Below are 57671 nucleotides of genomic sequence, written 5' to 3' on the forward strand. Positions count from 1 at the left end.
TTCGTTGGTAAAGTGCCCTTATAGGGCGAAATCAAAACCGCCCGTTCTACGGGCGGATACTTACTTTATAAAGGAGTAATCATCTTGCAAGAGTGGAGTAATCGTATCATTTTAGTACTTATTATTACCTATATTACCACCCAATTTTATTCACCTCCTGTTCTTTATATGATTACCGTATTTTTAACAACCTTAGTGATGTTAGTTAGTATGATAGTTAGTAAGAATCTCCCTCGTATATTTAGTGGTACTATGTTAGGCATTAGCACTATTATTCTGTTTGTACAAAAAGCTGGATTTGATGTTTGGGCAGAGAGCATTACAAAAAACCTACCACTTGTGTGCGTGATAATTGTAGTTCCAATTTTAACTGTTCCTATTGAAATAGGAAAATATGATGATTACATTGCACAATTTACTTCCAAGTTTAATGGTAAACCACAATTGCTTTATATATTTTTATCAAGCACTTTCTATATTTTAGGTCCAATAACCAATTTAGGATCCATCCATATTATTCATTCCATGGTAAAGAGATTAAACCTTCCTGTAGAATTTTTAGGCAGATTATATAGTAGAGGGTTTTCTTTAAATAATACCTGGTCCCCCTATTTCGCATCCGTTTTTTTAGTTGTGTATTATTTGAATATACCAATGATGAATTTCTTACCATTTGGATTGTTACTCAGTTTTTTTCAATTCTGGACTTCTAACATCTTATTTTCATTAAAAGAAAAAAACTCTATTAATTTTGAGGCTATAGAACCGAATGCCAATATTCATACAAAAAAACTATATGAACTACTTTTTTTCCTTCTATTATTAAGTGGAACAATCTTTTTTCTGGAGGCTAATAGTACAATCAATGTAAGTGTATTAATAATTATTGCAGCAATTGTTTATTCTTCCATTTGGGGAAAATATTTAGGTGAATTTAGACGTTTTATTAAAGAAGCAATCCTTTATCGTAAAAATATAATGCCATCCCAGGCAAACGAGGTTTCCTTGTTTTTATCTGCTGGTTTCTTTGGAGTTGTACTGTCCAAAACAGTTATTTCCGATTATTTTAGTTATTTGTGGACTCAAATTTCTCATTTATCTATTTTGTTATTGATTCTATTTACGATCGCACTCGTAGGTGTTTTATCTTTTGTTGGTATTCATCAAATTGTCATAATAACCGCTATTCTTTCAAGCGTATCAGCAACAAAATTAGGTTTAAATGATATAACATTTGCGATGATATTACTAAGTTCTTGGGCAGTAGCAGGACATTTGCGATGATATTACTAAGTTCTTGGGCAGTAGCAGGAACTGTATCACCAATCACCCCTACAAATGTTGTTACTTCAAATATAATTAATGTTGATGTATATCAAATTATCTTGAAATGGAACTTACTATATACAGCTTTAATTATCTGTGTACATACAATGGTTATATATTGTGTGCACTTGTTGTTATAAATTAACGTTATAGAATTATTAAAAAAAGCAGCTTATCATTTACTGTTACCACTGAATAAAACAGGCGCAGCTCCTTTAAGATAGGTTGCGCCTGTTTTCTATTCAGTACACAAAATAAATCAAAATCGAAGTCACAATCCCAATCCACACACTGAGTAAAATACAATAGCCCATAATATGACGAATATGAAGGCCAACAATACTTAAGATTGGCAAGGCCCAGAATGGTTGGATGAGATTCGTCCATGCATCTCCCCAGCCGACTGCCATCGCGATCACGGCAGGATCGGCACCTAGTTCCATCCCTGCAGGTACTTGGAGTGGACCTTGTAGTGCCCACTGTCCTCCGCCTGATGGAGCTAAGATATTGACGAGTCCAGCCGTCCAATACGTAAAGACACCGAATGATTCTGCACTTGAAATGGATGTCATACCCCTGATAATGGTATCGGCAAGTCCCGAGCTACCGAGTAGTGCGATAATCCCCGCATAGAAAGGAAATTGTAGAATGATAGGTGAAATAGATCCGGCAGCTTCCTTAAATGCATTGCCATATTGCGAAAGTGAGCGGTGGAAGAGCAGTCCCAATGATAAAAATAAGATATTAATAAGGTTCAAGTTAAGGTCTACACTTTTAGCGAATTGTAGCAACACATAAACGATACCAACTAAGCCAATTAAAATACCTAAAATAGGAGTGTTCTCTAAACGAATGGCAGGTGAATTACTGTCTTCTTTTGTAAGTACTTCTGCTTTATGTGGTTCCGGTTTTGCTGTATATGGAATGATGTTCTTTTTTGGAGCCATTAGTAGGATAAAGATAGGGATTGTTATAAGTAGTGCAAAGAAAATGATTACCGTACCCGGGTGGAAAATAGTTTCAGAGGTTGGGATAACGCCCATTACATCGGCGAGAAAGTGATCTTCTGTTGCAATTGTTAGAAGGATTGAGCTGGAAAGCCCGGCTGTATAGAGCACTGTAGGAGCATAGGCACATGCGACCAAAAGTGGGAAGTGAGCATTTTTATTCCTCTTTCCGACCTCCCGAGCGACAATGGCACCGACGACAACAGCTAGCCCCCAGTTAATATAATACGCTGCAGCCGAAATCAAGAACGTGAATAAATACGCCTTTGTTGCCGTATTAGCTTTAGCTGAGATAGCCTCTAAACCTTTCCGGACAAAAGGAACTGAGGCAAGAACCATACCCGTCATAAGCAGGAGTACCATTTGCATCGTAAACGCTAAATAAGTCCAAAAACCGTCCCCATACGACTGAAATAAATTAGCAGGATTAGCAGGTGCTGTAAAAAAGGCCAAGACAAACACAAACAAAGTCATCAACACAGCAATAACAAACGCATCAGGCAAATACCGCTGAATTACTCGTGAAAAGCGTTCTGACACTCTGTTTAACATTTTTATCCCTCCTTTTACTACAAAAGGTATGAGGGGAGCGAATTTTGTATGACTTGTTTTCAATAAGTCTCTTTGGAGTTTCTTTCCTTTACTGAAAAATGAACAAGCAAGGCCAAATGGCCTTGCTTGTTGTTTAATTCTTTCTTATTTTAAAGACTGCTCATGATATAACTCAGGGTCAGCTTTCACTTTAGGTCCTTTTTTAGGTTTTGGTCCCATATTGTCAAAACGGGCTTGATCATAAATGGCAGAACCTACGATTTCAGCAACATCTTGGAGTTTTTCCTTGCTTATTTTGTCTAGTGAGTCTTCGGGTGTATGATACCAAGGCTCTGATGGGCTATGGATGAATAAGGCAGCAGGGATCCCAGCTTCTGCAAATGGAACATGGTCACTTCTACCACCAGCATAAAATGGAGTAGGTTCCCCATTCAATCTTGTACTTGATGCTTGTGCAAGCTCAGTTACTAGATTTGGTTTACCATCAAGTGTCGCCATTGTTAGGTTACCTGCATCACGACTTCCGACCATATCTAAATTAAAGTTTGCGATAATACGATTGAGGTCGTCCTCAGGTAGGTTTGCTACATAATGTGCGGAGCCAAGTAGCCCATTCTCCTCAGCACCAAATGTTATGAAACGAATTTCAGTATCTGTAGGAATGTCTTTAAATACACGAGCTAGCTCAAGTGTCATAGCGGTACCTGAGGCATCGTCATTTGCTCCCGGTGCACCTGCTACGGAATCGTGGTGAGCCCCAACAACAATTACATCATTTGTATCTTTTTTCTTATTTGTTGGCTTTTTTGTTGCGATTACATTATGAGAAATACTCTCACCAGCTCTTGCACCTTCAACCTGAAGTGAGGTATGAAGGACCTCTCCACTTACAAGTGCTTCATGCAGTGCATCACCTTCTGCATTCGTTAAAGCAACAGCAGGTACATACTTGTCATTCGCTTCTCCAAGAGTTCCGTTTATAGCTCCTGAAGTATTGTTGAAAATAATAACTCCTAGTGCTCCTTTTTCAGCAGCATTTAACACTTTCTCCGCAAACGAGATCTCGCCACGCTGAATAAGCGCAATTTTTCCAGTAAGGTCAGTGTCTTGAAGTTCAGCGACTGTCCCTAATCCTGCATAAACGAGTTCCCCTGAGACATTTCCATTTACAGTGTAGGTGAAAGAACTTGGCTGGAGGGTACCATCAAATCCATTAACCGAAAGTTCAATTGAACTTGGAGGTGTATAGCCATAGAAGGTAAATGGTTGAATTTCAGTTTCATATCCATAGGACTCGAATTGTTCTTTTATGTATTGAACAGCGTTGTGTTCTGCTTCAGTCCCTGCAACACGCGGTGTTTCAGAAAGATATGCAATATTGTTATAAATATTGTCTACATTTAGTTGATTAATCACCTTGTGATCAAAGAACTTCTCCTTCTGAGATTGCGTCACCTCGATTGGTTTTGCGAATACTGCAGGTGTTGCAATGGCCCCAAATGCAAGTGTTGTAGTAAGTCCAAACGATATTACTAGTTTTTTCATAAAATTCCTCCTTTTACTAGATTCATAGTACAAGTTAAAGTTTATATCATTCGGAAAATTCAAATAAGTGTAGGAATCCTTAGACAATCATAGGCTGAAACTCCTGATTACACTTCAAAGTGGCTAGAAAAGGACTTACTTCCTATGAGGAAAATACTTCCAAAAGTGAATCTAGGTTTGGGAATTGGCACGTAGAAGTAAGTGACTAGTTGGGGTCTTTTAATAATAGTAATTGAATAAAATGGTAATACCTGAATGATTTCTAAAACCAATTGGATAGAAATAAGGACGTTGCGTTGCAATTAGTTCAACCATAATTTGCAAAAAAAACTAGGGAGGTAAAGAAATGAGTTCGAAATCAAGTGTCTATAGGCCTAGAGCTATTTTTTATGGATCTGATTCTTTTAAACTGTTAGGGGTAGAAACTAGGAAACTAGGAACTAGAGGTCTTATCATTAGTGACAGGGTGATGGAGGATATTGGTTGTGTTGATGAATGTAAAAATATTGTTAATGAAGTAGGCATTGAGCATTCAACCTATTTGGATATAACATCCGAACCGACTGACATATTCGTAGATGAAGCCTTGAAAGTATTTAAACAAAATAATTGTGATGTCATTATTGCATTAGGTGGAGGCAGCTGTATTGACACAGCAAAGGCTGTTGCCGTAATTGCTACAAATGGGGGAAGGATTAGTGATTTTATAGGGAATAAAAGAATCGCTGATAAGAAGGCTATTCCTCTAATAGCAATTCCTACCACTGCAGGTACTGGCTCTGAAGCAACAGATGTAACAGTTATAACCAATACAAAAAATGATGTCAAAATGATGATTAAACAACCGGCGTTTTTACCAGAAGTCGCTATAGTGGATCCTTTGCTTACACTTTCTTCTCCAAAGCATATAACCTCAGCAACTGGGGTAGATGCCCTAACCCATGCAATCGAAGCATATATTTCAAGACGCTCACATCCATTCACAGATACCCTTGCTTTATCCGCGATCAAATTAATTTACGATAACATTGAGGAAGCTTATAAGAATGGTAACAATATTATAGCTAGAGAAAAAATGTCATTAGGAGCTTTAAAAGCTGGCATCGCATTTTCAAATGCATCTGTTTGTTTAGTTCATGGAATGTCTAGACCAATAGGAGCCTTATTTCATGTACCACATGGAGTTTCAAATGCAATGTTGCTACCTGCAATTTTAGAATATAGTAAATCAGCTTGCATTGAAAGGTTAGCTAATATTGGACTGTTTATTAAACCAGAGTTAAATGGTTACTCAAATGAAGAAATAGCAAATATCGTTGTACGAGAAATAAAGCAACTTTGTTTGAATTTGAATATCCCTAATATGAAGGAGTGGGGGATAGACAAACAAGAATTAGATAAAGTAGTTGAAAAAATGGCGAAAGATGCTATTGCAAGTGGTAGTCCTGGAAACAATCCAAGAATTCCAACTGAAGAAGAAATTATTGAATTATATGAACTTTGTTTTGATTACAAGATGAATGAAGGTGTTGATGAATCAATCTTATAATTGTTCTATATAATATGTTGCATTTCCTGTAAATCTTGATTTCATATTATTCTCCTTTCAATTTAAACTCAACATTATTATTTCTTCATAATAGGTAGAAGTTGTACTATAAAAATAAGTTAATATGATTATCTGATTCCATTTACAGCTATGATAAAGGAATTTATACTCCTTATAGAGAAATAAATAAACTAGATTAGTTTCAAAAGAAATGAGTGTTATGTTATGAATCCTGATGAACTTATAAAAAAAATAGAAAACTTATCCATATGGAAAAAAGGTGGGCAACGCGCACCCCATAAACCGTTACTATTATTGCTAGCATTAGGTCAACTTCAATCAAAAAAATCCAATATGTTTTTATACGAAGATATTAAGCCAAAGTTGACTCAATTATTAATTGATTTTGGGCCAATTCGAAAGTCCTATCATCCTGAAGAGCCATTTGTAAGATTGACCAGAGATGGGATATGGCAACTAAGTAAAGATGTAAATAAAAGTGATCCTTCAAACAAGGTGTTGTTACAAAAAGAAATAGCAGGGGGATTTACAAGTGAAGTAGTCGCTCTATTACATACAGATCCATCACTGCTATCTAAAATAGCTCAAATAATTTTGGAACAACATTTCCCTGATACAATTCATGAAGATATCTTAGCTGCTGTCGGACTTGATTTAGAAATTAATTCCAAGAGAAAACGAGACCCGAAATTTAGAGAAAGAATTTTAAGAGCATATGGCTATTGCTGTGCTATATGCGGATTTAACGTACGTTTATCACATACATTAGTTGGAGTAGAGGCAGCCCATATTAAATGGCATCAAGCTGGCGGGCCAGATTCTGAAAAGAATGGAATTGCGCTATGTTCACTTCACCATAAGTTGTTCGATAGAGGAGTTTTTACAATATCAGATAAAAGGCAAATGATAGTATCCCAGGAAGCGCACGGCTCCCATGGATTTGAAGAATGGCTCATGAAATACCATGGTGAAATAATACGAGAGCCAATTGAAACCTATTATAATCCGGATTCTGTTTATCTAGGGTGGCATATCCGAGAGGTTTTTCGCGGACCGGAAAGGTATGTAATAAATTAATGTAATACTGTCTGTTAAAAGGTCCACTTATCTAACAGTAAGGATTTAGCATATTTCACCCATTTTTTTCACTTCAAAATCAAAAGGAGAAACGGATGTATATGATTGCCATTATTAGCCATGCCGGGATGGGAACGTACGGTTTGGCTTTTTTTGGTCTGCCGTATTTAAGACAATCATTGTATATTTCGAACAGTTAGACAACCTTTGTTTCCACACTTTTCTAGTACAGACTAAGGGCCATCCCCTTTTTCTAATGCTGCTTCCTTAATTTTTTTGACTAGATTGTCAGCTGATATACCGCCCCATGTTATAATATTTTTTACAAAGTAGTCCCTGGTTTTTGCTAATGCATTTTGCTCGAAAAATTCAGAGGCATCGTATTCTTCTTCGTTATCATCTTTATTTCTTGAAGAAGAAGAAGTCTTTGATGTAATCTCTGTAGTAATCTTTGTGTAATCTATGGTATTGCTCTGCTCAAATTGAACACATCCTTCTGCCCAAGTTGAACACCTCGTCTGCTCATTTTGAACAGATGGACAGTCCATATTGAGCAGCTGGTCTGTCCCGTTTGAACATATCGTCTGTTCTTCGTGATCAGTCACGGGTATGTCATAATCCACGTTATAATCCTCGTTGTTTGGTAGTTCCGTTTCTACGAGCATTTGTTCTTCCAGTGCATCATAATTGATGGAATACCATTTTGTTCGGTCTATTTTCATTTTGTTAAACTGTTTTGAACATAGAAAACCGTTGTTTTCCAAATAAGAGATAGCTCTTCTGATTGTACTTTTTGAGAAAAACGGGAATTGTTCAACTAGCTGGTCATATGTAAAATAAACCCACTTTCGATCTTCTCGAATGTTCTTACTCCGCTGAAGCCAGTAGTGAAGTTGTTGTAAGATAATACTTTTATTTAAGCCAATCACAGTTGCAAGAGAGGTCGGGATAAGTAATGGTTTGTCGTTGATAATAAGATTTCCATTCATTTGAAGTAACCGTCCTTTTTCTAAATTTTACGAGGTTAGTATGCAATGCAAATAATGAATGCGTTTCCAATGATAAGAGTATTGAAGCGTAAATAAGAGCTTTGCAGTACAGAATTCATATTGAAACTAGTGATGGATTTAAATTTGGCAAGTTGGATGGCAGTATTTGAGTTTTAAAATTTGATGGATTTTTGTCAGAAGGTTAGAGATGTTATTGTGGATTACAAGAGTAGAGTAGCGTAGCGTAAATATAGCCACTCTCTAAAGTAAGTAAATACTAGAATAAACAAAAAGTAAACTAGCAATTAAATTCTTTTGTAGAAAATTATAAAAAATTCTTTTTTTAGACACATCTTTGATCAATTTACGACTCGTCCACTATACGTTAACGACTCGTACCACGATACGTGGACAAAAAGAAAAACAAAAAGAAAATAAAAAACAACAACTACATAACCCTTATATAGATAATCATCTAAAGGGGAGAATCCTCCAGAGTGTTTTCCTACGTTAACTTCGTTCCTTTTTAAAAATATTTATAATCAGATGCCCCTTTCTGCCACTCACCCCTCTATAACAATAGTGTAAAGGAGGTGAGGGACATGGCAGCAAAACAAGAAATTCTAGATACACAGTTACGTTTAGTGTTTGAAAATGGTGCAGATGGTAAGGGTAAGCTCGTTTATAAAAACAAAAACTATAACAATATTAACCCTTCTGTAACAGCTGATGATTTACATGCAGTTGCGACCGCGATCATCGGTCTTCAAACATTAGATCTATCTGACATTGAGCGTAATGATAGCTTTATGTTAGTAGGCATTGCCGAGTAATTTTATGACTAATTTTTAGAAAGGAGGAATAACAAGTGGCAAAAACACTAGAAATGCAATTTACGAATATGGCTGGAAAAACAGCAACTGTTTCGATTGAAAATCCAGTGGAACCTGTAGATGTGGTAGCTCTTACCGCAGCAATGGATTTAATCGTAGCAACAGATGCATTCCTAACATCTGGTGGACCGATCGTGTCAAAAAAAGGCGCACGTATTGTTGAACGTAATGTTGAAGAAGTTCAGCTTTAATTAAAAATGGAGCCAGCTCTCATAACAGGGAGTTGGCTTTACTTATAGGAAGGAGGAAATGTAGGTGGAGCAACTATTGCCTTTTATCCAAGAGGTTGGCTTTCCAGTCGTTGTGACATTCTATCTGCTGCATCGTATCGAAACGAAGCTTGATAGTGTCATAGACTCAATTCAAATGCTACCACTAAGCATGAAGGCCGGGCCTCCATTAGAAAAGAAGAATATATCTTAAAAACAGGGACATCTGACTGATCCATGAGTCAGGTGTTTTTTGATGGACTCTGTTTAGTGATAGATCGTAGCACTGTGCAAAGTTACAACTTATATCAGTGAAAAATAAGATAATTGGGTATTCTTTCCTATGAATTGGGCAGTGTAGTAATAGAATTACATAATCTGGATATTTTTATTAAATTGGAGGTTACAACCATTGAGCCAAAAAAATCCTATTAATGTTTCAGAAGTAGGCACCCTTTGGCAGACATACCTAGAAAAGACGCTGATTATGAGGTTTTTGGAATACTTTATTGAAAAAGCGGATGATCAACAAGCTCGGAATATCCTAGGAGGTTTGTGGCAGGAGCTAAATTTTTATGTAAAAGAGATGGAGGAAGTTTTTAACGAACAGGGTATGGTAAAACCTGTTGGATTTACAGCAGATGATGTTCATTTGGATGCGCCTAAGCTGTATGATCATGGATTTGATATTATGTTTGTTCGAGTGTTGAAGGAAGTTAGCATGGGGCTTTACACTTTAAATATGAACATGACCTACAATAAGAAAGTGATGTCAATCTATGAAGGGCTTACAACGATTACCCAAAAAATTTATAAACTTGCGACCTCTTATTTGCTGGAAAAAGGGATTCTTTCTCCACCGCCATTCGTTACAATGCCAAGAACAGTGGAGTTTATCAAAACGAAGAAGTACTTAGAGGGATTCAAACTGACCGGTGATAAGCGACCATTTAATGACCTCGAAGTCGGAATCCTTCATCACACGCTAGAATCTAACAATATAGGGATGCAGCTTATTACAGGGTTTGCCCAATGTGCTCAAAACAAAGAGGTAAAACAATACTTTCTAAAAGGGAAAGAATTGGCTAAAAAGCAAATCAAAATCATGGAAGATATGCTTCTAAAGGCAGATGTACAACTTTCCGCAAAATCTGGTGCAACGGTTACGAAGTCCACCGTACCTCCTTTTTCAGATAAGTTAATGATGCACTGCATCTATATCCTTAATGGATTTTCAATTGTTGGCTCAGGTGCTGGTGTATTCTTCAGTTTGCGGAATGATATTGCAATGAAAGCTATGCTCATTTCTAAGGATATCTATTTGTATGCACGAGAGGGAGTTGAACTCAAAATCAAAAACGGTTGGTTTGAGGAACCTCCACAAATCGAGAACAGAGCGGAAATCATAAAAGGGAATGAATAAGTCCGTAGGAGAGAACGAACCAAGTATCAGAATTGGAAAATGCACATAAAAGTACGGCTAGCGTTGATCTATGGAAGGATTGACGCTTTTTATGTGGAAGTAAATATACTATTGAAGCAGGTCGAAGAAGGATTTCAGCGATAGATAGAGAAAACTGTAAATAGGAAAATTGTGACACTTGAGGAGAAAGGAAGTAGATAAAGTGAGTTATGAAATTATTACATTACCAGGCTATCGGGCAGTAGGATTGAAATGGGAGGGTACATTTTCTCAGATTGTACCTAATTTGAAAAACGTGATTCGACAAGTTGAAGAACGTGTAAAAGAGATAGATTACAAGGTGAATCCCGAAGTTCAATTAGGTCTATCTTATCATGTAATTGAAGATGGATTCGTGCACTATGCAGTATATGAAGTAAGTGATAAGCAGGAAATTCCTGAAGGGATGATTGAGATAGAAGTTCCTGAACTAACGTATGTGAAGACAACACATAACAAAGGAGAAGATGTTCAAAAGACCTATACGGATTTACATAAATGGTTATTTGATAGTGAGTATACCCCATATAGGGAAGAGGGTGTAGATTACTATGATCCCTATATGCCCATAAAACATGAACATTGTCCAGTTGATCGTGACCCTAGTGATCCGCATTTTGATATTTATATTCCGATTATCAAAAAATAATATTTTTTATTATTCAACAAATTTATAACTTAATGAGCCGAATTAAATGTGTGGCGGACAGCTTTGCAAAATGCACAGGCCTCAATTCTAAAGGAACTTTTTAGTCGTTTTTGAAGCTGGTTTTCCCTTTTTTTGGATTTTACGAATAGCTTTATACTACCAATCTATCGAAAAGCATACGCATTTATTCTTTACGTATGCTTTTCTCCCTTTTTTACTTAAAAATGATACGCAAATGGAAATTTACTCCTTTTATTATCTCTTTTCAAGACGTTTATTCCTTTTTTTGGATTTTACGTATACCTTTGAGCGCTAATTGATATAAAAGCATACGCATATCTTATTTACGTATGCATTTATCGGACTTTTACTAAAAATTGATATGCAAGTGGATAAATTTTACATGTTTTTCATCTTTTAAAATTACTTTCTAGTTATGAGCCTTTTCCAGGGCGAGTTTTATACCAAATCCAACTAAGACTGTACCTGTGATTCCTTCAATGATCTTCTGTGATTTTGGTTTTTTCATAAAAGCACTAACCTGGTTGATTAGTAAGACATAGAGAAAAAACCAGATGGCGGTCAATACAGTGTACGTAATTCCCATTAGTAGAAATGGAATGAAGGTATTGCTTCCAGCGTCTACGAATTGAGGCAAAAAAGTTAAGAAAAAGACAGCAACTTTGGGATTTAGGATATTGGTTAGGAACCCTTGTTTAAAACAAGATGAATTTTCAAACTGACTTTTTGCGTTCACATCAACGGTGGCTGCTTCTTCCTTCCTCCTCAATGACCATAACGTTTTAACACCTAGATAAATTAAGTAAATCGCCCCAACATATTTGAATACAGAGAATAACAAGGCTGATTTCACAATGATGGCTGAAAGTCCGAATACAGCAGCAGAAGTATGGATGAGGAGGGCACAACAAGTGCCTAAAGCTGTTTTTAAACCTCCGCTTTTCCCAACGGTGAGCGTATTTTTGGTAGCAATGGCAGTATCAGGACCAGGTAAAATAATGAGAAAAATACACATAACAACAAACAGATAAACGTTTTCCATTTTAGCATCCCCATTCTAGACCAGGTCAGATAAGTAATTCTTACAGTATATTATATAGAAAGGTGGTATTTACTGAACAGAAAAATTTGTATATATTGATTTCTTTGTTATTTTTCGAATGCTATATACTTCAACTATGGTCAGTGCTAAGTGAAGAAGGATTTTGAGCTGCTTTGTTGAATAGTAAACTGAGAAAAGTAGAAAAGTGAGGTGAATAATGGTGGAAACATACATTGACTCGTTTATTCGTTTAAAAGATAATCGGAAATTATCGTATATAGAGTACGGGGATACGAATGAGAATACAGTTATTTTCTTCCATGGTTTTGGTTCATCAGCTAGTTCCATCCATCCTGATACAAAAATATTAGATAAATACCATGTTCGTTTCTTTGCGATTAATCGACCAGGTTATGGAGATTCAGAGCTTGTGACGAACTATTCGATTGAGGATTTTGCAGAATCCGTCAATGAGTTTCTTATTGCTAAAGAAATCAAAAAGGCTTCGATTATAGGGTGGTCAGCAGGTGGATTATATAGTCAAGTTTTCGCAGACAAATATTCCGAAAAAGTCTCATCCCTTAACTTAGTTAGTAGTGCAATACCCCTAAACAGTAATGAAACCAAAAAGATTCTACCCTCAAATTGGAAAATGATTAAAAACATGAACAGGTACCTACCTCTTATGACAAACTATTATTTTAAAAGTCTCAGTAAGAAACTTTCCAAAGATTTGGATTCTACTATCATAGAATCGATCCAACAGATGGTTGAAGAAGACAAAAAGGTTGCAAATAACCCTGTAATGAAATCTGTCATTATCAAAGGCGCAGTGGAGAGTTACCGTAATGGAGGAAAAGGGGTGTATTACGATGCTCTTGCACTGTGCAAAAAAATGAATGACAAGATGAATCCTTTACTTGATATGAAGGTAAATATATGGCAGGGAGACGCTGATAATATCTGGACTCCAGATACCTCTGATTACCTTCGTAATAAGTATCCTAGTTCCACTTATTCTATAATTGAAAAAGAAGGACACTTACTATATTTATCTTATTGGGATGAGATTCTCAAAAAATCACTAGCCTAAAAGGTAGTACTATTTTGGGGATCTGGATTCTAGGATCCACATCTAAACAAAGTAACGACAGTGTGCCCTTTTTAGAGTCTCACTGCCGTTATCGCTTTGCTTGTTGTGTAGTTTTAACTTTTACCAAAAATCATTCCTTAATCTTAATTTTACGGTTTTTAAATGAACCTGAGTGTTCTAGTGTGATATGTGCATCGATCGACTTAATGCTATCTTCCTGAAGCAAGGTTCCTTGATCTTTTAGTTTTTTCCAATCAGCATTATATTTTCTGAAAAGCTGATGTTCGAAGTTTAAAAAATCGATATCATGCTCTAAACCTAATCGATATAATTGCCTGATTTCAGAAATGATTCCTTTTTGTACGTATTCCTCCATGGCATTTACATTGAGTGTGTTGTTCTTGATGCGATTGCTGACAATCGCGTTAGCCAGAAAAAGGACTGTAAAGCGAAAATTTCCGTCTTGTTTTTCGGGGATGATTTTAACCGTTTGATCTTCTAGTACCGCAATAAATTCTGGTCTTGTTTCATTTGGTAATAGTAAGGATGCACGTACCGTTTCCGGAGCTATCCAGCGCATGCCTTTGAGTTTCTCGTACGGAAAATAGCCTTTGTATTTATGGTTATGGAGAAAAAATGCTCCATCAATCGCTAATTTTGCTTCGCTTTTTTTATTTTTCTTCCATTGCTGGTCATCTATCGTGAGCGAAGGGATATATGTAGTACGACCAGGGTCAAAAAACTCACGTTCAAATTGATTCAATTTTAGCGGCCTGATGGTCGACCTCTGCTCGTATGAACTTTCTGGACTATGAAGAATTGTATTTAATGAATTTTGATCAAAGAATCCAATCGCCGATAAAATATCGAGTATGGGGCTCTTTGTCCCAAAAATCCATGGAGTAGGGCGAAACTCATAGTATCGTGTTAAGCCATCAAAGATACTATCCATTCCTTGTTCGAGTGCATTTTCACTTAAAACAACAGCTGTGACATGTGCCCAAAGAAACCGTTCTTGCGAAGTATAATATGCATTAAAAAACGCATCGATAAATGTTTTTCCGCTTGTTTCCGAGACGTACACTTGAGGTGGCCCTTTATCACTTCCTTCAGTTTTTGCGATCGAGTTTAATCCAATCATTTGAATCGATACGTAATATTCCCCATCCCGGTAGTCCACACCAATAGCAGTAGCAAAGTTTTGATTTTCAATCTCACCTATGTCATTTTCACAAGCTGTTAATACGAAAAGACATAGTACAAGGTTTATAGAGCAAGCGATCATTGTTATCCGTTTCATACTATTTTCTCCGCTTCTGAATGAATGAGATTCCGAATTTTTTTCGGTCTAATGGATTTACAAACAGGGCTGCTATGTATTCTTTAAAAGTTAATGAAGCAATGGGTTCAAGATATGCTACTTTTAAAGACTCCAATGTCGATAGATAAATAAGAATGCTAAAGAATCCAATGAAAAGCCCGTATACTCCTAAAAAAATAGAAAGTAACAAGTTATATACACGTAGGATACTGACGGTTCCTACCAATGATTGATTCACGAGGGTGTAGCTTGCGACCGCTGTTAACGCAATGACGACAATCATCGTGGGGGAAGCAAGACCAGCTCGAATCGCTGCATCACCGATAATGATACCTCCGACAATGGAAACTGTTTGACCAAGTACAGTTGGCATACGAACTCCGGCTTCTCTTAATATCTCAAACAACCCGAGAATAAAAATCGCTTCAAGTCCAAGTGGCAAAGGCAAACCTTCACGCGAGACAACGACAGTTGCTAGTAAGGCAAACGGTAGTTGGTCAATATTGACAGAAGATAGCGAAACCCAAAAGCCTGGTAGGAATATAGCAACGATTAAGCCAATCATCCGAATAAGCCGTCCAAAGAGAACGAAGTAGTATGGAAAATGAACATCCTCAGGTGATTTTATTAATTCAAAAACATTGATTGGACCAATCAATACAGAGGGTGAACCATTTACAATTAAAAGAAATCTACCACGTATCATGCATTCAATGACATAATCCGGACGTGTTACATAATCAAACAAGGGAAACAAAGAGAACGAGCGATCAGATAGCCATTGCTCTAATTGTCCACTGCTGACGACGCTTTCGCTTTGAAAGTCCTTGAGTCGCTTCCTGACTTCCTCAATGATGTCCGGGTTGGCTTTGTCATTCAAATAAAGGAGAGAAACCTCGGTTTTACTTAGCGAACCTAAGGTGAAAGACTCGGAATAGAGCTGTTCGGTCTTCATTCTTTTTCGAATCAAGGAGATGTTGACATTCATCTCTTCAGTAAAGCCATCTTTCGGTCCCTTTATCGACACCTCTGTCGTTGATTCCTGCGGTTTTCGTTGTGGCACATTACTAATGTCAAATACATGAAAAAACGGGGTTCCTTCCCGAAAAACAATTAACGAACCAGAAAACACAAGATTGACCATTTTTTTCATGCTTTTTATATGTTGGACAGGTGGGAGATCTTCAGAATGACTGCGTGATTCTTTTTTTTCAATACTTAATAGAATTCGGTTAAAGTATTCATTTAACTGTGTAGAATCGAGCATTCCCTTACAATAAAAAGCTTGAAGGTACTCATTATTTTCGATCGGAATAAATTCAATATCTGCATAATGACTAAAAAAATGTTTTACCTCACCGCAAGTCAATCTTCCGTTTTCTAATAATTGGTCTATTTGTGTCATGTTCATAAATGTTGGGTTCCTTTCTTCTTCGGCAAGTAGCTAATAATGAATAAGGCCATTAAAATGAACACCGCACTCATAAAAGCAGCGGGATAAAAGTACCTTCCAACTAATGTTTGTACCCACATGTCACTTAACGGAATTAATGTCAGTAATCCTAATGAAATCGAAGCAACAACGAATATATGCTTTTTTTTCGCTGGTTGTAAATGACCTTTCACCATATCTGAAAGGAGGTATAAGCCTAATGAAACTCGGATGAGTTCACCACTTAATAATTGAAACACCGCTAAAAAGTCGACATGGGAAATATAATTCCCTAACGTAATGAGTCTCCATTGTTCAAAAGCTGGAAAACGCATATCAGAAGCAACTGCCGGGCCAAATGAAGACAGGGATCCCATGGTAGGGCCAAGGATCAAAATAGCTAAAATCGTAATCAATATGAAAAGATTCCCTTTTGTAAACGACTTTTTTAAGTGGTGCTGTAGAAGCAACAACACAAGGAAATCTGCACTTCCTCCAAGTATAATGATGGTCCCTTTTACAACGGGTTGATATCCTTCAGCAAGAACAGGGAATAGATACGAATAATCTTTTTCTTTAAGCGTAAAAGTTGCTACAAAAATTCCTAGCATCCAAACAAGTGGCAATAAAACCGCAGACGTATAAACAATTGATTTTAAGCCAGTATAGGCTGACCAAATACAAATCAAAAGGAAAGGGAGCATGACGACAAATGATGGCGTTCTCGTCAGAAAATAAATATTAATGGATTGAATCAAATCATAAAAAGAAATGGCAGTTATCGTGAAAACATAAACCCAAAGGAAGGCAATGAAGACACGTGATATCGCGCTGCCTGCACGTTCTGTAATCCAGTCAGAAAGACATAGTCGTTGTTCGTTCTTTTTCATAATCATGTAAAGAATATATCCCCAAATTAGCAGGATGCCATAAGCAAAAAACACACATATCCAAGCATCGCGTTTTCCCGTAGTAAGTAAGTGAGGCATGATGAGCACATGATTCGAAATCCCAATAAAAAGAATAAGTACAAATAATAACTGATTACGAGAGAAAGTCATTCCCAACACCACCAAATTAATTCCCGATGCTGTTAGGATTTGTTTGTGTTACCAAATTATGCATAACCTGAAGAATCAACGAGTAAATAACATTATCCAACATGGAATTTATCGCCTTTTTCGTATAAAACGTACAAGTCCTAAATATGATCTATTAAATGTCGTGAAATATGGCTCTAGTGAAGGGAGAATGAAAGGTGTATGGTAATGCAGGCTTTCGAATACATAGTGAGTTTGAACGACCTCCTCGTAATCTAGTTGATGCTTTTAAGGGGATTCCTGTTGCGAATATTGCAGATAACATGAACCGTACATTCTGTATTGGTAGAAAAATTAGACCATACAACACTGCACCGCTCATTGGTTGTGCTTTTACCGTAAAAACACGACTTGGTGATAATTTGCTGCTACACAAGGCGATTGATCTGGGATCTCCCGGCGATGTCATTGTGGTTGATGGACAAGGAGATACCACAAATGCCCTAATTGGCGAATTAATGATTACCTGGGCACAAAAACGAGGAATAGTCGGATTTATTATCGATGGAGCGATTCGCGATGCGGGCGTTATCAAACAAATGTCAATTCCAGTATATGCAGCGGGTGTAACGCCGGCTGGTCCATATAAGGACGGTCCAGGTGAAATCAACATTCCGATTTCTTGTGATGGTGTAACGATTAATCCTGGTGATATTTTGGTCGGAGACGATGATGGTGTTGTGGTCATCAACCCAAAAGATGCACCAGAAATCCTGGAGAAAGCACGTAAAACGGTAGCAAAAGAAGCAGAAATAATGGCGGCAATCAAAAATGGTACCTGGGACAGAACGTGGGTGGATGCAGCACTTCGTGAAAAGGGGTGTGAATTTATTGATGCTACTAAAAAGGAAGGGAACTAGTATGGGAAATACATTCACTAGGCATCTGAAATGGAATCAACGAAGGTAGGAATAAAGCTAACATCCTCTTAATCTGAAAAACATGATTTATGGGTGAAATTAGTTTTTACAAAGCTACTCTAAATAAGGGTAGTTTTATTTTTTTGTGTTGGTTATTTGGGTTTTTATATGGAGTAATCAACTTGAATTCCATGCGTTTGATTTGACCTCTTTCGTGGTACAATGGAGAAAATACCGTCGGCACTTAAAACAGAAAAATGAATTACCTTGGTTGTTAATGTTATCAGCGGTGGATTATCCAGAAAATGAATTAGACGATGAATTAATGTCCGAATTGGAGGAATGGGCAATGAACATCGAGCAGGTTAGAGAGGCGCTCATTGAGTGGGAAACGATCAGTGCAAATAAAGAAAATCGAGTTATTTATGAAGCACGAGCAAAAGAACTACGTGATTTATTAAGTAATCTTGAAGGAGAACGAAGATTAGGAAGAGAAGAAGGAAAAGAACTAGGAAGAAAAGAAGAAAAATATCAAAATGCCATAAAAATGATTAAAAAAGGACTTGATCTTTCTTTGATTGAGGAAATTACTGGTTTGTCCCAAGAAGAAATACTCAATTTGAAAGAAAATGATTAACAGTGTAAGCCACTCGATATGAGTGGCTTATCTAACGTTAAACACCTCGGATAGAGGTGGTCTGAAACAAGGGGAGATAGGACAAGGGACCGCGACCCACTTGGGACCAGGATATCTTTAGTATTTGGGAGTTATATGGAGCATTTTCAGTCGAAATGTAAGTATGCGTGAGCTATCCTTTGTAAAACAACTTTATATCCATGTAGGTGTTTCTATACTTAAATTTACAGAATTTTATAATAAAAAGAAAAACTGCTATACTTTACATATGCATAATGAAACATAAGGGTCGACCCCCAACATATATTGTTAGTTTCATAAACTCAAATGGAGTACTCCTTTTTAAAAAAACAAAGGAGTGTTTGGATGGATAAAAAAATTGTGAAAAAACCATCATTAGCGTATTCGTTACTTATTTTATCGTTGATCATTGTAATAATCGCAACAGGGATGCTTGTTTTTGGTGCTTCTATTCAGATTATGATGTTTATCACTTTATTAACGATTATTCCTTTTGTCACGAGGTTAGGGTATTCATATAAAAATGTAGAAGAAAGTATTTTTTCATCGATGCTTAAGGCCTTGCAGCCATCCATGATTCTATTAACTGTTGGAATTTTAATTGGTTCATGGATTGCATCTGGAACTGTTCCTGCGTTAATTTATTATGGGATTCAAGCAATTTCTCCACAGTTCTTCCTCGTATCTACTCTTATCTTCTGTTCCATCGTTTCTTTAGCGACTGGGTCATCTTGGGCTACTCTTGGGACAGCTGGAATCGCCATGATGGGTGTGAGTCAAAGTTTAGGGATTCCTGCAGGAGTGACAGCAGGTGCGATTATAAGTGGTGCTTATTTTGGAGATAAAATGTCGCCATTATCGGATAGCACCAACTTATCACCAGCTGTTGTTGGTGCAGATTTAATGACTCATATTAAACATATGTTATGGACGACAGTTCCTGCTTATCTTATTACGGCCATCATTTTTACAGTCTTGGGTATGAGATATGGAACAGAGTCTGTTAGCTCAACAGATGTCAATACTCTTACAGGCTATTTAGCAGAGCATTTTAATTTGGGAATCAATCCGTTCATACCGGTGGTTATCCTTTTTGTCCTCCTCATTGCAAAACAACCGGCGATCACATCGATTTTCATAGGTGCCCTTTCAGGTGCAGTTGTGGCTATACTCTATCAAGGGTCAACGGTTAGTGAAATAGTAAATGTGTTTTATAATGGCTATCATGTGGAGTCAGGGATAGAGACCATTAATACCCTGCTTCAACGTGGAGGACTGACAAGTATGCTTCCTCTAGTTGCTCTTTTCTTATTCGCACTCGGAATTGGTGGATTGTTACAAAAATCTGGGGTGCTTGAAACAATTGTTGTATCTCTTACAAGCCGAATAAAAAGTAGGGGTATGTTAGTTTTCGCAACCATTATTACGGCCTATTTTACATTAGGTATTGGTGGGTCATTCTCTTTTTCCGCTGTAATGACAGGTACATTAATGAAACCGTTATACGATAAATTTAATTTGCGGCCAGAAAATTTATCAAGAATCATTGAAGATTGTTCAACACAAAGTTGTTCACTTCCACCTTGGACGGCAAGTGGTCTATTCACCGCGGCAGCTTTAGGAGTTTCGCCGTTAGTGTATATCCCATTTTGTTTCATGGCAATGATCACGCCGCTGTTCACGTTGATTTATGGTATAACAGGCTTCACATATACAGAAAAAGAGAAAATACAAGTTATCAACGATTATAAAAAAACAGCCGAAGCTTAAATGTAACCAATTGTTGCACGGGATTGCGTTATATCCAGGGTGAATTGCGTCCTAATTAGCAGAATTGCATTATATTCAGGATAATTGCACTTTAAAATGTGTAATTGCGTTTTATCCACAATAATTGCGTTATAACCAGTGGAAAGCACTATTCCATGTTCATTACCAAGCTACTCCAATCCGAGTAGCTTTTTTTCATTTTCCGCTTAAAAATAGACAATTCCTTAGCAAATGATTGTATTTGTTATGCAGTCGATATGGTTAAATGGGAGGTAGTACACTTACAAAAGAAAGGGAGGAAACTATGAAACAAGTAAATATCGGTATGATTGGTTACAAGTTTATGGGAAAAGCACATTCTCACGCTTATCGTGATTTGCCGCTATTCTTTCCAGAACGGCTTCGTCCTGAAATGAAAGTGATATGTGGTAGAAATACAGAAGCGGTTGCAGAGGCAGCGACACAGTTTGGTTGGAAAGAGTTTACGAATGATTGGCGTGCGCTGGTTGAACGTGATGATATTGATTTGATTGATATTAATGCACCAAGTGATGTACATAAAGAGATTGCGATTGCGGCTGCAAAAGCGGGGAAACATGTTTTTTGCGAGAAACCGTTAGCGCTTACACTTCAGGATTCTAAGGAAATGTTGGAGGCGGTGAAGGAAGCGGGTGTGAAGCATATGATTGGCTTCAATTACCGTTTTACTCCGGCTGTCAGACTTGCGAAGAAGTTGATTGACGAAGGCGCATTGGGGGATATCTATCATTTCCGTTCTTGGTTTCTTCAAGATTGGTTAGTGGATCCGAATTTCCCACTTGCCTGGAGACTTCAAAAGGAGATTGCTGGGTCTGGTTCACATGGAGATTTAGGTGCTCATCTTATTGATTTGGCCCATTATTTAATCGGTGATATCACTGAGGTTATTGGAATGAGTGAAACATTTATCAAAGAAAGACCGCTACCAACTAACATGACAGGGCTATCGGCAACAGGGAGTAATCAAGGTGAAAAGGGGCCAGTAACAGTCGACGATGCTACGTTATTTATGGCAAGATTCGCAAATGGTGCATTAGGTAGCTTTGAGGCAACTCGTTTTGCAACAGGGCATCGAAGTACGAATTCATTCGAAATTAATGGTAGTAAAGGGAGCGTCATTTTTGATTTTGAGAGATTGAATGAGCTTCAAGTTTATTTTTCGGATGACAGAGAGGACGCACAAGGATTCCGTCGGGTCTTGGCAACAGAGCCGACTCATGACTATATTGATCGCTATTGGCCAGCAGGTCACACGATTGGATATGAGCATACATTTATTCATGAAATCGTAGAATTTATGGATGCCATTCAAGAAGATCGTCAGCCTGTACCTAACTTTGAAGATGGGGTGAAATGCCAAGCGGTTTTAGAAGCTGTGGAACGATCGATTGAAAAACGTCAATGGATTACAATATCTGAATGATAAAGGAGCGTTCATCTATGCAAAAAAAGGCATTAATCGTTTGGGGTGGCTGGGATGGTCATGAGCCTGAACAGGTTGCCCAACTTTTTAAAAACATGCTCGAAGAAGAAAACTTTCATGTTGAGGTCTCACATTCACTAGATACATATGCAGATGCTGAAAGACTACAATCACTAGACTTACTGGTTCCTCATTGGACAATGGGGGAGATTGAGAAGAAATATGTTCATAATATTTCTCAAGCTGTAGCAAGTGGAGTTGGAATCGCCGGCTGTCATGGGGGAATGTGTGATTCATTTCGAAAAAATGTAGATTGGCAGTTTATGACGGGTGGAAATTGGGTAGCTCACCCCGGTAATGATGGTGTTGAGTACACCGTGAATATCAAACAAAGTTCAAGTCCATTGCTTGAGGGCTTGTCTGACTTTAAAGTCGTGAGTGAACAATATTATCTTCACTTCGATCCAGCTGTGGAAGTGTTGGCCACAACAAGATTCCCGGTTGTAGATGGACCACACGCGACTAATAAAGCAGTCGACATGCCCGTTGTTTGGACAAAACGGTGGGGCCAGGGGCGAGTCTTTTATAGTTCCTTAGGTCACCATGCCGATATTATTGAAATGCCTGAAGTATCACTCATTATGCGTCGTGGATTTTTATGGGCGGCAGAAGGAAAGCAACAGGCTAATCGAGTAGCAGGTTCTGGAGATGTTCGCGTGTATACTGGCATGGGAGATAGTCAGTAAAAAGGAAATCACTTAGATAATACAAGGGGGAAGAATATGAGCAAAGTGAAACTTGGCATCATTGGGTGTGGAACAATTAGTTCCATATATATGGAAAACCTTCAAAAATATGAACATCTTGAACTTGTGGCTTGTGCCGATTTAGACGTGGATCGTGCACAGCAGCAGGCAGAAAAGTTTGGAGTGCCTAACGCATATTCTGTTGAGGAGTTATTGGCGGACGGTGAAATTCAGTTGGTGGTTAATTTAACAATTCCTCGTGCGCACGCAACAGTCAGTCTTCAGGCATTGGAGGCTGGCAAGCATGTGTATACTGAAAAGCCGCTAACTGTGTCTCGCGAAGAAGGGAAACAAATTTTAGAAGTAGCAAGAAATTCTAATTTGTTTGTTGGTGGTGCGCCGGATACTTTTTTAGGTGCGGGTATGCAAACTGCCATTCATCTGATTGAAAAAGGTGAAATTGGTGTTCCGATTGGAGCATCGGCTTTTATGATTAACCGAGGTCATGAACATTGGCATCCCGATCCTGCCTTTTATTATGATCAAGGTGGCGGACCGATGTTTGACATGGGGCCCTATTATTTAACAGCATTAGTAGCATTATTAGGTCCAATGAAGCGGATAGCGGGTACAACAAGAATCAGTTATCCGGAGCGAACGATTTTAAGTGAGCCGAAAAAAGGGACAAAAATTGATGTTGTAACCCCTACTCATATTGCAGGAACAGTTGATTTTGCTTCAGGTGCAATTGCGACAGTTACGACAAGCTTTGATGCATTTGGAGGAACATCTTTGCCACCGATTGAGGTATATGGAAGTGAGGGAACTCTATTGGTCCCAAATCCAAACACGTTCGGAGGACCAGTCAAAATCAGACGAAAAGATGAAAAGGAATTTGTAGAAGTTCCGCTTATTTTCAATAATCCGAAGAACAATCGAGGCATCGGTGTTGCGGATATGGCAAATGCAATTCTACATAATGAATCTTTCCGTGCAAATGGTGAGCTAGCTTATCACGTTTTAGAAGCCATGCATGGATTTCATGATTCCTCGGATAGTGGGAGGCATTATGTTATGGAAAGTACGTGTGAAAAGCCGTCGATGTTAAATGTGATGTCACAACTCTGATAAACTAAAATAATCATTTCCAAGGGTAGGGAGGATAAGGTGGGACAAGGGACCTGTCCCTGTGACCCAGGGGTGAAGAAGATTGGTGCAAAAGCGGCGACCCAAAGTTTTTATACCACTGTATTGACTTTTGTGATACTATAATTTTTAGTTGAATACATAAATCCGTTTTTTAGCGGTAGAGGTTCTAGCACCCCTCTTTAAAAAAACTAAGATGAAGCAGTACTTCTCTTGGGGTACTGTTTTTTCTTTTGTCGGAAGGAGTTTTAAATATGTTAAATGATGAAAAGGCGATTGTGGTATTCAGTGGCGGGCAAGACAGTACCACATGTTTATTTTGGGCCTTAGAAACTTTTAAAGAAGTTGAGGTTGTGACGTTTAATTACAACCAAAGACATAAGCAGGAGATTGAGTGCGCAAAGGCGATTACGAGTGAGTTCAATGTTACCCAACATATTTTGGATATGCAGCTTTTAAATCAACTTGCTCCGAATGCGTTAACTCGAAATGATATGGAGATAAAGGAAGGGGAAGATGGTGAGTTACCATCGACATTTGTACCTGGCCGTAATCTACTCTTTTTATCATTTGCTGCTGTCTTAGCAAGCCAAGTAGGGGCGAAACACATCATTACCGGTGTTTCTGAAACTGATTTTAGTGGATATCCGGATTGTAGAGATTCTTTTATTAAATCTCTAAATGTAACGATTAATTTATCAATGGATCAACAGTTTGTCATCCATACTCCGTTAATGTGGTTGGATAAGGCACAAACATGGAAGCTTTCCGATGATCTGGGTGTCTTGGATTTTGTTCGTGAAAAGACATTAACTTGTTATGAAGGTGTCATTGGAGATGGCTGTGGTGAATGCCCTGCCTGCAAATTAAGAAAAAATGGATTAACTCTTTATCTTGAATCACGTGAGAGAGTTGAGGAATTCAAATAATATACAATTCATGTAAAACAACAAGAATGTAACTTAGGAGGATTATCATGAGAGTCATTTTATATCTTTTATCTATTATTCTAGCGAATGTCATAACAGCGGCTTTTCAACCTATGACACTAGGTGTTTTCATCGTACCGATGGGGACACTTCTTATCGGAGCAACGTTTATTTTTAGAGACTTTGTTCAAAATCGATATGGGAGAATGTTGACGTATGTCTTTATATGTATTGCCTTACTATTATCAGCGCTTGTATCGTTTTTATTAGGTGATACATTACTGATCGTTTTTGCTTCTGCGATTTCATTTTTACTAGCCGAAACAACGGATACTGAAATTTATACACGACTCAAGTTGCCAATGAGTTGGAGAGTTTTTTACAGTGGCTTAGTGGGTGGATTACTCGATTCAGCAGTCTTTGTGATCATTGGTTTAAGCCCACTTGGTGCTAACTTTTTGCCATGGGAAGCTGTTCCAGCGGCTATTATTGGTCAAGTTTTAGTGAAAACAATCATTCAGGGAATTGGTGCGTTTATCCTTCATCAAATTAACCCAACAATGGATAAGGAAATCGTGTCACAATAATAAAACTATAAAATAATCAAAAAAGCTTGGATTGATTATTCTCTATCCAAGTTTTTTTGTTTTTACAAAACACATTTTTTCCAAACCTAACCCATACATTTTAAAGAATTACTGTAACACTTTAGGGCGTTAGCACATAGGGTAATAAGTCTAAAAAATGGAGGAAGCCAACTTTGGATTGAAGGTCGGACTCCTGCATGCTTTCTCGGAGGTGAATGGACAATTACTTCTATATCATTACAAGGTGAATACAAACCTGTGTTGGATATTCTTCATACACAAGCAGCGATTAACGAATTGAAGCATTATTTTGAGATTAAGTTTTCTAAGACAATGCGTTTATTAAAGGTATCAGCTCCCTTGCTGGTTCAGAATGGCGAGGGAATCAATGATGACTTAAATGGATACGAGCGTGTCCTTTCATTTGATGCTGCTGATATTAAAAATAAAAGCATTGAAGTGGTTCAGTCTCTTGCAAAATGGAAAAGAGTGGCTTTAAGCAGATATGGGTTTACAAAAGGAACCGGTTTATACACGAATATGCATGCGATTAGAAGGGATGAAAAACTAGATAATCTCCATTCATTATTTGTGGATCAATGGGATTGGGAAAAGGTCATTTCCAAAGAAGAACGAAACCTAGACACTCAAAAGCAGGAAGTTAGGAAAATTTATCAAGCAATCAAGTCGACCGAACTCCACATGTTTGGTCTACATTCGCAACTTACCCCGATATTACCTAATGACATTTTCTTTATTACTTCCCAAGAGCTAGAGGATATGTACCCATACAACACAACAAAGGAACGAGAATTTATCATAGCTAAAAAACATGGTGCGGTTTTCATTATGCAAATTGGTGGGGTGCTGCGTTCAGGTGAGGGACATGACGGACGCTCTCCAGATTATGATGACTGGACCTTGAATGGGGATATGCTCTTTTGGAGTCCATTATTACAAAACGCGATTGAAATTTCTTCAATGGGGATACGAGTTGATGAAAAAGCTCTCCTTAAACAGTTAAGCTCTTCTTTTCATGAAGACCGGAAAGGATTACCTTATCATAAAGCAATCCTCGAAAAGAAGCTCCCTTATACAATAGGGGGCGGAATTGGACAGTCACGATTATGTATGTTTCTGCTAAAAAAAGCCCATATAGGCGAAGTTCAGGCTTCCGTATGGAATGAAACAATCAGAAAAGAATGCAAAGAACAGAATATTGTTCTTTTGTAGCTTGGTGAAAAGCTTAAATGAAGGAATTTGTCTATTTCCCATTTAAGCTTTTTTCTAATCGATCAATCATTTGTCGCCATTCTCCTAAGGGGTCCATCTTCATCAATGATATCTTGAATGTCATAGACGGAAATGGGAAACATCGGGAAGCCAAATACATATGGAGTCAGGTCATATAGTTGAAAATAGAGGACTAGTGTTTTGTCAGCGATGTAAAATTCTTGATTTGGGCTTATCGTCGTGAATTCAGATAGTAAATCAATATTACGCTCTTTGATTTGTTCGGAAACGAGAGTGGATAATCGACTTACATAATCACTATCTGGCTTGAAAAGGTCCTTGAGGTCGCAACGTCTACCACGTTTAAGGTCAAACGTTAGTGATCGGATATACGTCATGCCGTGGGCAGCCTTGTCATGATAGGTGTAGTTTGATTGAGTGAGACTAAGTACCTGTCGCTGGTTATTTTTGATTTCATAATATCCGAGCATTTCAACTACAGTAGAAGGCATATTTCCAACTTGTAGTGAAATCAGTCCTTGTGCTTGGTGGAGAATCGATAGGTTGATCAATTGCTGGAGTTGTTGATTCCGCATCCTTTCAACTTGAGGGTAATAGACTCTCTTTTGAGGACCTAATCGGAAAGCTTGTGTTCTTATACTTACTGGAAATGAAATAGGCATACATCACAGTCCTTTTTTCCTTATCGTATTCTTGAAGGAAAAGAGTGTGAGAAGAAAAAAAGGAAATTGCCATTAAAAACAATTTCCGATTAAAGTAATCTATAACATTTTATTTTGAATGACCGTCACGACTTTACTTCCAGCCGGGATGCTCCTTGTAAGCCAGACGTTCCCGCCAACAATGGAATCTCTTCCAATCACGGTTTCACCACCAAGAATAGTCGCACCCGCATAAATGGTCACATTATCTTCGATGACAGGATGTCGCCTTTTTCCACCTTTGATGATTTCGCCATTTTTATCCCGGTCAAATGAAAAGGCACCAAGTGTCACACCTTGGTAAAGCGTTACATCATTACCAATCAGGGTTGTTTCCCCGACAACAATGCCCGTTCCATGGTCCATGAAAAAGCTATGACCAATCGTTGCACCGGGGTGAATATCGATTCCGGTTTTGCCATGTGCATATTCAGAAATGCCGCGAGATACTAACGTATACCCCATTTTATGAAGTTCATGAGAAATTCGATGAACAATAATTGAAAAAACACCTGGATACGTTAGCGCAATTTCTTCATAGCTTTTGGCAGCGGGATCTTTTCGAAATGCTGCATCAACATCCTTCATGATGATTAGTCGTAACGACGGTAACAATTCAAGAAATGTTAAGGTGTCTTGCTTTACGACTTGCTCGTCACTTTTATGAGATAAAATTTCCTGTAAAAGGTGTTGAAGCTTTGCCAGATTCTTTAATTCGTACTCAATATTACGTTCTTTACTAGTACAATAGTATTCTGGTAACAGTACTTCCCTAATCGTGTCAATAAAAGTAGGAATCTGCATTAAACTATGATTTAAACGAGAACACAAGTGTTTTTTTGTATTTCCGATTTCTTTATGCAAGTTGTTATAAATCGTTAATAAGTCATTCTGTTCCATCTGTATCATCCCCATTTGTAGCATTAATTATAAAGTAACGTAAAACTTGAATTATTGCAAAGCTAATAACTTATTAAAATGGCATCGCTCTCATTGACTCTATATCATATCTCTTTTTTCATTCAAATGCATGATTTGTCCATTTTTCGAATAGCTATAAACAAGGTGATTTTTGGACGTGCAATGAAAGGGGAGACTTAAATGGTTGAAGCGATCTTGAGGGTGTTTGTGAGTGAACAGCAGGCAGAGGCTGTCTTGACTAGTCCATTGATTGAATTGATTTTTATGGCGCTTTTTATTGGATTTGTGGTGGCAATCTTGGTTCATTTTACGTTGTACAGCAAACTTAGGAGAATTCGTAATTTTATCCGTGACACCAATTCGTTAGAGATGGATCCACTAAATCGAATTCAGGCGGATTTTGAACAAATGAAACAAAAGGAATCGGTGAAGGTGGAGACATTTGTCCAAAATAAAATTTCAGGTTGGCGTGTATTTAATGTGCCTGTTGTAAACCTGATTAAAATTGTTCAAATGACCGTTTCAATTTTTATCTTGATTGGTGTACTCGGGACGTTTATTGGTCTTGCGATGTCACTTGGTAGCATAGATACAACTGGTGACATGCTGGTGGAGAATGTCGCAACCGTCCTTGCAGGGATTGATGTCGCCTTTTACACAAGTATTGCTGGAATGGGGCTCTCGTTGATTATGACGATCGTTACCCGGGTTGCGAATACGGAATTTATGTTGACCGATATTATGCTCAAGACTGAGTCCATTCTAGAAGAAAATGAACAGGATGGAATGGGACGACTTATTGCAGTATCGGAAACCATTCATTCCTCGATCATTGAATTACGGAACTCAAATCAGGAATCCCTTCAAAGTATTGTGAATTCGTTTAAAGGGTTCCAAGAGTATACGGTTGGTTTGCAACAATCCGCCAAGGATTTGGCAAAATTCAATGAAGGACTTACGGAAAATCTAAAACAGTTTTCGGCTATTTTTCATGGTGTGCAGGAATTAACGGAAGGCTTTGATCAAGGTGTGAAAAAGTTGAACCAAAACTTTGATCAATTGTTTATTTACTTTCAGAACATGGACCAGCGCAATGAAAAAATGAGAAGTGCTTTTACAGAAACGTATAAAAAGGTAGCGGAATTAACAGCGGATCAAAAGGAAACGATGAATCATTTTCAGCAATCAGTGGTCGATATAAGAGAGTATTTCTCTTCTATTGCCCAGAGGCAGGAATCCATTTATGGTGCGTTTGATAAAATGAATGAACAAAGTGGGCACACTATCAAATTAATGAAGGAAAACAATCTACAGTTTGAGCGAGTGTTTGGAACGGATGTAAGTTCAAAGTTAACCGATATTATTTCTTCCTTGCGTGATGTCCGCAATGATTTTAAGGCCCTTGGCAACTCGATTGGACGCTTGCCTCATGCGATTGATTCGATTAACAAAGCTCAAAGTGAATATAAAAATCTGTTAACCTATCGTTTTGATGAATTGACACAGTTCACCCATGAATTTAATTCGCATTTGCAGGTTCATTTGACAAATGCCCAGGCGATTGAAAGCTATCTGAGTGAAGCCTCGCGTTCAAATGAGCAGGTTGGCATGAAGTATATGAAGCTATTAAATGAAATCAACCGGACCATTGCACAAATGGGGGATTCTTTCCAATATAAAGAAAACCAGATTGACACAAGCGTGAATGCTTTACGGGATACGCTTTCGAAATATGTAACAAATCTCGAGGGTACACTTGGAGAAAAACTTGATAAAGTCAGTCGAAATATGAATGAGTACATGCTGGAAATGAATGAGGCTGTGAAAAAAGAGTTTAAACAGATTGGTGAAATTACAGGGGATGTCGGCCAGAGAAATGCTCGCCAATTGCAGCAGACATTAGGAGATATCGGTCAGGAATTTCAACAATTGAATCGACAGCTCCAGTCGATTGCCCAGAGTACAGTTCAAGAAAACAGCCGGGTAAGGATTGGAACCAATGATTAGTAAATACCAAAGGCTTTTTCATCGGGAGCAAGAGGAGAGTTCGTTTTGGCCGTCTTTCACCGATTTACTAACATCTGTTTTGCTATGTTTTATTCTCATTTTTATCATCATGATGGTGATTAAATCGTTTCAAATTCAAGAAATGAAAAAAACGATCGATCAAATCATGGGTGTCAGGGTGGGTCTCATAGAAGATCTCAATCAAAAATTCAGCGACTCTAGCATCGAAATTGATGAGAAAACAGGAGCCTTGATTTTCAATACAGATATCCTGTTTGAGTATGACTCCGCTGTGCTGAAGCCTGAAGCTTTTACATTCTTGGACGAATTCGTTCCAGCCTACTTAGATGTGCTCTTAGAAAATGGATATGAGGAGTATATTTCAGAAATTATTATCGAGGGGCATGCGGACAGGGATGGCACCTATTTGTATAACCTAGAACTTTCCCAGCAGCGGGCTTATAGTGTCGCAGAATATATCCTGAGTAGTGAGTTTCCGTATAAAAACATTCAGGAGCATCTCAAAACAAAACTAACCGTAAATGGGAGGTCCTTTACCGATGGCCGCTCAGACTCTGATGGAAACTACAACGGCCAAGCCTCCCGAAGAGTCGAATTTAAATTCCGCCTCAAAGACCAAGAAATCCTGGAGAAGACAAGAGAATTATTGGGGAACTAGAAGGGACACGGCCTTTGGCCGTGTCTTTTTTGGATTGAGTCCCGCGTTTCTGATCCATTTTTTGTGGGACACAGGGACAGGTTCCCTGTCCCTGATATACTGTTTTGGCTGCTCTCGCGATACTTGCTCAGGCGGAAGCGGAGATAGACTCAATTAGAATAGTTCAAAGGAATTATAGTCGTTTTCGATAACCTTTTTTCCCTTTATTTGGATTTTACGAATGAAAATATACTACTAATCTATCTAAGAGCATACGCAATTCTTATTTACGTATGCTTTTATCGCTTTTTTTCTAAAAAATGATACGCAAATGGATGTTTTTTACAATTATTGTCTCTTCTCAGATGATTTTTCCCTTTATTTGGATTTTGCGAATGAAATAATACTACTAATCTATCTAAAAGCATACGCAATTCATTTTTACGTATGCTTTATCGCTTTTTTCCTTAAAAAACAATACGCAAATGGATATTTTTTGCATTTCTCCCCCTTTTTTTCAATCATTTCTCCTAATAGTTGGAATTTACGAATGAATTTATACAGCAAATCTATCTAAAAGCATACGTAATTTAAAACTGGGACAAGGGACCTGTCCCCGCGACCCAAAAAAGTCCTAGGATTCTCCTAGGGCTTTCCTCATGGTGAAAAGTTACAACTAATTCCCTGTGTCGATTCTTGTAAAATATAGTAGAATGGTAGGTAGAGAAAAAACAGAGATAGATAGATGTAGGGAAGAGGAATAATATTGAAGAAAGTCATCATCGGATTGGTACTGGTACTAGTGGCGTCCTCGATCTTTTTTACGAGGGAAGCATTTTCTGATATTTTACAAGAAAGCTATGCTTCTATTAAAGAAGTTGTTATTGGGAAAATTGCGTTAAGTAAAGAAAAAGATGGGGAAGCATTGCCGGAGAAAGTAGAGGCACCCGAAACCCAAACAGCTGGTGAGCAGACAGAAGTAGTGAAACCAGAGGATGTAAAACCAGTCATAGATCCAAATGATCCATTTTTACTTCTTGTCAACAAAGAAGTAGGAGTCTTGGATGCAACTTATGTGCCGCAAAATCTTGTTGTGCCAAATGTTGCTTTTTCAACTTCTGTTTCAGAACGTAAACATATGGTAAAAGAAGCAGCCGAGGCGTTGGAAAAATTATTTGCACAGGCGAGCGCCGACGGAATCACTCTACATGCTCAATCGGGTTACCGTTCGTATGCTACGCAACAAGTCATCTATGATTCATATGTACGTGGGTTTGGTGAAGCCGAAGCTACTACCTTCAGTGCAAAAGCTGGTCAAAGTGAACATCAAACTGGTCTTGCGATGGACGTCACGAGCGATAGTGTCGACAACCAGCTTGTTCAGGAATTTGGTGAAACGGTTGAAGGCAAATGGGTTGCGGAGCACGCAGCGGAATTTGGTTTTATCGTCCGTTATACAATAGGAAATGAAGACATCACTGGTTATATGTACGAGCCATGGCATATTCGCTATGTTGGTGTCGAACATGCAAAATATATCACAGAACATGAAATTACATTAGAAGAATATCTTGGAGTTGTAGAATATTAGATGGAAAGAGCTCTTGTTGGGCTCTTTTTTCTTTTGTGCATAGCCATAAATATCACGTAAATAAAAATGCCAGGAACCCCGAACTAGAAGGGAACCTGGCATTTTAATAACATATAGAAATTAGCTTACATTGGCCTGTAAATTTGATTTTTCTGAGTTTCTCGCAGTATTGATTTGTCTTCGCAATATCAAAACATATGCGAAGAATGCGAGGATAATACATACTGCACTGTATAAGAACACGGCTTTGAACCCTGAATTCAGGGAGATGAAACCTAAGCAAATCGCTCCGAGTCCGCTACCTAAATCCTTTGCTGTAAAAAACGTCGAATTCCCTGCGCCTCTTCGATCAGGGGGACATAGTCTGATCATGACAGCATTTAAGGCTGGCTCAACAAAACCCAACCCTAATCCATAGAGGATGCCTGTTAGAATAAAGTCTCCGAGAGAATTGGCGTAGGCTAATACCACAAATGATATCGTCATATTCACTAAGCCAGGGACTACCACGATGGAACTTCCATATTTATCAGCCAATTTACCTCCCACAATTCGCGTGAACAATAAAGCAAATGAAAACACCGTAAAATATAAACCAATGTCTTCAATCCCTAAGGAAAGGGCAAAGGTTGGAATGAACGTTAACGATGCGCCCATTCCAACATAAACAAAAGCGGTTACTAATCCGGTTGGCAATGCTGTTTTTTCAAAAAGCAATTCGGAGATTTTTCGATTCTTTTTTGTTGATTTTATCACTAGATTTGGATTCTGTTTTTCGTACGTCATAAACAGGCTACAAATGATCGAAATCAAACCGATTAAACCGGCAACGATGAATAGAACCTGATAATTATACTGTTGAATTAAAAAGATGCTAAGTGCAGGCCCGATTGCTGTGGACAGTGTATTTGCTAAACCAAAATACCCAATACCCTCTGCTAACCGCCTTTTTGGCACAATATCCGAAACAACCGTACCGGAAGCATTGGTGGTAGCACTGAACCCTATACCATGTAAACTTCTCATAACAAGCAGTAGGCTAATTGAAAAGGCTACAACATACGAAAGAGTAATAAATGCCGCAATCACAGCACCAATAATTAAGACGATTCTACGGCTCTTTTCATCTATTAATTTACCAAAAAAAGGCCTGAAAAGGATTGCGACAAACATGAAGAAACCAAAAAGCATACCTGAAATCGAATTATCGCCACCTAAATAGATCGCGTATAATGGCAGTCCCGTCATTAGCATATTGTTGGATATTTGAGTAGACATCGCATAAATAAACGCGAGGAAATAGTTTTTTGTCCATAATTTATCTGAAGTGTTCTGTTGTTGCTGCAATTAAAATCCTTCTCTCTATAAATTGATGCTTTAAAAGGATTATATCAGCTTTTTAAAGTTAAATCTTAACATTCGTAGTCAATCGTATAAAACTTGTTATAATAATACTAATCAAACAAAAGAGGTGACAGCATTGGATATCACACTATCACAGAAAATGAACGAATTTGGGGAATCGATTTTTAATGAACTAGCAAACTATAAGAAACAAAAATTGCGTGAGGGGCATGAGATGATTGACTTAAGTGTGGGCAGCCCTGATTTGCCGCCGCCGCCGTATGTCATGGATGTGTTGACTAGTCATGTGCAAGATCCTTCATTATATGGATATTCTTTAACGGGAACCGATGAGTTATATGAAGCCATTTCAGTATACTATTCAAACAGATTTGATGTTTCGGTACATAAGGAAAATGAGGTCTTAATGGTTATGGGTTCTCAAGATGGACTTGTCCACTTTCCGATGGTTTTTGCTAACCCGGGTGATGTAGTTCTTGTACCAGACCCTGGTTACACGGCATATGCAGCTGGTATTGCACTTTCAGGAGCAACACCTTATGGAATGCCACTAAAAGAAGAGAATCACTTTTTACCTGACTTGGATATTATCCCTGAGGATGTTTGCCAAAAGGCGAAATTGATGATTCTAAACTTTCCAGGCAACCCAGTACCAGCAATGGCTACAGAATCCTTTTTTAAGAAGGTTATCGAGTTCGCGAAAAAACATCAGATTATTGTACTCCATGATTTTGCCTATTCGGAGCTCTATTATGAAGAGAAGCCGATTAGTTTCTTATCAGTAGAAGGTGCTAAAGAAGTTGGAGTTGAGTTTAACTCACTTTCAAAAAGCTTTAATATGGCAGGCTGTCGAATTGGATATATAGTCGGGAACCAGGAAATCATTGCAGCTGTAAACCGACTTAAATCAAATCTCGATTATGGTGTTTTTTTACCCATCCAAAAAGCAGCGATTGCCGCGTTAGGTGAGACGTCAAGTTTCAGTGAAGAACTTCGACAAACGTACAAAGAACGACGTGATATTTTGGTAAAAGGTCTGGCTGAAATAGGTTGGCATGTTGATTCACCAAAAGCCTCCATGTTTATTTGGGCGAAGGTACCGGCTGGGTTTACCTCCACTGATTTTACTTATCATCTAATCGATGAAGCTGGCATTGTTGTCACTCCAGGGAATGCTTTTGGTCCAAGTGGCGAGGGCTATGTGCGAATTGGACTTGTTCAAAACGAAGCAACATTAGAAAAGGCTGTTCAGCGATTAAAAGAAATCACACTGTTAAAATAGAGAAGGGTAGTATTAAGACTCTCTCGCAGCTAGCAAGGCGAATCGATTCAGGATTCGTCTTATTTTTATGTAAAATATTGGGTAATATAAGTGTATTACTAACTCAGGAGTGTATTGGATGCACCTAATATATAACGCCTTGCTTCTTTTGGCTGCAATAAAATGGGGTGATTGGAGAAGTTGGCGAGAATATTACCCAACGATTTTATTCTTTATTATGGGCGATCTTTTAAAAAATTTCTTGTTCCATGATTACTTGATTTGGACCTACCAGGAAACGATGTTTGCTCAAAACATCCTATCGAATCATACATTTATTTCTTTATTAATTATGTTTGTTACCTATCCTTCCACGACTCTCATTTATCTAGGTCGCTTTCCTGAAGAGAAATGGAAACAGCTTCTTTGGATTGGACTGTGGGTATTCATATATGTAGTTATTGAATACATCAATTTGGAGTATTTGCATTTGATCAAACATCATCATGGTTGGTCGATGGGATGGTCGATTCTTTTTAATCTCGTTATGTTTCCAATGCTAAGACTTCATCAAAAACGACCTCTAATGGCTTTGGGGTTATCGATTATTTGGATTATTTTTCTATTAACTAGGTTTCCAATTCCATTGGAATACCTTAAATAAAAATCTAATGCAACTGAAAAAAACGGGTCAGCCGTGAGTCTTGTAGAAATAGAACTAAGAGAAGCTATTAAAAGCTTCTCCTTTTCTTTACATTCTTACGTCCACCACATCTCCCCAATGGACTCCTTCACCATAACCGGATTAAGAGTTTGAATGGCTTTTTTAAATCCTTCATCAACGGACATTAATCCATCCTCATGTTCTATACTTACGACATAATCATAGCCGAAAAGACGAAGGGTGCTAATCATATCAGCCCAAACCTTAGCGTCATGACCGTATCCAACTGTCCGGAAATACCAGGAACGGTTCTGCATTTCATGATAAGGAGTCATATCTGTTAAACCGTTACGGTTTGTATTTTGTTGATCGATCGTCGTATCCTTCGCATGGAAATGATGAATTGCGTTTTCACGTCCTAGTATTTTTATAGATTCAACAGGATCAATGCCTTGCCACCACATATGGCTTGGGTCAAGGTTTGCTCCGATTTCTGGGCCGCATGCTTCCCTTAAGCGTAGAAGCGTTGCGGGTGTATGAACGGAAAATCCGCCATGTAATTCAAGCCCAATTTTCACATTATGCTCTTTTGCGAATGCAGCTTTTTCCTTCCAATATGGGATGATTTTTTCTTCCCATTGCCATTTTAAAATTTCTTGGTACTCATTTGGCCATGGAGAAACAGGCCAGTTCGGGTATTTTGCATGTTCATGGTCACCTGGACAGCCAGAAAATGTATTTACAACAGGGACACCAAGCTGACTTGCTAATTTAACCGTTTTCATAAATAGAGAATCTGCTTCGTTTGCGATGTGTTTTTGAGGATGAAGAGGGTTGCTGTGACAACTTAAGGCGCTAATGATAAGCCCTCTGGTTGAAAACTTCTCTAGAAATTCCTTTTGTTTTTGTTCATTATCTAGTAATTCATCAATCTTACAGTGGGCATTACCAGGATAACCGCCCGTGCCTAATTCAACTGCTTCAATACCTTCTGCTGCGACATGGTCAAGCATATCGTCTAAAGTTTTATCCGAGAATAGGACTGTAAAAACCCCTAACTTCATATAGAATCCTCCCCAATTCATTATTTTTGTAATCCGTTACATCTCATTATAGCAAAGAAAATAAAAATTTGAATATATAAAATTGTTAAAATATAGGTTAATGTTTAAATATTGACAAAAATATTGAGAATACCTACAATCATAATTGTAATCGATTACAATTCCTTATCATAGATTGAAAGTGGGGACCATAAATGGCAAATATTCAACAAGTAGCCCAAAAAGCAGGAGTATCCGTTGCAACGGTTTCAAGGGTCCTTAATAATGCTACGTCTGTAAGTCCGAAAACACGACTAAAAGTTGAAAATGCAATCAAAGATCTTAATTATGAACCTAGTATGCTAGGAAGAAATCTTCGCAACTCCGAAAGTCGCCTGTTATTAGTATTGCTTCCAAGTATTTCAAATCCCTTTTACACAGAAATTATCAACGGGATTCAAAATACAGCCATTACCAACAACTACAATATACTTCTATGCGAAACGGACTCCAATCCACAACGAGAAAACATTTATTTTAATATGATTAAGAATAAATTAGCTGATGGTGTCATTTCGATGGACCCGACAGTCAATATGCACAAGTTAAATGAATTAGCTGAGAATTATTCTGTTATTCTTTGTAGTGAATACGAAGAGGGAGGGAGTATCCCTTATGTAACGATTGACAATGAATTGGCGGCTTATCAGGCTGTTAAGCATTTAATTAAGTTAGGTCATGAAAGAATAGCGCTCATCAATTCTGATGAAAAGTTTTTATACGCGAGACAACGTCGAAATGGGTATGAGCGAGCTTTAAAAGAATTTAATCTTCCAATCCGTGATGAGTGGATTTACCACACGAAAGAACTTGAATTTCAAAATGGTGTTCAGGCAATGAGGGTCATGTTCCAATTAGCGGAAAAGCCCACAGCTGTTTTTGCCGTTTCTGACACATTGGCTATTGGAGCCTTAAAAGGAATAAATGGTAACGGTTTACATGTTCCAAATGACATTGCTTTAGTAGGTTTTGATAATATTAGTTTCTCGAACATGACAAATCCTACATTAACCACCATTTCACAGCCGATGTATAAAATGGGGAGTCTTGCAGCAAACATGCTGATTAGTAGCATTCAAGGAGAAAAGGTAGAAAGTGTTGTCCTAGATCACGAATTAATTATTCGCGAGTCAACAATGGGATAGGATTTCCTACCTTTTTAAAAAAATAGGAAAGAGGGAGGTTTTCAATCATGGGTATAAAAGTGGGTATTATCGGGTGTGGTTCCATAGCTAGACATCGACACGCACCCGAGTATAAAGCAAATCCGCATGTTGAGGAGATTATTTTTTATGACCGTAAAGGTGAAAGAGCCCTGAGCTTGGCTAATGAATATGGAGGGCGAGCTGTAAAAACAGTTGAGGAACTTTTCGACGATCCTTCCATTGTTGCGATTAGCGATTGTTCTTCTAATGAAGCCCATCATATCAACACTACCAACGCGTTATTAAGTGGGAAGCATGTTTTATGTGAAAAACCAATAGCCATTAATGTGAAGTATGCGGAGGAAATCCTAGAAGCACAGAGGAAATCTGGGAAAAAATTAATGGTTGATCATAACCAACGTTTCACAAAAGCACATCAGAAAGCGAAAGAAATAATAGATAAAAAGGAACTAGGTGAGGTACTGACTTTCAAAACCTCATTTGGTCATCAAGGTCCTGAGAACTGGGGAGTCAACAAATCAAACTCCACTTGGTTTTTTAAAAAGGAACGCTCTCATTCAGGTGTTGCAGGTGATTTAGGAATTCATAAAATTGATTTAATTCATTACCTATTAGATGACGAAATTGAGGATGTGCATTCTTTCTATGGTGCATTAGATAAAGTGGATGAAAATGGTAAACCAATAGAGGTATGTGACAATGTTGTCTGTGCATTTAAAACACAAAAAGGGCGTTTGGGAACAGCTTCGTTTTCATGGACATATTACGGTTCTGAAGATAATTCAACGATTATCTACTGCCAATTTGGGATTTTAAAAATTTATCATGATCCAAATGCGCCACTAATCATTGAAAAAAGGGATGGCTCTGTTAAGAGGTATGATCTAGAGTCCATTCAGACGAATGATAACCAAACGAATACAGGTGTTATTGATGCTTTTATCAATTCAATCTTACATGATGTAGAGCCTCCAGTTACTGGTGAGCAAGCAGTTGCTTCACTTAGAGTTGTTGAGAAAATACTTGGTTTATAGATGTTGTTAGAAATGCATCACAAAGCTAGTTTTACCTCTCTGGAAAAAATGAGAATTATTACCTAAAATTAATTGACTGAATATTGTTTATCTTATACTATAAATGTAACGGATTACAAATTGAACATTCCTTAATAAAGTAATCAGTAGCGTAAAGCTTGTACGATGTATTCTTAATATGATTTGTAATCAATTACATCTTAAGTCAATGGAAATTGACGTTTCTGTGAAAAAATCCTTCGAATATCTTTCCAGATTACTAGGTTGAGAGGGGGAAACGATGAAACATATTGGGCTAGTTGGTTTGGGATTCATCGGTAAGACACATTTAGAAGCTTACCGTCATATCGAAAATTGTCAGGTAACGGCAATATGTACCCGAAATAAAGTAGAAGATTTTGAACTTCTTCACGCTTATAATGGGTCTTTTGTCACGGATTACGAATATTTATTACGTAATGAGGAAATAGACGTCATTGATATATGTTTACCAACCTTCCTACATGAAGACTATATTATTAAGGCAGCTAGGGCAGGCAAACATATTATCTGTGAAAAACCATTAACTCTTACACTAGAATCAGCAGATCGAATTATTCATGAAGTTACTAAAAATGGTGTCAAACTATTTGTCGGTCATGTTCTCCGCTTTTGGCCTGAGTATAAGGCAATTAAAATGCTGAGTGAAACTGACAAACTGAAAGATATTGAGATTGTTCATGCAAAGAGACTGGGGCAGCTACCTAAATGGAGTGATTGGTTTTTGCATCCCGAAAAAAGTGGTGGAGCCCTATTTGACCTACACTTACATGATATTGATTTCGTCCATTATTTAATAGGCGAGGTTGAATCCGTATATGCGGTTGGAAACAAAAATAAATATGATGCTTGGGACCACGTCATGACTACGCTTATTTTTAAGAATAAGTGTAAAGCATTCGTTGAAGCCTCTCAGCGTATGACGACTGGCTATCCTTTTACAATGTCATTACGAGCACAAGCGGCTCAAGGGACTCTAGATTTTAATTTAATAGCGGGTGAGAATATTGAAAATATCGATAAGGGCCCGAAACAACTCTTCTACTACAATCGCGAGGGAAAGTCAGCAGTTACCTTTGAAAAGAGCGATGCCTTTCAAAATGAATTATCTTATTTTTTGAATTGCATAGACAAGAATCAAGAAAATACTATAGTTCCTTTAAAAGACGTACTCTACACATTAAAACTACTTAAAAGTATAGAAGAATCGTTAGAATCAGGAAAACAAATATATATGTAGTTTACCATTTTACATACATCAGAGATCCTCACAAAAACCCACAACTTGATTAACTCCTAGAAAAGAAAGCGCTTATATTTACTAGTAAAAACTTTGATGTTACGAAGGTTTCAATATATTAATGAAATAAATAACTAGTTAAAAACGAGGGGGTTATTTTTTATGAAAAAAGTATTACGTTTAGTATCGCTGCTAGTTTTACTATTAATTCCTGTGCTGAGTGCGTGTAGTAATTCAGAACAAACAGGCGACAAACCAAGCGGGGATTCGGGAAAAGATTCTGGTGATAAGCATAAGATTGGTATTTTGGCACCAGCTGTTACACATGGATGGGTTGCAGCGGTTGCATATCATGCGGAAGCCCGAGCAAAGGAACTTTCTGGTGAGATTGAGTACCAGATTCAAACAAGTAGCAATGCAGCTGAAATGACTTCACAATTAGATGATTTAATGACGTGGGGGGCAGAAGCTATCGTAGCATTTCCACAATGGGAGGGTATGGAAGTACCTATTCAACGTGCATTAGATGAAGGAATCAAAGTTGTAAACTTTGACATTGTCATTGATGCAGAAGGTGTTTATCGAGTAGCGGGAGACAACGAGGACATGGGTGTTCAAGGTGCAAATTACGTTGTTGAAAAGATTGGTAAAGAAGGAAATGTCGTTATTCTAGAGGTACCATCCTCAGGCTCTGTTTCTGAATTGCGTAAGAAGGGATTTGTTGAAACCATTGAAGAAATTGCACCGGATATTGAGCTTCACACGTATGCGACTCAGTTTACAAGAGAAGATGGATTAAAAGATTTTGCAGATATTTTAACAAGCTTAGATAAAATTGATGCGGTCTATTCCCTGGATGATGAAACTTCCATTGGTGTTTTACAAGCAATTAAAGAGGCAGGAAGAACAGATATTAAAGTAGTAACCGGCGGCGGTGGTATGCAGGAGTATTTTAATATGATGCCTGAAAACGAAGATATCTGGATTCAGTCTGCTCTATATAGCCCGGCCATGGTAAAGGATGCTGTTGATGTTGCACTTAAGGTATTAAAAGGTGAGGATGCTGAAATGGAAACCATTATTCCTACAACGATTGTAGACAGAGATAATTATAAAGATTTCCTCGATGAGGGTTCACCTTACTAAGAAATAGAGCTCGAACACTTGAGGGCTATGGCAACACTGCTATAGCCTCTCTCTTTTACCTTTTTTGTGAGCCTTGTAGTGACTTTAAAGGTTTGGAAGTGATGACGTGTTAATTGAAATGAAACAAATCCGAAAATCCTTTGGAAGCAACCATGTACTTAAGGATGTATCTTTTTCCTTAAAAGGCGGTGAAATCTGCGCATTGCTTGGGGAAAATGGGGCAGGAAAGTCTACATTGATGAATATTTTGGGTGGAGTTTTGCAGACGGACTTTGGCTCTATACACATTGACGGGAAACAAGTGGAATTTGCTACACCAGCACAATCTCAGGATGCTGGAATTGCCTTCATCCACCAAGAGCTCAACTTAATCAACGATTTACCAATCTATGAGAATATGTTCCTCGGCCGAGAGTTGAAAACAAAGAGAGGCAGCTTGAATTTAGAGAAAATGTATCAAGAAACAAAAGAGATGTTTACCAAAATGAACGTAGACCTTGATCCGAATAAATTGGTTCGAGAACTTGATGCCTCCTATAAACAAATCATCGAAATATGCCGGGCTATGATGACAAATGCGTCGATTATTATTATGGACGAACCGACGACTTCCTTAACAGACCAGGAAATCGATCGAGTCTTTGCGATGATGAGAACCTTAAAGAAACATAATGTCGGTATTATCTTTATTTCTCATAAATTAAATGAGGTTATGGAGATTTGTAATCGCTATCTTGTGCTTCGTGATGGTAACTTGGTGTCTGAAGGTAATGTCAGCGAAGTAACAACGAATGATCTTGCACGATATATGGTGGGACATGATGTGAGAACAGAATCTCTAATCAGAGAGAAGAAGTTAGGAAATGAGATTCTACGTGTTGAAGGCTTAACTTCTGGTCATAACTTTAGGGATATTAGCTTTTCAGTTCGAGCGGGAGAAATTGTCGGTTTTACAGGGCTTCTCGGTGATGGACGAAGTGAACTTTTTCAATCTATTTTTGGAGCAGACGAGATTTCATCAGGGAAGATTCTCCTGAACGGTAAGGAAGTAAAGATAACGAGTACGACGAAAGCAATTAAGGAAGGAATTGCCTATCTGCCACGAAATCGCAAAGAAAATGCCATTATCAAGGATATGAACATTTTAGAAAATGCTTCAATCGTTACTTGGCCAACGTTTTCAAAACGGGGAACGATTAATACTAAAAGGCATCAGGAGATTTTCGAAGAGCATAGAAAAGCATTACGATTGAAAATGGGTGACCTTACTGACAGTATAACGAGTCTCTCTGGAGGAAATCAGCAAAAGGTTGTCCTAGCAAAATGGTTGGCTGCTAACCCAAAACTTCTTATCTTGGACAATCCTACCCAAGGTGTTGATGTTGGGGCGAAGGAAGATATCTATGACATTATCTTAAAACTAGCTGAAGAAAATATTGCAGTTGTTGTTCTTTCCAGTGAAGCGAATGAAATCATACGCGTCTGTGATCGAGCAATCGTCATGTATCATGGTACCATCCAGGGGGAAGTCGCTGGAGAAGATATGAATGAGCATTCCATCATGAGTCTTGCAACAGGTGGGGACTTAAGTGAGGGAGAGGTAAGCTAAATGAAGCCAAGTATCGATCAAACAACAATCAAGAATAAGAAAAACTTTTTGGAATGGTTTAAATATAAATGGTCAAATGACCCACTATTCAGTATCGCAATTGCATTAATCATTATGGTTATTTTACAAACATTGGTTTTAGGCTTTGATTATGATTCATTTGGAGAATGGTTTCAGTCGTGGATCAATAACTGGATTAATATTTTACGCAATAATGCAGGGACAGCGATTGTTGCTTTAGGGATGACCTTTGTTATCATGACAGGCGGAATTGATTTAGCTGTTGGTTCAACCTTGGTTGTCACTGGCGCCTTTTCGATGATGCTCCTAGATACGAGTACAAAAGGGTTTCTGGGAATGATGGGAATCACAGGTGCACCTGCATTTATCATCACAATTCTACTGGTTTTACTAGCAGGGTATCTATTAGGTTCACTTATTGGAGTTAGTATTACAAAAGGGAATGTTCCCCCGTTTATTGCAACATTAGGAGCGATGATGATATTTAGAAGTGTGACACAGCACTTCATGCAAGGATATAATCCTACTGTTCCAGTTGAATTTTTACAAATCGCAAGCTTTAAAATTGGAAACTATATGATTATGCCAATTATATATTGGGCAATCATTGCCTATATACTTTACTACGTATCGAAAAGAACAACCTTCGGAAGACATATCATTGCGGTTGGATCAAACGAAAGAGCCGCCAAGTTATCTGGTATCAATGTAGAAAAAGTGAAACTAAAGGTATATGCTCTTATGGGGCTGCTTGTGTCAATAGCCGCAATCATCCAGGTTTCAAGAATTGGATCAATGGACTTTTCAAATGCAGGAAGAGGAATGGAAATGGATGCAATCGCAGCAGCGGTTGTTGGAGGAACAAACATGATGGGGGGAAGAGGTTTCATTCTAGGAACGGTCTACGGGATGCTAATCATTGCCGTCATGAATAACCTTCTTAACCTATTCGGGGTACCACCATTTTTAAGGGAAGCATTTAAAGGTGTAATTGTAATTGCTGCTGTTTTATTGCAGAAAAAAGAAAAAACGTCATAAGATGATATTTACAAGAAGCATTTCTTTTTAAAGGAGAAATGCTTTTTTTATTGAATAATTTAATACGGGAAGTTTAAGAAATGAGAGGTCTCTAAATGAAGACGAAAAATAAGTTGGTTCGAATGACCAAAGTTCTTTCGATGGCTTTTTTGATTTTCAGTAAAATCTACTGGTATAAACTTCGTAGAAAGCCACAGGCTGAATGGGATAAACTTTGGGAGCAGATAGGTACAACATTTCGCAAAACGCTTTTTGAATTGGAAGGTTTACTGATTAAGGTAGGGCAAATATTAAGCACCAGGGCTGATTTGCTTCCCAAACCTTTTATTAAGCAAATAGAGGATCTAACAGATAAGGTTCCTTCTTCAAATTGGAGTGATATTGAGAGAATTCTTAAAGACGAGTGGGATCGACCTATTCATAGCATTTTTCAATCAATTGATAAAGAGGCAATTGCTTCTGCGTCCATTGGTGAAGTATATCAGGGTGTTCTTAAAAATGGAGCGAAGGTTGCAATCAAAGTCCAAAGGCCAGATATTCAGTCGATTTTAAAAACGGATTTCCGGTCGTTAGCGATTATTATTTGGTTTGCTGATCATTTTGTACCAGTTCCGAAGGGATTTATTAACTTCAAGGTCCTATTTAAAGAAATAAAACAAGTAATTGAGCGAGAGTTAGATTATACAAAGGAAAGACAAACACTTGAGTCCTTTTCCGAGCGGTTTAAGGATATGTACAATGTCAAAATTCCAATGGTCTACCCAGAGTACAGTACTTCAAAGGTTCTTGTCATGGAATGGGTTGATGGTATAAAGATATCAAGTATCGAGGATATCCAATCCATTGACCGGAAAAAGATTGCCCAGAGTTTAATAGAACTTTTCCTTCCACAATGGCTGGAACCAGGTATGTTTCATGCCGACCCTCACCCTGGGAATGTTCTGCTATCAAAGGAAGGGAAAATCATCTTACTTGATTTCGGGATGATTGGGGAAATTTCGAAAAAAGATGCGAAACAGTTTCAAGGTTTAATTGAAAGCTTTCTTACCAAGAATTATTCAAAAACGGTTGATTGTTTATCACAATTAGGATTTTTATTGCCTGAGGCTGACCATCGTACAATGGAAAAGCTGTTAGAGGAATTGATGTCGTTTGAACTGTCTCAATTAAAGGAGATAGACCTTATTGCCTTTAAACGTGACATGAATGATATCATTCAAGCACTACCGATCCAAGTCCCAACACGATTTATCTTTTTAGGGAGATCCTTTGTAGCAATTGAAGGGATTACTCTCAATCTAATCACTGAGGATGATGTAGTGGAAATAGTAAAACCAGTGTTCACGAGCTGGTTGAACAAGGAAGGCAATCAGAAATGGTCATTGGTCTGGCAATGGATTCAGGCACAGCCAGTGTTTAAGATTTTCCATTCAGTCCAACAGTTCTTGCAGTTACCTCAAAAATTAGAGGATTTGAAGGAAATTGAACATAGAAGAGAATTCCAATTTACGATTTATGAAACGAATAAAAAGCATTTATTTCAGTTGTCTTTACTTGGCATTATAGGAATGGGAGTCAGTATTTTTACTTCACAATTAATCTTGCTTTATCTTTCTGGTGGACTAACAGCAATCTCAAGTATTGGATATTTTAAAGTTACACAGAAACAGAAAAAATGGATGAGGCATATGCATGAAAAACGGAGATGAAAAAGGAGTGTTTCTTTTGTCTGAAATTGATGAGTTAAAATTAAGTAAACCAGCATTACGTGCTTTGCGTGGAGCGGGATACATCATGCTAGAACAGTTCACAAAGCTAACCGAGAGAGAAGTATTGGCTTTACATGGTGTGGGTCCAACTGCCATTAGGGAGATTCGATTAGCGCTAGGGGAAAAGGGGCTTGCTTTTAAAACAGAAGCGTAAAATAGAATCGCGAGGGTTATTCCCCGCGATTTTCATGTTCAACACTTTGTTTAGTTTGATTGTACATGTAACGAATCATCTTCATCGTTCTACTACCTTGAATCATGATGATAATCGTATAGATTGTTGTTAAGATAACCGCAAAAATCCCAATATAAAACAATGTTGTGATTTTGGTTGCTCTACTAATCATATCAAACCTCCAATTAGTTTAGTCTATTTGTAGCTTTTACGACTTAGATGAGATTATCCGTTTTTCATAAATTGTTCTTCACCCGCCCAATTTGTTTGTGTGATACACTATTAGCAATTGGCTAAAAGGGGAATTCAGAATGTCTGAAACAATAAAAAAACCAAGATTAGTAATCATTGCAATTGCATTGGGTGCGATTTTAAATCCGCTTAATACAACGATGATTACGGTTGCCTTACCTTCGATTCAGCACGATTTCACGCTTTCTTCTAAGGATATTTCGTGGTTAATCGCCTCTTACTTCATTGTAAGTGCTATTTTTTTACCCATTATCGGAAGACTCAGCGACCATTATGGTAGGAAAAAAATCTTTCTCATCGGGTTATTGCTCGTTTTACTATCATCTGTTTTAGCACCCTTGTCACAAAACATGATGACATTACTTGGCCTGAGATTGATTCAAGCCATTGGCACCTCTGCTCTGTATCCTGCAGGGATTGGTATGGTTCGCTTATATATTAAACAAAATCAAAATCGGGTAATCGGAACATTGGCGGTGTTCGCAACAACATCTGCTGCGTTTGGACCTACAATTAGTGGACTGCTCATTCAATATGGTGGCTGGCCGGTTATTTTTTATGTAAATCTCCCAGTCATTTTCCTTTCCGCATTTTTAACCGTGTTCTATATTCCAAAAGACGAGCCAACAAAAGGGACCTCTTTTAAGTGGGACATCATTGGGATGCTGTTATTTAGTGCATTCATCACGAGTTGGATGGTCTTTTTGCTATCAGTGGAAGGCGGATTTAATATAGGGTACTTCGTCCTATCACTAGGATTATCTGTCCTTTTTTATACATACGAAAAAAAGAAAGCAGACCCGTTAATCAATGTTGTATTTTTAAGAAAGAATCCGACTATTTCCGTTGTTTATGCGCAGTACATTTTATCAACATTGATATTCTTTTCGATCTTGTTGTTTACACCAACTTATTTGCAGGAAGTGATCGGTTTAGGTTCGAAATATACAGGATTGATGATGTTGGCGCTATCCGTATGTGCCATGGTCACAACGCCAGTTGCAACAAGATGGGCAGAAAGAGTAGGGTACCGAGTTCCATTACTAGTTGGGGCAGCAGTGGGTATTGTAGGAGTGGGATTCCTGTTTGCGACTACGAAAAATTCCTCATTGCTCTGGATAATCATCGTATTAGCATTGTTTGGAATCAGTAACGGACTGATGAACATTAGCCTCCAAAACTTATTGTATAGTTTTATCAGCGTTGCTCAATCGGGAATCGCCTCAGGTCTCTTAATGACCTCAAGGTTTATCGGGAATATTTTAGCCTCAAGCATATACGGGGTTGTGTTTGCCGTTGGATTACATGATAGTAGTAAAAATTCGATGACAATCGCTTTATTGGCCGTTTCGCTGCTTATCATACCTGGAATGCTTTATGTAACGAATCAAAAAACAAAGACTGAACAGTGGTAAAGGAAAAGCCATCATGCAGCTGGGGCATGATGGCTTGTTTTTGTGTTACAAAAATAATCCCAAGTTAAGAAGGATTCTCGCTCTTTTCCACGAACTATTCAGTTAGGCTTTTTTTAAGTTCTAAAAATGCTTCAACTGAGTCATCAAGTAACCTTTCTCGATTCTGATCTTCGTTGACATCTGTATCAACTTCCATCTCAGATTTTAAAATGCCATATGTATCATTTGGATCAAAAAAGTTTTGTTTGTCTTTTGTCATATGCATTTCACCCCTTAAAGGTAGTGTAGGCAATTGAGTAAAATATACTCTACTTTCTTATGGGGCGTTCAAGTGTTAAAATTTCGTCGTCAAGGGAGGCGAATTGTTGGTCCACCACTGCTTTCACGTCATGTACTGCAGCATTGTAAATATGTGGTGCTAGTTTTTCTTTGACAAAATGTAAGACCTGTTCTGCCGCAAACTCGCTGATTTCTTCATCTCTTTCTAGCGAGAAATAGGCTTGTATGTCCGAAATCATCATTTGCTGTTGTTCTTTCGATAACTTAATAAACAATCAAAACACTCCTATTCTATAAAGGTGGAAGCATGATGAAATTAAAAACAATTTTAATTATCGTACCACTGCTTATTGTTTTACTATACAGTTTTACATATGTTCCTCACAAGATATTTGATATCAATCCCGATGAGGTTTCAAAAATCCATATTGTAGATGGAAATTCTGGATACAGAATGGATATTGTATCCGAACAAGAAATCAACCGTATTATTACTAATTTAAATGAAGTGACCTTTAAAAAAGGAAAGCTTTCGGCTGGTTATATGGGATACCGCTTTGACACAACGATATACGATACAAACGACGAGCCCATGAAGGAGTTGATCATAAATTCAAGTGACACCATTAGGTATAAGGGGTTCTTTTATACATCTACTGATACGGAACTTGAATACGAGTTCATCGATGAGCTAGTTGAAAAATCAGTGAGTAACCAAGAAAATCAAAACCAAGACTAAGCCGTAAAAGAAAAAGGATGAGCTGCGATAGCTCATCCTTTTATAATTAATAGATTCGGTCACCATTAAAGATTGAGTTCTTAACGATCACATAATCCACGTGGCGGATGGAATCTAGTTTCGTTCCTCCAGCATAAGAGATAGAGGACTGAAGGTCTTGTTCCATTTCTTTTAGTGTATCTTTTAATGAGCCTTTGTGCTCAACATAGATTTTCTTGCCTTCAACATTTTTCTTTTCACCTTTTTGGAATTCAGAAGCTGAACCGAAGTATTCCTTAACTAGCTTACCTTCGACTTCTGTTGTTTCACCTGGTGACTCTTCGTGTCCTGCGAAAAGGGAACCGATCATGACCATTTTTGCACCAAAGCGAATTGATTTTGCGATATCACCATGCGTACGGATACCACCGTCAGCTATGACAGGCTTAGTTGCAGCCTTTGCACACCAACGAAGTGCAGCTAGCTGCCAACCACCAGTTCCAAAACCAGTTTTAATTTTAGTGATACACACTTTACCAGGCCCAATTCCAACCTTTGTAGCATCAGCTCCAGCATTTTCTAGTTCTCTTACTGCTTCTGGAGTACCAACGTTACCAGCGATTACGAAGCTTTTTGGTAAATGCGCTTTTATATGTTTAATCATTTCAATTACTGAATTCGAATGACCATGTGCAATGTCAATTGTAATAAATTCAGGTACAAGATTTTCTTCAGCAAGTTGTTCAACGAACGTGTATTCCTCGGGCTTCACTCCAACACTGATAGAAGCGATTAAACCGCGTGATTGCATATCCTTAATAAAATCGACACGTTTTTCTGGATTAAAACGGTGCATGATATAGAAATAACCATTTTCAGCTAAAAATAATGCGATGTTCTCATCTATAATGGTCTGCATGTTTGCAGGGACAACCGGTAGTTTAAATGTGTGGCCACCAAATTCAACTGTTGTGTCACACTCTGAACGACTGTTAACAATACATTTTGCAGGGATTAACTGAATATCTTCATAATCAAATACATTTTCCATTTAAAAAACACTCCTAAAACCGAATATTATTTTCTTGGTTGTTCAATAATGTTCGTACATTAGATAATTTACATGATTTTTAAACCGTTGTCAAAGCTTTTTTAGTATTGGCCTACGAACTAACGAATAACCATGAAAAAAAGCCTGCGTTGTACGCAAGCTTGTACTATAAAATATCATTTAATTCTGAATCAGAATAAACGGAGATTAAGATCACAGCCTTCGTATCCCCAATGTTTTTTACGAAATGCGGGACGCTTGCATTCCAGCTGAAAGAATCTCCCTCCTCAACAATAACGGAATCTTCTCCTTGTTCAGCAAGAATTTTTCCTTGTAAGACCAAATGGCATTCTTCCCCTTCATGGGCGTTCGGCTCTCCCATTGATGCACCAGGTGGACATTCGACAATCATCATACGAAGCCCGCCTTTAGAGGTGAGGTGTTCTACTTTTAAATTGTTAAAGGAGGTAGTCGTTCTATCATCCTTACGAACAACACGCATATGTTCTTTCTTTTCTAATAATAAGTAGGGAAGTGGAATTTCAAGAAAATCAGAAATTGTTTTTAGTGTATTAATGGATGGAGACGTATTATTGTTTTCAACATTACTAATAAAACCTTTTGATAGACCAGTGCCTTCACACATTTGGGCGATTGTGATTTTTTTTCGATTTCGTATCGCACGAATTTTTGTACCAATATCCATAGCTTTACCTCACATGTTTTCTAGTATGAAACTTTCTTTAATAGTAGCAAAAAAAATGTTGACAAGCTACTAGGTTCCTTGTTATCTTATAAACAACAAATATTCATATTAGAAAACAAAACCTGTATAGGTTTTTCTTTTTGTCAGATAGTTTCCTAATAAGAATATTTTATCTCTATATAAATACAGCGCTGTGAGGAACCTTTTAATAAGTAAATAACATAAAGGAGGGGGACATTACTTGAATTCACCATTTACCTATGAACTGCGCCATCCTTCAACAATTGATCCCGATAAAAAATATCCTGCTCTATTTTTAATGCATGGTATGGGGAGCAATGAACAAGATCTTCTTTCGCTAGTTAGAGGGTTGGAGGATACTTTTTATATATTTAGTATTCGTGGGCCATTAACACAGCCACCAGGGTATGCATTCTTTACAATTGAGGGTTATGGTAAACCGCACAGAGAGGTATTCGACCAAAGCATTGGTCAACTTGAAAATTTTCTTGATTATGCTTCGCAAAATTATCCGTTCGATCAAGATAGTATCTTTTTACTAGGATTTAGCCAAGGAGCAATAGTTTCGATGACTTTAGGGCTTGCCTTAGGAAACCGTATTAAGGGCATTGTTGCATTAAGTGGGTATATCCCTGCCTTTGTTAAAGAGGATTATGATATACAACCCGTCGAAAACCTTTCAATCTTCATTTCGCATGGGCAACATGATCCTGTTCTTCCATTTGAATGGGGAGTAGAGAGCAAGGAGTTTTTTGAAAAGCAAAAGGCAAATGTAAGTTTTCATTGTTATCCAGAAGGACATACCGTTTCATTACAAAATTATCGTGATTTTATTGAATGGATCACTAACATTCTAAAAAATGGGGGAAATACAAATGGAAAATAAATTTGAATTAGGTCAATTAATTATAAGAGTTGTTTTAGGGATTACGTTTTTTATTCATGGGCTAGATAAGTTCCAAGGTGGAGTTGAAAATACTGCAGGCTGGTTTGAGAGCATAGGAATTCCTGGTGTTGTGGCTTATGGTGTAGCCGTTATTGAACTTGTTGGAGGAATTATGTTAGTTCTTGGCTTATTTAGTCGAGTTGTTTCGATTCTTTTTGCTGTAGTAATGGTTGGAGCAATTGTAAAAGTAAAACTTGCAATAGGGTTTCTTGGTAACGGTCAGATGGCAGGTTATGAATTAGACTTAGCGTTTCTTGCAATGGCTGTGATGCTTGCGATAACTGGTTCTAAAGCATTTGCTCTTGACCAGCTTATTGGTAAAGCAAAAGAAAATAAGACAACATCAGTAAACTAATTTAAAGAAGCATTACCTCCTGTGAGGTAATGCTTTTTACTTAAATTCCACATTGATTACGACAACTTCTGATCTTGTTCCAAGTCTGAGGGGAGGACCCCATGTACCGAATCCAGACGACACAATCGAATAAAAATCGCCTTTTTTCAACAAACCGTAGTCATTTTCATAAAGCATGTTGGTAATAAGGTTACCGGGAAACATTTGTCCACGGTGTGTATGGCCTGACAGAAGTAAGTCAACTCCGCTTTCCATAGCTGCATCAAGTTCATTCGGTTCATTCGGTTGATGGTCTAACATAATCATCGGTTTTGATTGATCAAGGGTCGCAACAAGCTCGTTTATTCCAGCGCGATTATCATCAGTATCATCATTTCTTCCTATTATATAGATACCATTTTCAATCAAGGTAACTTCATCTGTTAAAACCTCGATACCGAGCTTTTCCATTTCTTCGACAATTTTTTCATCATCACTGCCGTAATAATCATGATTTCCAAGAGTAGCGTATACTCCAAGTGGTGCCTTGATTTTCATCATGGTTTGTCCCATATTCTCCTTTAAAAAGGGCTCAATATGATCGTCGATTAGATCTCCAGGGATTAACACGATATCTGGACGAGTTTCTTCTACTAAATGGGCGAGCTTTTTAAGATGGTTTTCACCAACGATACTACCAAGGTGAAAATCGGAAGCCATTAGGATTTTTAAATGGTCCCGATCCGAATTTTTATTCATCGAGACTTCATAGGTTCTCTCAACAGGATTCCATGCATAGAAAGTCCCGAATCCAAAAATAAGGATATACACAAAAAGTACACCAAAGCCAATTACGCGAATACCTTTCTTTTTAAATAGAAAAAATAATAGAATTGCGATTGGCAAAAGAATGAGCCCATAACCTGTCAGTGTTAACCAATAATAACCAATTGTTTGTAAGACTGCAGAGGAAGTGGAGTAACCTACAAAAATGCTTAATGATAGAACTAGAATAACCAATGTGTATGTCTTTTTATGTCGAAATAAAAAAGAGTATTTGAGCCATTTCCATCCCATATACCCAAAAAAGAAGCACATACCACAATAAACTAAGAGAAATAGGAAAATTGCAAGAAAAAACATAGTTCGAATAGCCCTTTCCAAATAAAGTAATTCCTATTATAGTAGTATAATTGAAATATATTGTTTCGTCTGTGATTTTGCTCTTTTTTTGTAAAGGAAAAGTGGTCATAATTTCTAAGGATGTAACGTATTTTATAAAAGTTTGTAAAAATGGTGTACAGGCTAGAGTGTAAGGGGATACATAAGTTGCAAGAAAATTTCGGGGTTTTTTAGGACTCTTGACTTTTTAAAGAAACGTAGTAAAGTAAGTGAATGTACCGCAAATGTAAATTTTATTACGTATGTTAATAATTTGTTCATAATTACTTGATAGAATGGTTTTTGAGTTTTCGTAGAAGAGAATATAATTTTTTTGTTTAAATTGAAGGTAGGTGCAATCATGAAAAAGAACATTCTAAAACGTGGTCAAAATATCTTCACTAGCTTTTTTGGCTTTTATTTATTAGCAGTGTTACTCCTATGGATGAAAACATATATTTCACAATCAACTGAATTTAACTTGAGTATTGATAACTCATTACAGACGTTTCTATTAGTATTAAATCCACTGGGATCGGCTTTATTTTTCTTAGGTTTATCATTTTTGGGTAAAGGGAAGAAGAGATATAGAAGACTTCTTATTATCTATTTTCTAATGTCATTCCTTTTATACGCAAATATTATGTATTACCGATTCTTTAGTGACTTTATTACATTGCCAACATTGTTCCAAACACAAAACTTTGGTGATGTGAGTGGAAGTATAACTTCACTTTTAAAACCATATGATATCTTATTTTTTGTTGACTTTTTTGTATTAGTAGCACTTGTGGTCTTCAAAGTTATAAAAGTTGAAACGACAACAAGCTTGAGAGGAATTAAAGTGGCTGCTTTATTCGCGTTTGCGATTTTGATTTCAGCTATTAACCTTTCTCTTGCAGAGGCTGATCGTCCACAGCTATTAACACGTGGATTTGACCGCCACTATATTGTGAAATATCTAGGTATGTACAACTATACTATTTATGATGCTGTTCAAAGTACAAAAGCTTCAACGCAAAGAGCGTTAGCAGACAGTAATGACAGTATCGAAGTGATTAACTATACGAAAGCAAATTACGCTGAACCAAATCCGGAGTATTTTGGGGTTGGTAAAGGGATGAACGTTATTTACCTTCATCTTGAATCCATGCAAAATTTCTTAATTGATTACAAGCTAAATGGGGAAGAAGTAACACCATTCCTTAACTCATTAACTAAAGAAGAAAATACAATGTATTTTGATAATTTCTTCCATCAGACAGCTCAAGGTAAGACTGCTGATGCGGAGTTTATTCTTGAAAACTCAATGTATGGTCTTCCGCAGGGTTCAGCCTTTACAACAAAAGGCGTGAACACATATCAAGCGGCACCAGCGATTCTTGGTCAGCAAGGCTATACGTCAGCAGTGTTCCACGGTAACTCAGGAAGCTTCTGGAACCGTAATGAAATTTATAAGTCATTTGGCTTTAATCACTTCTTTGATTCAAGCTTTTATCAAATGAATCCAGAAGATCTTGCTGAATATGGACTTATGGATAAGCCATTTTATGAGCAGTCTGCGGATTTACTAGATACATTACCGCAGCCATTTTATTCAAAATTTATTACAGTAACGCATCACTATCCGTACCGCATTAGTGAAGAGGATGCAACGATTGCACCTCATACTACAGGTGATCGTTCTGTTGATGGTTATTTCCAAACTGCACGTTATGCAGATGAAGCTTTAGAGCAATTCTTCAATGACTTAAAAGAAAAAGGATTATACGATAATTCGATCATTATTATGTATGGTGACCACTATGGTATTTCTGAAAACCATAATAAAGCCATGAAGCAAGTCCTAGATAAAGAAGAAATCACTGCTTTTGATAATGCATCCCTTCAACGGGTACCATTGTTTATCCGTGTTCCAGGAATGGAAGGTGGGGTAAACCATCAATATGGTGGTCAAATCGACCTTCTTCCAACACTTCTACACTTGCTTGGAATTGATACAAAAGAGTATGTTCAATTCGGAACTGATTTATTATCACCACAACATGATCAAGTTGTACCATTCCGTAATGGAGATTTCGTAAGTCCAACAATTTCATCAGTCGATGGTAAGTTTTATGATTCTACGACTGGAGTTGAGGTTGCAGAGGATCAATTAGATTCTGCTAAGAAACTTCAAGACATCGTTGAAGAAAAATTAGCAACTTCTGATAAAGTTGTAAATGGTGACTTATTACGTTTCTATACTCCACCAGGATTTGAGCCGGTTGATCGTTCAGATTACAATTATTTAATTGATGAGGAATCAGCTGAATAATAAGTAAAAAGCTACCTAAGGTTCGTTCTTAGGTAGCTTTTTTGATGGTAAGAGGGAATTTTGGGGCAGTATAGAGGATATGAGACTACGTCAATGTTTTGATAATTGTAAGGAGAAGTCGTTATGAATAAGAGTAAACATTCAGGTGACCGTAGATACAAGGTTGCCAAAAAAGAGGCTGTTCTTGGGATAGGATTAGCGGTTTTTAACTTCCTCTGGTGGTTTGGCTTTGCATATGGCTTAGGGTCAAAGCCAGTTGAAGAGTATACATATATTTTTGGCTTACCCAGCTGGTTTTTTTACAGTTGTGTGGTGGGTTTTCTAGTTGTTGTTGTGTTAGTCATCATTCTTGTTAAAAAGGTATTTAAAGAGGTACCGTTTGATGATAACGAAGGGGGTGACTCCTTATGAATTGGGAAGTATTGATCCCTTTCATCGCTTTATTAGTGATTATTTTTATAGTTGGTATATATGCTGCAGGTCGATTAAAGGAGAGTGCGGGATTTCTCCAAGATTATTTTCTGGGGAGCCGGGAGCTAGGTGGATTTGTGCTTGCAATGACAATGGTTGCTACCTACGGGAGTGCCAGTAGCTTTATTGGTGGTCCTGGTGCTGCTTACACTATGGGGCTTGGATGGGTACTGCTAGCCATGATTCAAGTAGTTACCGGTTATTTTGTTCTTGCGGTTTTAGGGAAAAAATTTGCGATCGTTGCACGAAAAATCAACGCCGTTACTCTCATCGACTTTTTAAAGGAGCGCTATAATTCGAAGTGGGTAGTTTTGCTTTCAGCAGGCAGTATAATTATCTTTTTATTTGCGTCAATGTCCGCCCAATGGGTAGGTGGGGGAAGATTAATTGAATCGTTAACAGGTTTGTCCTATACGAGTTCATTGTTCATTTTTGCTCTTTCCATTTTAATTTATGTAACGATTGGTGGATTCCGAGCTGTAGCTTTAACAGAGACGATACAAGGGATCATCATGTTTATTGGGACCTTAATCATCCTAATCGGAACAATTATCGCTGGAGGTGGTGTACCAGCAATAATGAAAGAACTTATATCCGAAAATCCAAATCTCGTATCACCGTTTGGGCCTGATGGCTCCCTTACTCCCTTATATTTATCCTCATTTTGGATTCTTGTAGGGATTGGAGTTGTTGGATTGCCACAAATTGCGGTCCGAGCTATGTCGTACAGGCATTCAAAGGCAATGCACCAAGCGATGATTATAGGAACCGTCGTTGTCGGATTTATTATGCTTGGGATGCATTTATCAGGGGTATTCGCAAGAGCGATTATTCCGGGGGTAGAAGTTCCTGATACGGTTATGCCATTGCTTGCGATGGAAGTATTACCGCCCTGGTTAGCTGGAGTTGTTCTTTCTGCACCGATGGCAGCAATTATGTCTACCGTAAACTCTTTATTATTAATCGTTGGTTCTTCGATTGTGAAAGATATCTATCTGAACTACATAAAACCAGATGCATCAGATCTAACAGTTAAACGACTGAGTATGTCAGTCACGGGGCTGATTGGTATTCTTGTCTTTTTATTAGCAATCAATCCTCCTGATTTACTCATTTGGTTGAATTTGTTTGCATTTGGGGGTCTTGAAGCTGCGTTTATCTGGCCGGTCGTACTTGGATTATATTGGAGAAAAGGCAATAAATACGGAGCCATTTCTTCCATTCTCGTAGGGGTAGGAAGTTATATTCTGATCCATACAATCTCATCAGAACCATTTGGTATGCATTCAGTTGTCCTGCCAGTGCTATTCTCACTCATTGCGTATATTGGTGTGAGCTTATTGGTGAAGGAAAAGGACCTCGAACATTTACGAAATATGGATGCGAAGTTTTATTAGATGTTTTATTAATCGACAAGTGCCTGTACTTGTCGATTTTTCTATGATGGCCGAATGCTGTTCAATATGATACGATTTGAACAAAAGAGACTAGCTTAAGGGAGGTTTTACGCTTTGAAAAATTTGAAGATTGCGTCAATACCTGGGGATGGGATTGGAAAAGAGGTAGTACCCGCAGCGATAGAGGTTTTACATACAGTAGCAGACATACATGGTGGATTAAAATTTGATTTTATCGAGTTTCCTTATAGCTGTGAGTATTATTTAGAACATGGTGATATGATGGCACCCGATGGTCTTGAACGATTAAAGCATTTTGATGCCATCATACTTGGGGCGGTTGGAAATGTGAAACTTGTTCCCGATCATATTTCCCTTTGGGGGTTATTAATTAA

The 57671-nt window shown here is 37.8% G+C and carries 56 protein-coding genes (1 of these 56 running past the window's edge); 39 read left to right on the top strand and 17 right to left on the bottom strand.

Features of this window, described 5'->3' with window-relative positions; genetic code table 11:
• Positions 1–84 precede the first annotated feature (84 nt).
• Entirely contained in the window at positions 85–1284 is a 1200-nt protein-coding gene (locus ACFSFW_RS02900; RefSeq protein ID WP_388035034.1) for a hypothetical protein, read from the top strand.
• Positions 1285–1568: 284 nt separating this feature from the next.
• On the opposite strand, the gene ACFSFW_RS02905 is transcribed toward ACFSFW_RS02900, so the two are convergent.
• Both ACFSFW_RS02905 and ACFSFW_RS02910 read right to left on the bottom strand, forming a co-directional pair.
• Positions 1569–2885 carry a short-chain fatty acid transporter gene (locus ACFSFW_RS02905; protein WP_304212398.1) on the bottom strand — a complete coding sequence of 439 codons (1317 nt, stop codon included), beginning with the start codon at positions 2883–2885 and terminating at the stop codon, positions 1569–1571.
• 144 nt (positions 2886–3029) lie between these two features.
• Positions 3030–4430, bottom strand: a complete 1401-nt coding sequence (locus ACFSFW_RS02910) for a M20/M25/M40 family metallo-hydrolase (RefSeq protein WP_304212396.1) — start codon at positions 4428–4430, stop codon at positions 3030–3032.
• A 346-nt stretch (positions 4431–4776) separates the two neighbouring features.
• Between ACFSFW_RS02910 and ACFSFW_RS02915 the strand changes: the two genes are divergently transcribed.
• The gene (locus tag ACFSFW_RS02915) at positions 4777–5979 is read left to right on the top strand and encodes an iron-containing alcohol dehydrogenase (RefSeq protein WP_388035038.1); all 1203 of its coding nucleotides are present in this window, start codon (positions 4777–4779) and stop codon (positions 5977–5979) included.
• A 225-nt stretch (positions 5980–6204) separates the two neighbouring features.
• Positions 6205–7077, top strand: coding sequence for a phosphorothioated DNA-binding restriction endonuclease (locus ACFSFW_RS02920; protein ID WP_388035040.1), 873 nt, complete (start codon positions 6205–6207; stop codon positions 7075–7077).
• A gap of 233 nt (positions 7078–7310) precedes the next feature.
• On the opposite strand, the gene ACFSFW_RS02925 is transcribed toward ACFSFW_RS02920, so the two are convergent.
• The gene (locus tag ACFSFW_RS02925) at positions 7311–8066 is read right to left on the bottom strand and encodes a DNA replication protein DnaD (RefSeq protein ID WP_388035043.1); all 756 of its coding nucleotides are present in this window, start codon (positions 8064–8066) and stop codon (positions 7311–7313) included.
• Positions 8067–8668: 602 nt separating this feature from the next.
• On the opposite strand from ACFSFW_RS02925, the gene ACFSFW_RS02930 reads away from it, so the two are divergent.
• The 5 genes from ACFSFW_RS02930 to ACFSFW_RS02950 all read left to right on the top strand — a co-directional run bounded on the left by ACFSFW_RS02930 (position 8669) and on the right by ACFSFW_RS02950 (position 11279).
• Entirely contained in the window at positions 8669–8899 is a 231-nt protein-coding gene (locus ACFSFW_RS02930; RefSeq protein ID WP_388035045.1) for a DUF1659 domain-containing protein, read from the top strand.
• Between the two features lie 35 nt (positions 8900–8934).
• Positions 8935–9150, top strand: a complete 216-nt coding sequence (locus ACFSFW_RS02935; protein ID WP_304212381.1) for a DUF2922 domain-containing protein — start codon at positions 8935–8937, stop codon at positions 9148–9150.
• A gap of 64 nt (positions 9151–9214) precedes the next feature.
• Positions 9215–9382: a YvrJ family protein gene (locus tag ACFSFW_RS02940; protein ID WP_388035048.1), complete on the top strand. Its 168-nt coding sequence runs from the start codon at positions 9215–9217 to the stop codon at positions 9380–9382.
• Between the two features lie 198 nt (positions 9383–9580).
• The gene (locus ACFSFW_RS02945; RefSeq protein WP_388035051.1) at positions 9581–10591 is read left to right on the top strand and encodes a DUF3231 family protein; all 1011 of its coding nucleotides are present in this window, start codon (positions 9581–9583) and stop codon (positions 10589–10591) included.
• Positions 10592–10793: 202 nt separating this feature from the next.
• The gene (locus ACFSFW_RS02950; RefSeq protein WP_388035054.1) at positions 10794–11279 is read left to right on the top strand and encodes a GyrI-like domain-containing protein; all 486 of its coding nucleotides are present in this window, start codon (positions 10794–10796) and stop codon (positions 11277–11279) included.
• A 430-nt stretch (positions 11280–11709) separates the two neighbouring features.
• Here the strand turns inward: ACFSFW_RS02950 and ACFSFW_RS02955 are convergent, their stop codons facing one another.
• Complete coding sequence (locus ACFSFW_RS02955; RefSeq protein ID WP_388035057.1) at positions 11710–12342, bottom strand: LysE family translocator; 633 nt, start codon at positions 12340–12342, stop codon at positions 11710–11712.
• Positions 12343–12559: 217 nt separating this feature from the next.
• Here ACFSFW_RS02955 and ACFSFW_RS02960 point away from each other — a divergent pair, with 217 nt between their 5' ends.
• Positions 12560–13435 (top strand): alpha/beta hydrolase, encoded by an 876-nt coding sequence (locus ACFSFW_RS02960; RefSeq protein WP_388035060.1) that lies wholly within the window; start codon positions 12560–12562, stop codon positions 13433–13435.
• A gap of 130 nt (positions 13436–13565) precedes the next feature.
• On the opposite strand, the gene ACFSFW_RS02965 is transcribed toward ACFSFW_RS02960, so the two are convergent.
• Genes ACFSFW_RS02965 through ACFSFW_RS02975 form a run of 3 tightly spaced genes read right to left on the bottom strand, consistent with a single transcriptional unit; the run spans position 13566 to position 17249 of the window.
• The gene (locus tag ACFSFW_RS02965) at positions 13566–14735 is read right to left on the bottom strand and encodes a Ger(x)C family spore germination protein (RefSeq protein WP_388035063.1); all 1170 of its coding nucleotides are present in this window, start codon (positions 14733–14735) and stop codon (positions 13566–13568) included.
• 1 nt (position 14736) lies between these two features.
• Positions 14737–16167, bottom strand: a complete 1431-nt coding sequence (locus ACFSFW_RS02970) for a spore germination protein (protein ID WP_388035065.1) — start codon at positions 16165–16167, stop codon at positions 14737–14739.
• Positions 16164–17249: an endospore germination permease gene (locus ACFSFW_RS02975; protein ID WP_388035068.1), complete on the bottom strand. Its 1086-nt coding sequence runs from the start codon at positions 17247–17249 to the stop codon at positions 16164–16166. The genes ACFSFW_RS02970 and ACFSFW_RS02975 overlap by 4 nt, the downstream gene beginning before the upstream one ends.
• A 197-nt stretch (positions 17250–17446) precedes the next feature.
• Between ACFSFW_RS02975 and ACFSFW_RS02980 the strand changes: the two genes are divergently transcribed.
• From ACFSFW_RS02980 to asnA, 9 genes are all read left to right on the top strand, one after another.
• Complete coding sequence (locus ACFSFW_RS02980) at positions 17447–18148, top strand: RraA family protein (protein WP_388035071.1); 702 nt, start codon at positions 17447–17449, stop codon at positions 18146–18148.
• Between the two features lie 145 nt (positions 18149–18293).
• Positions 18294–18785, top strand: a complete 492-nt coding sequence (locus tag ACFSFW_RS02985) for an Rpn/YhgA-type helix-turn-helix domain-containing protein (protein ID WP_388035074.1) — start codon at positions 18294–18296, stop codon at positions 18783–18785.
• A 366-nt stretch (positions 18786–19151) separates the two neighbouring features.
• Positions 19152–20576 carry a Na+/H+ antiporter NhaC gene (gene nhaC / locus ACFSFW_RS02990; RefSeq protein WP_388035077.1) on the top strand — a complete coding sequence of 475 codons (1425 nt, stop codon included), beginning with the start codon at positions 19152–19154 and terminating at the stop codon, positions 20574–20576.
• A 304-nt stretch (positions 20577–20880) separates the two neighbouring features.
• Positions 20881–22038 (top strand): Gfo/Idh/MocA family protein, encoded by a 1158-nt coding sequence (locus ACFSFW_RS02995; RefSeq protein WP_388035080.1) that lies wholly within the window; start codon positions 20881–20883, stop codon positions 22036–22038.
• 17 nt (positions 22039–22055) lie between these two features.
• A complete protein-coding gene (locus tag ACFSFW_RS03000) occupies positions 22056–22784 on the top strand; it encodes a ThuA domain-containing protein (RefSeq protein WP_388035082.1) in 729 nt (242 codons plus the stop codon).
• 36 nt (positions 22785–22820) lie between these two features.
• Positions 22821–23912, top strand: coding sequence for a Gfo/Idh/MocA family protein (locus ACFSFW_RS03005; RefSeq protein WP_388035085.1), 1092 nt, complete (start codon positions 22821–22823; stop codon positions 23910–23912).
• A 272-nt stretch (positions 23913–24184) separates the two neighbouring features.
• Positions 24185–24859, top strand: coding sequence for a 7-cyano-7-deazaguanine synthase QueC (gene queC, locus ACFSFW_RS03010; RefSeq protein ID WP_388035088.1), 675 nt, complete (start codon positions 24185–24187; stop codon positions 24857–24859).
• Positions 24860–24906: 47 nt separating this feature from the next.
• Entirely contained in the window at positions 24907–25446 is a 540-nt protein-coding gene (locus tag ACFSFW_RS03015) for a VUT family protein (protein WP_388035091.1), read from the top strand.
• Positions 25447–25677: 231 nt separating this feature from the next.
• Positions 25678–26679 carry an aspartate--ammonia ligase gene (asnA, locus tag ACFSFW_RS03020; protein ID WP_388036009.1) on the top strand — a complete coding sequence of 334 codons (1002 nt, stop codon included), beginning with the start codon at positions 25678–25680 and terminating at the stop codon, positions 26677–26679.
• Between the two features lie 62 nt (positions 26680–26741).
• Here the strand turns inward: asnA and ACFSFW_RS03025 are convergent, their stop codons facing one another.
• Together ACFSFW_RS03025 and ACFSFW_RS03030 are read right to left on the bottom strand one after the other, a co-directional pair.
• Complete coding sequence (locus tag ACFSFW_RS03025) at positions 26742–27362, bottom strand: DUF3298 and DUF4163 domain-containing protein (RefSeq protein ID WP_388035094.1); 621 nt, start codon at positions 27360–27362, stop codon at positions 26742–26744.
• 99 nt (positions 27363–27461) lie between these two features.
• The gene (locus tag ACFSFW_RS03030) at positions 27462–28301 is read right to left on the bottom strand and encodes a serine O-acetyltransferase (protein WP_304212337.1); all 840 of its coding nucleotides are present in this window, start codon (positions 28299–28301) and stop codon (positions 27462–27464) included.
• A 201-nt stretch (positions 28302–28502) separates the two neighbouring features.
• On the opposite strand from ACFSFW_RS03030, the gene ACFSFW_RS03035 reads away from it, so the two are divergent.
• From ACFSFW_RS03035 to ACFSFW_RS03045, 3 genes are all read left to right on the top strand, one after another.
• Complete coding sequence (locus ACFSFW_RS03035) at positions 28503–30329, top strand: MotA/TolQ/ExbB proton channel family protein (RefSeq protein WP_388035098.1); 1827 nt, start codon at positions 28503–28505, stop codon at positions 30327–30329.
• Positions 30322–31008 (top strand): OmpA family protein, encoded by a 687-nt coding sequence (locus ACFSFW_RS03040; protein WP_099353689.1) that lies wholly within the window; start codon positions 30322–30324, stop codon positions 31006–31008. Before ACFSFW_RS03035 ends, ACFSFW_RS03040 begins: the two co-directional genes overlap by 8 nt.
• A 745-nt stretch (positions 31009–31753) precedes the next feature.
• On the top strand, positions 31754–32578 hold the full coding sequence (locus ACFSFW_RS03045; protein WP_388035101.1) for a M15 family metallopeptidase: 825 nt from the start codon (positions 31754–31756) through the stop codon (positions 32576–32578).
• Between the two features lie 120 nt (positions 32579–32698).
• Here ACFSFW_RS03045 and ACFSFW_RS03050 read toward each other — a convergent pair whose 3' ends face one another.
• Positions 32699–33925, bottom strand: a complete 1227-nt coding sequence (locus ACFSFW_RS03050) for an MFS transporter (RefSeq protein ID WP_388035103.1) — start codon at positions 33923–33925, stop codon at positions 32699–32701.
• A gap of 133 nt (positions 33926–34058) precedes the next feature.
• Between ACFSFW_RS03050 and ACFSFW_RS03055 the strand changes: the two genes are divergently transcribed.
• Both ACFSFW_RS03055 and ACFSFW_RS03060 read left to right on the top strand, forming a co-directional pair.
• A complete protein-coding gene (locus ACFSFW_RS03055) occupies positions 34059–35225 on the top strand; it encodes an LL-diaminopimelate aminotransferase (protein WP_388035106.1) in 1167 nt (388 codons plus the stop codon).
• Between the two features lie 118 nt (positions 35226–35343).
• Positions 35344–35868: a CBO0543 family protein gene (locus ACFSFW_RS03060; RefSeq protein WP_304212319.1), complete on the top strand. Its 525-nt coding sequence runs from the start codon at positions 35344–35346 to the stop codon at positions 35866–35868.
• A gap of 95 nt (positions 35869–35963) precedes the next feature.
• Here the strand turns inward: ACFSFW_RS03060 and ACFSFW_RS03065 are convergent, their stop codons facing one another.
• Positions 35964–36932 (bottom strand): sugar phosphate isomerase/epimerase family protein, encoded by a 969-nt coding sequence (locus tag ACFSFW_RS03065; RefSeq protein WP_304212317.1) that lies wholly within the window; start codon positions 36930–36932, stop codon positions 35964–35966.
• 194 nt (positions 36933–37126) lie between these two features.
• On the opposite strand from ACFSFW_RS03065, the gene ACFSFW_RS03070 reads away from it, so the two are divergent.
• From ACFSFW_RS03070 to ACFSFW_RS03105, 8 genes are all read left to right on the top strand, one after another.
• Complete coding sequence (locus tag ACFSFW_RS03070) at positions 37127–38116, top strand: LacI family DNA-binding transcriptional regulator (protein WP_304212314.1); 990 nt, start codon at positions 37127–37129, stop codon at positions 38114–38116.
• A 47-nt stretch (positions 38117–38163) separates the two neighbouring features.
• Positions 38164–39171, top strand: a complete 1008-nt coding sequence (locus tag ACFSFW_RS03075; protein ID WP_304212311.1) for a Gfo/Idh/MocA family protein — start codon at positions 38164–38166, stop codon at positions 39169–39171.
• Between the two features lie 280 nt (positions 39172–39451).
• Complete coding sequence (locus ACFSFW_RS03080; protein WP_388035112.1) at positions 39452–40450, top strand: Gfo/Idh/MocA family protein; 999 nt, start codon at positions 39452–39454, stop codon at positions 40448–40450.
• Positions 40451–40612: 162 nt separating this feature from the next.
• The gene (locus tag ACFSFW_RS03085; protein ID WP_304212306.1) at positions 40613–41596 is read left to right on the top strand and encodes an ABC transporter substrate-binding protein; all 984 of its coding nucleotides are present in this window, start codon (positions 40613–40615) and stop codon (positions 41594–41596) included.
• Positions 41597–41714: 118 nt separating this feature from the next.
• Positions 41715–43205 carry a sugar ABC transporter ATP-binding protein gene (locus tag ACFSFW_RS03090; protein WP_388036012.1) on the top strand — a complete coding sequence of 497 codons (1491 nt, stop codon included), beginning with the start codon at positions 41715–41717 and terminating at the stop codon, positions 43203–43205.
• A complete protein-coding gene (locus tag ACFSFW_RS03095) occupies positions 43206–44264 on the top strand; it encodes an ABC transporter permease (RefSeq protein ID WP_388035115.1) in 1059 nt (352 codons plus the stop codon). It abuts the gene before it with no gap.
• Positions 44265–44359: 95 nt separating this feature from the next.
• Positions 44360–45973, top strand: coding sequence for an ABC1 kinase family protein (locus tag ACFSFW_RS03100; protein WP_388035118.1), 1614 nt, complete (start codon positions 44360–44362; stop codon positions 45971–45973).
• Positions 45957–46187, top strand: coding sequence for a DNA-directed RNA polymerase subunit alpha C-terminal domain-containing protein (locus tag ACFSFW_RS03105; RefSeq protein ID WP_304212294.1), 231 nt, complete (start codon positions 45957–45959; stop codon positions 46185–46187). Before ACFSFW_RS03100 ends, ACFSFW_RS03105 begins: the two co-directional genes overlap by 17 nt.
• 16 nt (positions 46188–46203) lie before the next feature.
• On the opposite strand, the gene ACFSFW_RS03110 is transcribed toward ACFSFW_RS03105, so the two are convergent.
• Complete coding sequence (locus tag ACFSFW_RS03110; RefSeq protein WP_304212292.1) at positions 46204–46380, bottom strand: hypothetical protein; 177 nt, start codon at positions 46378–46380, stop codon at positions 46204–46206.
• Between the two features lie 139 nt (positions 46381–46519).
• Between ACFSFW_RS03110 and ACFSFW_RS03115 the strand changes: the two genes are divergently transcribed.
• The gene (locus ACFSFW_RS03115; protein ID WP_388035122.1) at positions 46520–47875 is read left to right on the top strand and encodes an MFS transporter; all 1356 of its coding nucleotides are present in this window, start codon (positions 46520–46522) and stop codon (positions 47873–47875) included.
• Between the two features lie 94 nt (positions 47876–47969).
• On the opposite strand, the gene ACFSFW_RS03120 is transcribed toward ACFSFW_RS03115, so the two are convergent.
• Together ACFSFW_RS03120 and ACFSFW_RS03125 are read right to left on the bottom strand one after the other, a co-directional pair.
• Entirely contained in the window at positions 47970–48134 is a 165-nt protein-coding gene (locus ACFSFW_RS03120; RefSeq protein ID WP_304212286.1) for a hypothetical protein, read from the bottom strand.
• A 49-nt stretch (positions 48135–48183) separates the two neighbouring features.
• Positions 48184–48429, bottom strand: coding sequence for a DUF2164 domain-containing protein (locus ACFSFW_RS03125; protein ID WP_388035125.1), 246 nt, complete (start codon positions 48427–48429; stop codon positions 48184–48186).
• A 35-nt stretch (positions 48430–48464) separates the two neighbouring features.
• On the opposite strand from ACFSFW_RS03125, the gene ACFSFW_RS03130 reads away from it, so the two are divergent.
• On the top strand, positions 48465–48893 hold the full coding sequence (locus ACFSFW_RS03130; protein ID WP_388035128.1) for a hypothetical protein: 429 nt from the start codon (positions 48465–48467) through the stop codon (positions 48891–48893).
• Positions 48894–48939: 46 nt separating this feature from the next.
• Here ACFSFW_RS03130 and guaC read toward each other — a convergent pair whose 3' ends face one another.
• Entirely contained in the window at positions 48940–49923 is a 984-nt protein-coding gene (gene guaC, locus ACFSFW_RS03135) for a GMP reductase (RefSeq protein ID WP_388035131.1), read from the bottom strand.
• A 166-nt stretch (positions 49924–50089) separates the two neighbouring features.
• Positions 50090–50629 carry a helix-turn-helix domain-containing protein gene (locus tag ACFSFW_RS03140; protein ID WP_304212276.1) on the bottom strand — a complete coding sequence of 180 codons (540 nt, stop codon included), beginning with the start codon at positions 50627–50629 and terminating at the stop codon, positions 50090–50092.
• A gap of 241 nt (positions 50630–50870) precedes the next feature.
• Between ACFSFW_RS03140 and ACFSFW_RS03145 the strand changes: the two genes are divergently transcribed.
• Together ACFSFW_RS03145 and ACFSFW_RS03150 are read left to right on the top strand one after the other, a co-directional pair.
• Positions 50871–51536, top strand: coding sequence for an alpha/beta hydrolase (locus tag ACFSFW_RS03145; protein WP_388035135.1), 666 nt, complete (start codon positions 50871–50873; stop codon positions 51534–51536).
• Positions 51526–51951 (top strand): DoxX family protein, encoded by a 426-nt coding sequence (locus ACFSFW_RS03150; protein ID WP_304212270.1) that lies wholly within the window; start codon positions 51526–51528, stop codon positions 51949–51951. The genes ACFSFW_RS03145 and ACFSFW_RS03150 overlap by 11 nt, the downstream gene beginning before the upstream one ends.
• A 36-nt stretch (positions 51952–51987) precedes the next feature.
• Here the strand turns inward: ACFSFW_RS03150 and ACFSFW_RS03155 are convergent, their stop codons facing one another.
• A complete protein-coding gene (locus ACFSFW_RS03155; protein ID WP_388035138.1) occupies positions 51988–52950 on the bottom strand; it encodes a metallophosphoesterase in 963 nt (320 codons plus the stop codon).
• A gap of 502 nt (positions 52951–53452) precedes the next feature.
• On the opposite strand from ACFSFW_RS03155, the gene ltaS reads away from it, so the two are divergent.
• From ltaS to ACFSFW_RS03175, 4 genes are all read left to right on the top strand, one after another.
• Positions 53453–55408: a lipoteichoic acid synthase gene (gene ltaS, locus ACFSFW_RS03160; protein WP_388035140.1), complete on the top strand. Its 1956-nt coding sequence runs from the start codon at positions 53453–53455 to the stop codon at positions 55406–55408.
• Positions 55409–55531: 123 nt separating this feature from the next.
• Positions 55532–55819 (top strand): YhdT family protein, encoded by a 288-nt coding sequence (locus tag ACFSFW_RS03165; protein ID WP_304212264.1) that lies wholly within the window; start codon positions 55532–55534, stop codon positions 55817–55819.
• Positions 55816–57276 (top strand): sodium/pantothenate symporter, encoded by a 1461-nt coding sequence (gene panF / locus ACFSFW_RS03170; RefSeq protein WP_388035143.1) that lies wholly within the window; start codon positions 55816–55818, stop codon positions 57274–57276. The genes ACFSFW_RS03165 and panF overlap by 4 nt, the downstream gene beginning before the upstream one ends.
• Before the next feature lie 114 nt (positions 57277–57390).
• Positions 57391–57671, top strand: the 5' portion of a protein-coding gene (locus ACFSFW_RS03175) for a tartrate dehydrogenase (RefSeq protein ID WP_388035146.1). The gene runs 778 nt beyond the window's last position; 281 of the gene's 1059 nt are visible here — the first part of the coding sequence; its start codon is at positions 57391–57393; its stop codon lies off the right edge, out of view.

Origin of the sequence: Ferdinandcohnia salidurans, from assembly GCF_042680725.1 — a bacterium.
Classification (GTDB): domain Bacteria; phylum Bacillota; class Bacilli; order Bacillales; family Bacillaceae_L; genus Ferdinandcohnia; species Ferdinandcohnia salidurans.

What these genes read in the sequence shown, in the direction of transcription:
- ACFSFW_RS03115 (WP_388035122.1), top strand. Translation starts at nt 46,520, where the DNA reads ATGTCTGAAACAATAAAAAAACCAAGATTAGTAATCATTGCAATTGCA.
- ACFSFW_RS03040 (WP_099353689.1), top strand. Translation starts at nt 30,322, where the DNA reads ATGATTAGTAAATACCAAAGGCTTTTTCATCGGGAGCAAGAGGAGAGT.
- ACFSFW_RS03030 (WP_304212337.1), bottom strand. Translation starts at nt 28,301, where the DNA reads ATGGAACAGAATGACTTATTAACGATTTATAACAACTTGCATAAAGAA.
- ACFSFW_RS02960 (WP_388035060.1), top strand. Translation starts at nt 12,560, where the DNA reads ATGGTGGAAACATACATTGACTCGTTTATTCGTTTAAAAGATAATCGG.
- nhaC (WP_388035077.1), top strand. Translation starts at nt 19,152, where the DNA reads ATGGATAAAAAAATTGTGAAAAAACCATCATTAGCGTATTCGTTACTT.
- ACFSFW_RS02965 (WP_388035063.1), bottom strand. Translation starts at nt 14,735, where the DNA reads ATGAAACGGATAACAATGATCGCTTGCTCTATAAACCTTGTACTATGT.
- ACFSFW_RS02975 (WP_388035068.1), bottom strand. Translation starts at nt 17,249, where the DNA reads ATGACTTTCTCTCGTAATCAGTTATTATTTGTACTTATTCTTTTTATT.
- ACFSFW_RS03015 (WP_388035091.1), top strand. Translation starts at nt 24,907, where the DNA reads ATGAGAGTCATTTTATATCTTTTATCTATTATTCTAGCGAATGTCATA.
- ACFSFW_RS03080 (WP_388035112.1), top strand. Translation starts at nt 39,452, where the DNA reads ATGAAACATATTGGGCTAGTTGGTTTGGGATTCATCGGTAAGACACAT.
- ACFSFW_RS03105 (WP_304212294.1), top strand. Translation starts at nt 45,957, where the DNA reads ATGAAAAACGGAGATGAAAAAGGAGTGTTTCTTTTGTCTGAAATTGAT.
- ACFSFW_RS02995 (WP_388035080.1), top strand. Translation starts at nt 20,881, where the DNA reads ATGAAACAAGTAAATATCGGTATGATTGGTTACAAGTTTATGGGAAAA.
- ACFSFW_RS03165 (WP_304212264.1), top strand. Translation starts at nt 55,532, where the DNA reads ATGAATAAGAGTAAACATTCAGGTGACCGTAGATACAAGGTTGCCAAA.
- ACFSFW_RS03065 (WP_304212317.1), bottom strand. Translation starts at nt 36,932, where the DNA reads ATGAAGTTAGGGGTTTTTACAGTCCTATTCTCGGATAAAACTTTAGAC.
- ACFSFW_RS03025 (WP_388035094.1), bottom strand. Translation starts at nt 27,362, where the DNA reads ATGCCTATTTCATTTCCAGTAAGTATAAGAACACAAGCTTTCCGATTA.
- ACFSFW_RS03110 (WP_304212292.1), bottom strand. Translation starts at nt 46,380, where the DNA reads ATGATTAGTAGAGCAACCAAAATCACAACATTGTTTTATATTGGGATT.
- ACFSFW_RS02925 (WP_388035043.1), bottom strand. Translation starts at nt 8,066, where the DNA reads ATGAATGGAAATCTTATTATCAACGACAAACCATTACTTATCCCGACC.
- ACFSFW_RS03130 (WP_388035128.1), top strand. Translation starts at nt 48,465, where the DNA reads ATGAAATTAAAAACAATTTTAATTATCGTACCACTGCTTATTGTTTTA.
- ACFSFW_RS03005 (WP_388035085.1), top strand. Translation starts at nt 22,821, where the DNA reads ATGAGCAAAGTGAAACTTGGCATCATTGGGTGTGGAACAATTAGTTCC.
- ACFSFW_RS02930 (WP_388035045.1), top strand. Translation starts at nt 8,669, where the DNA reads ATGGCAGCAAAACAAGAAATTCTAGATACACAGTTACGTTTAGTGTTT.
- ACFSFW_RS02915 (WP_388035038.1), top strand. Translation starts at nt 4,777, where the DNA reads ATGAGTTCGAAATCAAGTGTCTATAGGCCTAGAGCTATTTTTTATGGA.
- ACFSFW_RS02970 (WP_388035065.1), bottom strand. Translation starts at nt 16,167, where the DNA reads ATGAACATGACACAAATAGACCAATTATTAGAAAACGGAAGATTGACT.
- ACFSFW_RS03035 (WP_388035098.1), top strand. Translation starts at nt 28,503, where the DNA reads ATGGTTGAAGCGATCTTGAGGGTGTTTGTGAGTGAACAGCAGGCAGAG.
- ltaS (WP_388035140.1), top strand. Translation starts at nt 53,453, where the DNA reads ATGAAAAAGAACATTCTAAAACGTGGTCAAAATATCTTCACTAGCTTT.
- queC (WP_388035088.1), top strand. Translation starts at nt 24,185, where the DNA reads ATGTTAAATGATGAAAAGGCGATTGTGGTATTCAGTGGCGGGCAAGAC.
- panF (WP_388035143.1), top strand. Translation starts at nt 55,816, where the DNA reads ATGAATTGGGAAGTATTGATCCCTTTCATCGCTTTATTAGTGATTATT.
- ACFSFW_RS03095 (WP_388035115.1), top strand. Translation starts at nt 43,206, where the DNA reads ATGAAGCCAAGTATCGATCAAACAACAATCAAGAATAAGAAAAACTTT.
- ACFSFW_RS03075 (WP_304212311.1), top strand. Translation starts at nt 38,164, where the DNA reads ATGGGTATAAAAGTGGGTATTATCGGGTGTGGTTCCATAGCTAGACAT.
- ACFSFW_RS03000 (WP_388035082.1), top strand. Translation starts at nt 22,056, where the DNA reads ATGCAAAAAAAGGCATTAATCGTTTGGGGTGGCTGGGATGGTCATGAG.
- ACFSFW_RS02920 (WP_388035040.1), top strand. Translation starts at nt 6,205, where the DNA reads ATGAATCCTGATGAACTTATAAAAAAAATAGAAAACTTATCCATATGG.
- ACFSFW_RS03150 (WP_304212270.1), top strand. Translation starts at nt 51,526, where the DNA reads ATGGAAAATAAATTTGAATTAGGTCAATTAATTATAAGAGTTGTTTTA.
- ACFSFW_RS02910 (WP_304212396.1), bottom strand. Translation starts at nt 4,430, where the DNA reads ATGAAAAAACTAGTAATATCGTTTGGACTTACTACAACACTTGCATTT.
- ACFSFW_RS03090 (WP_388036012.1), top strand. Translation starts at nt 41,715, where the DNA reads ATGAAACAAATCCGAAAATCCTTTGGAAGCAACCATGTACTTAAGGAT.
- ACFSFW_RS03060 (WP_304212319.1), top strand. Translation starts at nt 35,344, where the DNA reads ATGCACCTAATATATAACGCCTTGCTTCTTTTGGCTGCAATAAAATGG.
- ACFSFW_RS02955 (WP_388035057.1), bottom strand. Translation starts at nt 12,342, where the DNA reads ATGGAAAACGTTTATCTGTTTGTTGTTATGTGTATTTTTCTCATTATT.
- ACFSFW_RS03085 (WP_304212306.1), top strand. Translation starts at nt 40,613, where the DNA reads ATGAAAAAAGTATTACGTTTAGTATCGCTGCTAGTTTTACTATTAATT.
- ACFSFW_RS03100 (WP_388035118.1), top strand. Translation starts at nt 44,360, where the DNA reads ATGAAGACGAAAAATAAGTTGGTTCGAATGACCAAAGTTCTTTCGATG.
- ACFSFW_RS03070 (WP_304212314.1), top strand. Translation starts at nt 37,127, where the DNA reads ATGGCAAATATTCAACAAGTAGCCCAAAAAGCAGGAGTATCCGTTGCA.
- guaC (WP_388035131.1), bottom strand. Translation starts at nt 49,923, where the DNA reads ATGGAAAATGTATTTGATTATGAAGATATTCAGTTAATCCCTGCAAAA.
- ACFSFW_RS03120 (WP_304212286.1), bottom strand. Translation starts at nt 48,134, where the DNA reads ATGACAAAAGACAAACAAAACTTTTTTGATCCAAATGATACATATGGC.
- ACFSFW_RS02905 (WP_304212398.1), bottom strand. Translation starts at nt 2,885, where the DNA reads ATGTTAAACAGAGTGTCAGAACGCTTTTCACGAGTAATTCAGCGGTAT.
- ACFSFW_RS03140 (WP_304212276.1), bottom strand. Translation starts at nt 50,629, where the DNA reads ATGGATATTGGTACAAAAATTCGTGCGATACGAAATCGAAAAAAAATC.